This is a genomic window from Streptomyces sp. V2I9, from assembly GCF_030817475.1.
Taxonomy (GTDB): domain Bacteria; phylum Actinomycetota; class Actinomycetes; order Streptomycetales; family Streptomycetaceae; genus Streptomyces.
In genome coordinates this window covers 1,849,387-1,907,057 of the sequence record NZ_JAUSZJ010000002.1, presented here as the reverse complement: position 1 = coordinate 1,907,057, position 57,671 = coordinate 1,849,387, and the positions used below count along the sequence as shown (strand labels likewise).

The window sequence follows — 57,671 nt, the reverse complement described above, 5'->3', positions numbered from 1 at the left end:
GCATATCGCCCGCGAGTTGGCGAGGGTGAATTACGTCGCACCCTTCCCCCAATTGACTGTGGATGAAGTGTGGGGATACGGAAACGATCGCTGGAGCGGATATTCGGCCGCCGCGATTTCACAGCCGACGCACAGGGTGGCGGCGGACGGCCCGCCCTCCGCCCGTGGCCCGCCCGCATCCCGTGCGCCGGGCGGCTCCGGGGCGCCGCGCGCCCTCGCCCCGTGCTCCTCGCCGTGACGGCGGCGGCCGTGAAGGATGGCGGGATCCGGTCACCCCGTTCCGTCACCCGGCAGCACCCACGGGGGAGTTGGTGGCACGATGGGGTGCGACGGGGCGCGCGGCTGTGCACGCTTCCGGGCCGGCAAGGCGGACCGACCGAGGGTGTGATCAGACGTGGCTATTTCACTGTCGATGGTGCTGCTGTTCGCGGTCATCCTGGTGGTGATGATCCGTAGCGGGTCCATCAAGCCCGGCCCCGCGCTCGTCGCCGTGCTCTTCGGCTTCTTCCTGGCGTCGACCGGCATGGCGCCGTCGATCAACAGGTTCATGAACTCGATAGCCGACACCATCAACCAGATCAGCTTCTGAGCGGGACGCCCCGCGCGCCGTCCGGCCGCTGGGGCGTCGTGCCGCGCGGACGTACAACGCGCGAGGGCCGGGCCGGAGGATCATCCTCCGGCCCGGCCCTCGGCCACGTGGAGCGGGCGACGGGAATCGAACCCGCGTAGCTAGTTTGGAAGACTAGGGCTCTACCATTGAGCTACGCCCGCATGCACCGCACCGTAGGTCCGTGGACCGCGGCACGAACAGCATCGTAGCGGGTCGGCGGCGGTGTCCGCACACCTGTTGTGCCGGCCGCCGGACCGAACCGCGTCGAACCGCTCCGTGAAGCGGCGTATCCGCGGTCGCCGTGCATGTACCCTACGTGTCGCACCGACGGGGTGTGGCGCAGCTTGGTAGCGCGTCCGCTTTGGGAGCGGAAGGTCGTCGGTTCGAATCCGGCCACCCCGACCACCGGCAAGATCGCGTTGTGGGAGTCATCCTCCTTGCCGTTACTATGCAAAATGCGTGCCCGTGTGTCTGATGTACCGGGCTCGGTCCGCGAAGCCGCCACTCGGCGGCCCAGCAGAACCCCAAGAAGTCAGCCACCAAGGAGACCGAACCGTGAAGAGCGCCGTGGAGACCCTGAACCCGACCCGGGTTCGGCTCAGCATCGAGGTGCCCTTCGAGGAGCTCAAGGACAGCCTCGACGCGGCGTACAAGAAGATCAACCAGCAGGTCACGGTGAAGGGCTTCCGCAAGGGCAAGATCCCCGCCCGCGTCATCGACCAGCGGTTCGGCCGCGGTGCGGTGCTGGAGGAGGCCGTCAACGACGCCCTCCCGAAGTTCTACACCGAGGCGGTCAACGAGGGTGAGCTGAACGTCCTCGGCCAGCCCGAGGTCGACATCACCGAACTGAAGGACGGCGAGCTGCTGGCCTTCACCGCCGAGGTTGACGTACGCCCCGAGATCGAGATCCCGGACTACTCCGGCATCGAGGTCACCGTCGACGCCCTCGAGGTCACCGACGAAGAGGTCGAGAAGGCCGTGGAGCAGCTCCGCGAGCGCTTCGCCTCCACCAACCCGGTCGAGCGCGCCGCCGCCGACGGCGACGTCGTCACGATCGACCTGGAGGCCAAGGTCGACGGAGAGGTCCTGGAGGACGGCGTGGCCGCCGGTGTCTCGTACACCATCGGTTCCGGCGAGCTCCTCGACGGCATCGACGAGGCCGTGACCGGCCTGGAGGCCGGTGGCGAGGCCACCTTCACCTCGCAGCTGAAGGGCGGCTCCGCCGAGGGCAAGGACGCGGAGGTCACCGTCAAGGTCACCGCCGTCGCCGCCCGCGAGCTCCCCGAGCTGGACGACGACTTCGCCCAGATGGCCAGCGAGTTCGACACGCTGGAGGAGCTGAAGGCCGACAGCCGCAAGCGCCTGGAGACCACCAAGCAGTACGACCAGGCCACCCAGGCCCAGGAGCGCGTCCTGGAGGAGCTGCTGAAGCTCGCCGAGGTCCCGATCCCGGAGAAGCTGCTCGCGGACGAGGTCCAGACCCGCAAGCACAACCTGGAGCACCACCAGCTCGGTCAGATGGGCCTCGACCTCGAGAAGTACCTCGAGATCCAGGGCAAGACCCTGGAGGAGTTCGAGAACGAGACCTCCGAGCAGGCCGTCAAGGGCATCAAGACCCAGTTCCTCCTCGACGAGATCGTCAACAAGGAGAAGCTGAACGTCAACCAGGAGGAGCTCACCGAGCACCTCATGCGCCGTGCCGCCTCCTCCGGCATGAGCCCCGACCAGTTCGCCCAGGCGGTCGTCGAGGGCGGCCAGGTGCCGATGCTCGTCGGCGAGGTCGCCCGCGGCAAGGCGCTCGCCGTCGTCGTCGAGGCCGCCAAGGTCGTCGACACCAACGGTGAGGTCGTCGACCTGGAGGACGACGAGGACGAGGCCGCCGAGGCCACGGAGACGGCCGAGGCCGCCACCGAGGAGAAGGCGGACGAGAAGTCCGAGGAGAAGAACGAGGCCTGAGCCTCGCCCTCCTCGGCGGCAGCCTCGCGCTGATCGTCACGACGGGCCCCGGACGCACCGCGCGTCCGGGGCCCGTCGCCGTACCGCGTCGTATCGCCGTGCGGGCCCGGAACCCGTGTGCGCCCTGCGGAGCTTGCGCTCCCAGCGAACAGTTGGGGAAGCGGGATGGCGTTGTCCCACCTGCGCGTTAGGGTCCATGAAGAGGAAGGGTGGGGCAGTGACTTCACCCGCCCGGTACGAAGACGCTGAGACGGCCGGAGCCGTCAGAGACGAGCAGGTGGATACGTGACGAATCTGATGCCCTACGCCGCCGGAGAGCCGTCCCTCGGTGGAGGCCTCGGTGACCAGGTCTACAGCCGACTGCTCGGCGAGCGCATCATCTTCCTCGGTCAGCAGGTCGACGATGACATCGCCAACAAGATCACCGCACAGCTCCTCCTCCTTGCCGCTGAACCCGACAAGGACATCTACCTCTACATCAACAGCCCCGGCGGTTCGGTGACGGCCGGCATGGCGGTCTACGACACCATGCAGTACATCCCGAACGACGTCGTCACCATCGGCATGGGCATGGCCGCCTCCATGGGCCAGTTCCTGCTCACCGGCGGCGCCGCGGGCAAGCGCTTCGCGCTCCCGAACACCGACATCCTGATGCACCAGGGCTCGGCCGGTATCGGCGGTACGGCCTCGGACATCAAGATCCAGGCGCAGTACCTGCTCCGCACCAAGACGCGCATGGCCGAGATCACCGCTCACCACTCCGGCCAGACCGTCGAGACGATCATCCGCGACGGCGACCGCGACCGCTGGTACACGGCGGAGGAGGCCAAGGACTACGGCCTCATCGACGAGATCATCACGGTCGCGTCGGGCATCCCGGGCGGCGGCGGCACCGGTGCCTGATCCGGTTCCCACCGGACCTGCGGCACCACTCCCGCACCCCCCTCTCGTACGCCGAGACCTCCAGCCCCAGAACGCCACCAGGATGGTGAACACCCACATGAACAACTTCCCCGGCGCCTCCGCGAGCGGCCTCTACACCGGCCCGCAGGTGGACAACCGCTACGTCGTCCCGCGCTTCGTGGAGCGCACGTCGCAGGGCGTGCGCGAGTACGACCCGTACGCGAAGCTCTTCGAGGAGCGCGTGATCTTCCTGGGCGTCCAGATCGACGACGCCTCGGCCAACGACGTCATGGCGCAGCTGCTGTGCCTGGAGTCGATGGACCCCGACCGGGACATCTCGATCTACATCAACAGCCCCGGCGGATCGTTCACCGCGCTCACCGCGATCTACGACACGATGCAGTTCGTGAAGCCGGACATCCAGACGGTCTGCATGGGCCAGGCGGCCTCGGCCGCCGCCGTCCTGCTCGCCGCGGGCACTCCGGGCAAGCGCATGGCGCTCCCGCACGCGCGGGTGCTCATCCACCAGCCGTCCTCGCAGACCGGCCGCGAGCAGCTCTCCGACCTGGAGATCGCGGCCAACGAGATCCTCCGCATGCGCTCGCAGCTGGAGGAGATGCTGGCCCGCCACTCGACGACCCCGCTGGAGAAGATCCGCGAGGACATCGAGCGCGACAAGATCCTCACGGCCGAGGACGCCCTGGCGTACGGTCTGGTGGACCAGATCGTTTCCACCCGCAAGACCACCGCGGGCGCATCGCTCTGACGTCGGTCTTTCCCCTTGGCACATGCCGTTCGCACGACCACGGCCGTGTGAACCGTGCCAAGGGGGGGCCCGAACGGGGGGCCAGGCAAGGTACCGTCGGATAGAGGCACCAGGAGCCGCTGAACCAGGCGTCTCCCAGGCGAAGGGGAAGCACCTCGTGGCACGCATCGGTGATGGCGGCGACCTGCTCAAGTGCTCGTTCTGCGGAAAGAGCCAGAAGCAGGTGAAGAAGCTCATCGCGGGACCCGGTGTCTACATCTGCGACGAGTGCATCGATCTCTGCAACGAGATCATCGAGGAGGAACTCGCGGAGACGAGCGAGGTGCGCTGGGAGGAGCTTCCCAAGCCCCGCGAGATCTACGAGTTCCTGGAGGGGTACGTCGTCGGGCAGGAGCCCGCGAAGAAGGCCCTCTCCGTCGCGGTGTACAACCACTACAAGCGGGTCCAGGCCGGGGAGAACGGCGGCGGTTCGGGTCGTGAGGACGCGATCGAGCTCGCCAAGTCGAACATCCTCCTGCTGGGCCCCACGGGCTCCGGCAAGACGCTGCTCGCGCAGACGCTGGCCCGCATGCTCAACGTCCCGTTCGCCATCGCGGACGCCACCGCGCTGACGGAGGCCGGCTACGTCGGCGAGGACGTCGAGAACATCCTGCTCAAGCTGATCCAGGCGGCGGACTACGACGTCAAGAAGGCCGAGACCGGGATCATCTACATCGACGAGATCGACAAGGTCGCCCGCAAGAGCGAGAACCCGTCGATCACCCGCGATGTCTCCGGCGAGGGCGTGCAGCAGGCGCTGCTGAAGATCCTGGAGGGCACCACCGCCTCCGTCCCGCCGCAGGGCGGACGCAAGCACCCGCACCAGGAGTTCATCCAGATCGACACGACGAACGTGCTGTTCATCGTGGGCGGCGCGTTCTCCGGCCTGGAGAAGATCATCGAGTCACGGGCCGGCGCCAAGGGCATCGGCTTCGGCGCCACGATCCGCTCCAAGCGGGAGATCCAGGCGAGCGACCAGTTCCAGGAGGTCATGCCGGAGGACCTGGTGAAGTTCGGGATGATCCCCGAGTTCATCGGCCGCCTCCCCGTGCTGACCTCGGTCCACAACCTGGACCGCGAGGCCCTGCTCCAGATTCTCAGCGAGCCGCGCAACGCCCTGGTCAAGCAGTACCAGCGCCTCTTCGAACTCGACGGTGTGGAGCTGGACTTCGAGCGCGAGGCGCTGGAAGCCATCGCCGACCAGGCGATCCTGCGCCAGACCGGCGCCCGCGGTCTGCGAGCGATCATGGAGGAAGTCCTCCAGTCCGTGATGTACGAGGTCCCGTCCCGCAAGGATGTCGCCCGCGTCGTCATCACCCCGGACGTCGTCCGGAACAACGTCAACCCGACGCTGGTCCCGCGCGAGCCGCGCACGATCGGCAAGAACGACGGCGGCCGGCACGAGAAGTCCGCGTAGCCGCACCCGGGACGCGAACGCCGAGAGGGGCGCCCACCGGTTCGACCGGCGGGCGCCCCTCTCGCGTCGGGCGGTCAGATCTTGGTGCGGGCGGTGTTGTAGAGCTTGGCGGTGAGCGCGGCGGCGTCCTCCTTGGGCACGCCCTTACCGGCCAGCGCCAGGAGCTTGTCCGCGGACGTCGTGACACCGGCCGTGCTGTAGTCGGCCCAGACGCAGATGGCGAGCACGAAGGACTGGGGCCCCTTCGCGGCGGTGCCGGTGGCCTTCTTGTTGGTCATCTTGAGGTCCTGGCACTTCATCACCGCGCCCTCGAACCCTTCCGGCTCGAAGACCTCGGCCGAACCGACGAGTTCGATCTCCACGTCCTCGCCGCCCGACTTCGCGTCCTTCTCGGCGTCCACGAAGGCGTTGTTGACCACCTTGGCCGGGTCGTCGATCTCACCCCAGAAACCCTGGAAGTTGATCACCTTGGTTGCGGCGCTCCCGGTGCCCACCGAGTAGTCGGCCTTCGCCGTGCTGGGGTTCTTGATGCCCAGCGCCTCGACCTCCGCCTTCTCGCTGCCGGTCAGAGGGGCGCTGAGAACGGGCTTCGAGACGTCACGCTTGTAGGCGTCGACCGCGTCCGGAGGCGTGATCTTGTAGCCCCTGGTCGCCTCGGACACGTCCGAGTTGCTGACCTTCTCGCCCGAGGTGAGGAAGTACACCCCGCCCGCGATGACCGCCAGCGCCACCACGGCGACCCCGACGATCAGCCCGGTCTTCTTCTTCGGCTGCTGCGGCTGCCCGCCGTACGGAGGCTGCCCGCCGTACGGAGGCTGCCCCCCGTACTGCGGACCGGGCGGCTGCTGACCGTACGGGCCCGGCTGCTGCGCCTGCGGGTAGCCGTAGCCCTGCTGCGGCGGCTGGGGCTGCGCGTACGGGTTCGGCTGCTGCGGGGGGACGCCCTGCGGGGCCTGCTGCGGGTAGCCGTAACCGGGCCCGCCCTGCGGCGGCGGGGCTCCGTACGGGCCCGGCTGCTGTCCGTACGGTCCGGGCTGGCCCTGCGGCGGCTGCCCACCGTACGGGCCCGGCTGGTTGTAACTCATCGGGGTGTCCCCTCCAGTTTTCCTCGGGCCGGCCGACACGTGGAGGGCAGCCCTTATGCGTTGCCAACATCCTGACGGAAACTGCCCCGCCACGGGTGACCGGGCCGGACACCGTTACCGAACCCATCCGTTTCAGTGCAGTCCTGTGACGGCCCTAAACTGTCCCCGTGACCGAGAACTCATCGCAGCAGCCAGCCAGCAACCCCGAACTGCCGACCACGTATGCGCCGGCCGACGTAGAGGGGAAGCTGTACGAGCGCTGGGTAGAGCGTGGTTACTTCGAAGCCGACGCCAAGAGCGAGAAGCCCCCGTACACCATCGTCATCCCGCCGCCCAACGTCACCGGCGCCCTCCACCTGGGCCACGCCTTCCAGGTCACGCTGATGGACGCCCTGACCCGCCGCAAGCGGATGCAGGGCTTCGAGACGCTGTGGCTGCCCGGCATGGACCACGCCGGCATCGCCACCCAGAACAAGGTGGAGCAGCAGCTCGGCGAGGAGGGCAAGTCCCGCCACGACATCGGGCGGGAAGCGTTCACCGAGCGCGTCTGGCAGTGGAAGGACGAGTACGGCGGCCGCATCCTCGGCCAGCTGCGCCGTCTCGGCGCCGGTCTCGACTGGTCGCGCGAGCGGTTCACCATGGACGAGGGCCTCTCCCGCGCCGTCCAGAAGATCTTCAAGGACCTCTACGACGACGGTCTGATCTACCGCGCCGAGCGCATCATCAACTGGTGCCCGCGGTGCCTCACCGCCATCTCGGACATCGAGGTGGACTACCAGGAGGACGACGGCGAGCTGGTCTCCCTCCGGTACGGCGAGGGCGACGAGACCCTGGTCGTCGCCACCACCCGCGTCGAGACGATGCTCGGCGACACCGCCGTCGCCGTGCACCCCGACGACGAGCGGTACGCCCATCTCATCGGCAAGCGCATCAAGCTGCCGCTCACCGACCGCACGATCCCGGTCGTCGCCGACACCCACGTCGACCCGGAGTTCGGCACCGGCGCCGTCAAGGTGACCCCGGCGCACGACCCGAACGACTTCGCGATCGGCCAGCGCCACGACCTGGAGTCCCTGACGGTCATGGACGAGCGCGGTGTCATCACCGTGCCCGGCCCCTTCCAGGGACTCGACCGCTTCGAGGCGCGCTCCGCCATCGTCGCGGCGCTGCGCGAACAGGGCCGCGTCGTCGCGGAGAAGCGCCCGTACGTCCACTCGGTCGGGCACTGCTCCCGCTGCAAGACCACCATCGAGCCGCGCCTCTCCCTCCAGTGGTGGGTCAAGGTCGACACCCTCGCCAAGGCCGCCGGCGACGCGGTCCGCGACGGGCGGGTCGCCCTCCACCCCAAGGAGATGGAGAAGCGGTACTTCGACTGGGTCGACAACCTCAACGACTGGTGCATCTCCCGCCAGCTCTGGTGGGGCCACCGCATCCCCGTCTGGTACGGCCCCGACGGCGAGGTCGTCTGCGTCGGCCCCGACGAGGAGCCGCCCACCGGCGAGGGCTGGACCCGGGACGAGGACGTCCTCGACACCTGGTTCTCCTCGGGCCTGTGGCCGTTCTCCACGCTCGGCTGGCCCGAACAGACCCCGGACCTGGAGAAGTTCTACTCCACGGACGTCCTGCTCACCGGCCACGACATCATCTTCTTCTGGGTCGTCCGGATGATGATGTTCGGCCTGTACGCGATGGACGGCGAGGTGCCCTTCAAGACGGTCGCCCTCACCGGCCTGGTCCGCGACGAGTTCGGCAAGAAGATGTCGAAGTCCAACCCGAACGCGGTCGACCCGATCGACTGGATGGACGCCTACGGCTCGGACGCCGTCCGCTTCACCCTGGCCAACGGCGCCAACCCGGGCGCCGACGTCCCGATCGGTGAGGACTGGGTCAAGGCGTCCCGGAACTTCGCCAACAAGATCTGGAACGCCACCCGTTTCGCCCTGATGAACGGCGCGACGATCGAGGGCCCGCTGCCGGACCCGTCGCAGATGACGGCCACCGACCGCTGGATCCTCTCCCGGCTCAACGAGACCGTCGCGGACGTCGACCGCTACTACGACGACTTCCAGTTCGCGAAGATCTCCGACGCGCTCTACCACTTCGCGTGGGACGAGGTCTTCGACTGGTACGTCGAGCTGTCGAAGACGACGTTCTTCGCGGGTGGCGAGCAGGCCAAGGTCTCCGGCCGGGTCCTCGGCGAGGTCCTCGACGTCACCCTGCGCCTGCTCCACCCGATCGTCCCGTTCGTCACGGAGACCCTGTGGACCACGCTGACCGGCGGCGAGTCCGTCGTCGTCGCCGCGTGGCCCGCCGACTCCGGCTTCCGTGACGAGGCGGCCGAGAAGGAGATCGAGCTGGTCCAGCAGGTCGTCACCGAGGTCCGCCGCTTCAAGGGCGACCAGGGTCTCAAGCCCGGCCAGCGGGTCCCGGCGGAGCTGACCCTGACCGGCACGGCGCTCGCCCCGCACGAGCCCGCGATCCGTCAGCTGCTGCGCCTGGAAGCGGCCGGGGACGGCTTCAGCGCCACCGCCTCCCTCCCGGTCGCCGGAGCCACGGTCGCGCTGGACCTGTCCGGCACCATCGACGTGGCGGCCGAGCGCAAGCGCCTCACGAAGGACCTGGAGGCGGCGAAGAAGGAGAAGGCCCAGGCGGAGGGCAAGCTCGGCAACGAGGCCTTCCTCGCCAAGGCCCCGGACCAGGTGGTCGACAAGATCCGCGGCCGGCTCGCCAAGGCCGAGGCCGACATCGAGCGGATCGGCGCCCAGCTGGCGGGTCTCCCGCAGAGCTGATGAGCTGAGGGCGAAGCCCCCGCGCACCCGACCGACCGGGCGCGCGGGGGCTTCGCCGTACCTCCGACCGAGTGTGCGGGGCCGCGCCCGGCCGGCACCTCCCGCCGGGCGTGCGGGGCCGCGCCCGCACCGGCGCGGGCGGAGTCAGCCGGGCGCTGCGTGCGATGTCCGAGCCCATCCGTAGACTGGGCGCGTGAGTGAGCCCCGCCCTTCAGACCGGCACGACGAGCCCGATCCCGACGACACCTTCGAGGGGATCGTCGACGAGGCGACCCAGCGCGACCCCGACCTGGCGGTGATCGAGGCCGGGAGCCGCACGCTGCGCGCCCACTCGGGACAGCCGCAGGGCGAAGCGGTCCCGGCCCGCCCGGCCGACCCCGAGACCGACAAGGCGCTGCGGGCGGTGGAGCAGGAGCTCGCCGGGCGCTGGGGCGAGACCAAGCTGGAGCCGTCCGTCACGCGCATCGCCGCGCTGATGGACGTCCTCGGCGAGCCGCAGCGCGCCTACCCCTCCATCCACATCACCGGCACCAACGGCAAGACCAGCACGGCCCGCATGATCGAGGCCCTGCTCAACGCCTTCGAGCTGCGCACCGGCCGCTACACCTCCCCGCACGTCCAGTCGGTCACCGAGCGGATCAGCCTGGACGGCGCCCCGATCGCGCCCGAGCGGTTCATCGAGACCTACGAGGACGTCAAGCCGTACGTCGAGATGGTCGACGCCCAGCAGCCCTACCGGCTCTCCTTCTTCGAGGTCCTCACCGGTATGGCGTACGCGGCCTTCGCCGACGCGCCCGTCGACGTCGCGGTCGTCGAGGTCGGCATGGGCGGCACCTGGGACGCCACCAACGTCATCGACTCCACGGTCGCCGTCGTCACCCCGATCTCGCTGGACCACACCGACCGGCTCGGCACCACGCCCGCCGAGATCGCCGGGGAGAAGTCCGGGATCATCAAGCAGGGCGCCACGGTCATCCTGGCGCAGCAGCCGGTGGACGCGGCGCAGGTCATGCTGAAGAAGGCCGTCGAGGTGGACGCCACCGTGGCCCGCGAGGGCATGGAGTTCGGCGTCACCTCCCGCGAGATCGCGGTCGGCGGCCAGCTGCTGACCCTGCGCGGACTCGGTGGCGAGGCCACCGAGTACACAGAGATCTTCCTCCCGCTGTACGGGGCCCACCAGGCGCACAACGCGGCCGTCGCGCTCGCCGCCGTCGAGGCGTTCTTCGGTATCGGCGCGGAGCAGGCCCGCTCCCTCGACATCGACGCCATCCGCAAGGCGTTCGCCTCGGTGCGCTCGCCGGGCCGCCTGGAGGTCGTGCGCTCCAGCCCGACGGTCGTCCTGGACGCGGCGCACAACCCGGCCGGGGCCAAGGCGGCGGCGGACGGCGTCTCCGAGGCGTTCAGCTTCTCCCGGCTGATCGGTGTGGTCGGCACGAGCGGCGACAAGGACGTCCGGGGGCTCCTGGAAGCGTTCGAGCCGATCTTCGCCGAGATCGTCGTCACGCAGAACTCCACCCCGCGCGCGATGGACGCGGACGAACTGGCCGCGATCGCCGTCGAGGTCTTCGGCGACGACCGGGTCCAGGTCGAGCCGCGCCTCGACGACGCGCTGGAGGCGGCGATCACGCTGGCCGAGGAGGAGGACGAGTACGCGGGCGCCGGGGTGCTGGTGACCGGGTCCGTGATCACGGTCGGCGAAGCCCGGCTGCTGCTGGGAAGGGGCTGAGAAGAAGCATGCGGACCCTCTGCGCCTCGACGCTGATCGGTGAGTTCTTCGTGATCGGCTTCGCCGGTCTCGTCGCCATGAAGATGGACGACGCCTCCATGGGCGTGGTCTGGACGGTGTGCGGCATCGGCATGGCCCTGTCCGTGCTGCTGTGCGGCATGATCACCCGGCCCGGCGGCATCCAGCTCGGCTGGGCGCTCCAGGCCGCGCTGGTCCTCAGCGGCTTCGTGGTGCCGGTGATGTTCGTCCTGGGCCTGGCGTTCGGCGCGCTGTGGTGGGCCTCGATCCACTACGGCCGCAAGATCGACGAGGCCAAGACGCGCTGGGCCGCGCAGGAGGCCGGCGAGGCCGCCGCCTGACCTCCGGAGCCCGCCGGAGGCCCGTGTCGCAGCGCCCGCCGGAGGCCCGCGGCCGCCGACGACCGGCGCGCCCGGACCCGGCTTCGGGCCCCGGCCGGTCCGGGGCCCGAAGGTGACCGAGGGTGAACCCGGGCGCGGGCCCGTCTCCGTGCCCCTGTAATCTCGCCCTCACCGCACCCGTATCGCGTATCGCCCGGCCTTGCAAGGAGCCCGTACATGACCCAGCGCACCCTCGTCCTGCTCAAGCCCGACGCGGTCCGCCGCGGCCTGATCGGCGAGATCGTCGGCCGTATCGAGCGCAAGGCGGACTGGCGGATCACCGCGCTGGAGCTGCGCACCCTGGACCACGGGACGCTGGAGCAGCACTACGGCGAGCACAAGGGCCGCCCGTTCTACGAGCCGCTCATGGAGTTCATGGCCTCCGGCCCCGTCGTCGCCCTGGTGGCCGAAGGCGAGCGGGTCATCGAGGGCATCCGCGCCCTGGCCGGCCCCACCGACCCGATCGCCGCCGCGCCCGGCTCGATCCGTGGCGACTTCGGCACGATCACCCGTGAGAACCTCATCCACGCCTCGGACTCGGAGGAGTCCGCGGAGCGAGAACTGAAGCTCTTCTTTCCGGGACTTTCCTGACCCGATCGGCCAAACAGCGCTGTACGCCCGGGGCGACCGAAGTAATTCGGTCGCCCCTCGGCATAGGGTTCGGTGTCGCGGGAACGCATCCCTCCGACGTAACGTCACCATGGGTGGAACGGGCACCCGTTCCGCTCGCCATGGCGGAGGACCCTCGCGCTGTGTCCGTGCATACGGCACTACGATGGAAGCTTCCACGCCCGCAGCGCCAACCTCGCCTACCAGAACAAGCCATCTTCGCTTCTTGGGAAGGCCCGACGCATCCTCATGGGGAACAAGGGGAACTCAATGTCGTTCATCGGCCGTGACATGGCTATCGACCTCGGGACTGCCAACACGCTGGTGTACGTCAGGGGGCGCGGCATCGTCCTGAACGAGCCGTCCGTCGTGGCCATCAACACCAACACCGGCGGAATCCTGGCGGTCGGCTCCGAGGCCAAGAAGATGATCGGGCGCACGCCGGGCAACATCGTCGCCGTGCGACCGCTGAAGGACGGCGTGATCGCCGACTTCGAGATCACCGAGCGGATGCTCCGCTACTTCATCCTCAAGATCCACAAGCGTCGCTACCTGGCGCGCCCCCGTGTCGTCGTCTGCGTGCCCTCCGGTATCACCGGGGTCGAGCGCCGCGCCGTCATCGAGGCGTCCACCCAGGCCGGCGCGCGCCAGGTGCACATCATCGAGGAGCCCATGGCCGCGGCCATCGGTTCCGGTCTGCCGGTCCACGAGGCCACCGGCAACATGGTGGTGGACATCGGCGGCGGCACCACCGAGGTCGCCGTCATCTCGCTCGGCGGCATCGTCACCGCACAGTCGATCCGCACCGCCGGCGACGAGCTGGACAACGCGATCATCCAGCACATCAAGAAGGAGTACTCGCTCCTCCTCGGTGAGCGGACCGCCGAACAGATCAAGATCACCATCGGTTCGGCGTACGACCTGGAGAAGGACGAGCACACCGAGATCCGCGGCCGCGACCTGGTCTCCGGACTGCCCAAGACGGTCGTCATCTCGGCCGCCGAGGTCCGCAAGGCCATCGAGGAACCGGTCAACGCGATCGTCGACGCCGTGAAGACGACGCTCGACAAGTGCCCGCCCGAGCTGTCCGGCGACGTCATGGACCGCGGCATCGTCCTCACCGGCGGCGGCGCGCTGCTGCGCGGACTGGACGAGCGGCTGCGCAACGAGACGGGCATGCCGATCCACATCGCCGAGGACCCGCTGGACTCGGTGGCGCTCGGCTCCGGCAAGTGCGTCGAGGAGTTCGAGGCGCTCCAGCAGGTGCTGGACGCCCAGCCCCGCCGCTAGACGTCCTCGGGGACACACCCGATCCGGCGGGCGGACGCTGACGCTCCGTTCGCCGGATCGTTGATATAGATCGTTGCTGTACGCGTACCGGAGCGGGAACACACCGACCCGGTGCCCGTACGGAGACGTACACACAGGCACGAACATTCCGACGAGGAAGGCACGGCCGCCGCACGTGAGGGACACACGAGAGAGCCGGCTGCTTCTGGTGCTCTTGATCGCCATCGCATTCGCCCTGATCACGGTGGATATCCGAGGCGGCGAGGAGTCACCGGTCGATGGCGCGCGGCAGGCCGCGGCCACCGTCTTCGGGCCGATCGAGAACGGCGTATCTGCGGCGGTCGACCCGGTGGGCAACGCCATAGGGGCGGTCCGCGACTCCGGCAACCGGCACGACCGGATCTCCGTCCTGGAGAAGGAGAACGCCGCGCTGAAGGCCAGGCTCGGCAGCGACGACCGCACCAACAGCCGGGTCCGCCAGCTCGACGCCATGCTGAAGAAGGCGGGCGCCGGTCAGTACGGCATCAAGGGCGCCGAGGTCATCGCCATAGGAGCGGCCCAGGGCTTCTCCTGGACGATCACCATCGACGCCGGGGCGAACGACGGCATCCGTCGCGACATGACCGTCCTCAACGGGGATGGCCTGGTCGGCCGGGTCACCACCGTCGGCCCCGGCACCGCCACGGTCCTGCTCGCCAACGATCCCGACTTCACCGTCGGCACCCGGATGGAGAAGACCGACGAACTCGGCTTCGCCACCGGGCAGGGCTCGCGCCCGCTGTCGGTGCAGTTCCTCAACGGCAAGGCCACGGTGAAACCCGGTGACCGGCTCGTCACCTTCGGCTCCAGCAAGGACAAGCCCTTCGTCCCCGGCGTCCCGGTCGGCGAGGTCGTCCGCGTCGACCCGTCGGGCGGCGCGCTGACCCGGACCGTCTACGTCAAGCCGTACGTCGGGTTCACCAAGCTCGACATCGTCGGGGTCGTCGTCCAGGCGCCCCGCGAGGACCCGCGCGACGCGGTGCTGCCCAAGCAGCCGGCCAAGGCCAAGCCGAAGCCGACCCCCACGGTCACCGTCACCGTCCAGCCCAACGGCGACCTGGTGGACGGCTCCGGCAAGGTCGTCGGCAACGTCAACGAGAACGGCGACGCCGCCGGCAACGCGGCGGGCGACCAGCAGGACCCCGCCCAGCAACCCGGCAACGCGGCCGACGACCAGGAGCAGCGCTGATCCCCATGCGTATCAACCGGACTCTGCTCTCCACCGCCCTGGTCGTCGTCGCCCTGGTCGTCCAGGTCTCCGTCCTCGCCCGCCTCCAGCTCCCCGGCGCCGTCCCCGACCTGCTGCTCCTCACCGTCCTCGGACTCGCCTTCGTGTACGGGCCGGTCAGCGGCGCCCTCATCGGCTTCGGCGCGGGCCTCCTCGCCGACCTCGCCCCGCCCGCCGACCACGCCGTGGGCCGGTACGCCCTGGTCCTCTGCGTCATCGGCTATCTGGCGGGCCTGATCCGGCCGGAGAACGGGCAACTGCGGTCGGCGTTCGCCCCGATGGCCGCGGTCGTCGCCGCCGCGATCGGCTCGACCCTGCTGTACGCGGGCGTCGGCGCGCTCGTCGGTGACACGGCCGCCCGCCATGTGGGCCTGGGCAGCCTGCTGTTCACGGCCGCGATCTACGACCTGCTGCTGGCGCCCTTCACCGTGCCGCTCATCATGGCGCTGGCCAGACGCACCGAGAACGACCCGATCGCCGAGGCGTCCGCGGGCGGCAGCGACGTCGCCGCCGGCTGGCTGGCCTCGGGCACCGGTCTGCGGATCGGCAATCAGCGCGGCGGTCTGCGCGTGAAGGCCGCCCGCAACCGCGCCGCCCGCGCGGGCCGGATCAAGGGGGTCAAGCGACTGTGATCCCGTACGCGACCGAGGACGCCGGGGGCGCCGCGTGAGGCTGTACTTCCCGGGGGACCCCCGTACCCCCGGCCGGACCATCAGCGGGGGCACCGCGTGAGCAACATTCCCGAGACCGGGCGGACCCAGCGGGTCCAGATCCGGCTCATCGTCATCCAGGTCCTCGTCTTCTCCCTGCTGCTCACCCTCGGCGGACGCCTCTGGTACCTCCAGATCCGCAACGGCGACGAGTACACCGCCGAAGCCGCGGGCAACGGCGTGCAGCAGGTCGTCCAGCCCGCCGTGCGCGGCTCGATCCTCGACGCCCGCGGCGTCCCCCTCGCCGACAACGAGACCCGCCTCGTCGTCTCAGCCAGCCGCACCGAGCTGCTGAAGATGAAGGACGACGGCGAAGGCGTCCTCACCCGGCTCGCCGAAGTGCTGGACATGAAGCCGAAGGACGTCCGGGACAAGGTCCGCCTCTGCGACGCCAAGACCCCCCAGCCCTGCTGGAACGGATCGCCCTACCAGCCGATCCCGGTCACGGACGAGGCCACCACCCAGCAGGCTCTCCAGATCCGCGAACGCGCCGAGGACTTCCCCGGCATCACCGCCGAACCCACCGCCGTACGCCGTTACACGGCCCCCGCCAAGGCGAGGACCGCGCAGGTCCTCGGCTACCTCTCGCCCGTCACCGACGAGGAGATCCAGCAGGCCCAGGACGGTCCGTCGCCCTACCTGCGCTCCGACCAGGTCGGCCGCTCGGGCATCGAGCGCACCTACGACAAGGAGCTGCGCGGCAAGGCGGGCGTCACCCGTTACGAGGTCGACAACCTCGGCCGTGTGATGGGCGAGGCGGAGAACGACCCGGCCGTGGCCGGCTCCACCCTCGTCACCAGCCTGGACGCGCGGGTGCAGGCGGTGGCCGAGTACGAGCTCGCGCAGGCGATGAAGAGGGTCCGCGGCGAGACCGACAAGATCACCGGCCGGAAGTACGAGGCAGACTCCGGCGCCGTCGTCGTCATGGAGTCCAGGACCGGCCGGATCGTCTCGATGGCGTCCCAGCCCGACTACGACCCCAACGACTGGGTCGGCGGCATCTCCGGCAAGCAGTACGCCAAGCTCACCAGCAAGAAGTCCAACTACCCGCTGCTCAACCGGGGCATCCAGGGCCAGGCCCCGGCCGGCTCGATCTTCAAGGTGGTGTCGGCCAGCGCCGCCGTGCGCGGCGGGCACGCCTTCAACGACCTGTACGAGTGCAGCAGCTCCTACAGCCTCGGCAACCAGACCTTCGCGAACTTCGAGTCCAAGGGCCACGGCCCCATCACCCTCGGGGACGCGCTCAAGTACTCGTGCAACACGGTCTTCTACCGCCTCGGCCACGACGAGTGGGTCAAGGACGGCGGCATAAAGCCCAAGAAGGACGCCAAGAACTGGTTCTACCGCACCGCCCGCGACTTCGGGCTCGGCTCCGAGACCGGCATCGACCTGCCCAACGAGGTCAAGGGCCGCATCCCGGACCGCCAGTGGAAGCAGGACTTCTGGAAGGCCAACAAGGACGCCTGGTGCAAGGAGGGCAAGAAGGGCGGCAGCTACGTCCAGCAGATCGCGTACGAAAGCTGCCTCGAAGGCAACCAGCTCAAGGCGTACGACAGCATCAACTACTCGATCGGCCAGGGTGACGTGCTCGTCACGCCCATCCAGATGGCCACCGCCTACGCCGCCATCAGCAACGGCGGCACCCTCCACGAGCCCACCGTCGGCAAGGCCGTGATCAGCCCCGACGGCAAGTCCGTCCGGGAGATCACGCCCAAGGCCGGCGGGAAGCTGCCGGTCAGCGCCCAGACCATCAAGGACCTCGACAAGGGGCTGCGCTCGGTGGTCGAGCCGGGCGGCACGGCCGCCTGGAGGTTCGGCGGCTGGCCGCAGGACAAGATCCCGATGCGCGCCAAGACCGGCACCGCCCAGGTGTACGGCAAGCAGACCACCGGCTGGTTCGCGACCTACACCGACGACTACACCATCGTCATGACGATCTCCCAGGGCGGCACCGGTTCCGGCGCCGCCGGGCCCGCCGTCCGCAAGATCTACGACGCGCTCTACGGCCTCGACGCCGAGGGCAACCAGGACCTGAAGCGAGCCTTGCTGCCCAAGCCCCAGAAGGCGCTGCCGAAGATCCAGCCCGACGGCTCGATCCGCGCCCCGAAGGTCAAGCCCTACGACCCCACCCCGGTCCCGCCCGAGGAGCAGCCGGGGGGACAGGAACCCCAGTTGCCCCTCCAGCCCGGAGGCCAGCCCGGCCTCACCGGATCCCCCGCGTCGACGGGGAGGCAGCCGTGATGGCAGGTGGATTCTCCGTCTCCCGGTACGCCCCCGACCAGGGCTCCTGGGCCAAGCTGACCGCCCGTGACTCCCTCGTACGGCGGCTGGACTGGCCGCTGCTCGGGGCCGCGCTCGCGCTCTCGTTCATGGGCGCGCTGCTCGTGTGGTCCGCGACCCGCAACCGCGACCACCTCACCCAGGGCGACCCGTACTTCTTCCTCGTCCGGCACGCCCTCAACACCGGCATCGGGCTCGCCCTGATGATCGGCACGATCTGGCTCGGCCACCGCACGCTGCGCGGGGCCGTCCCGGTCCTCTACGGCATCTCGGTGCTCCTGGTCCTGGCGGTCCTCACCCCGCTCGGCACCACGGTCAACGGTGCCCACGCCTGGATCAAGCTGCCGGCCGGCTTCTCGATCCAGCCCTCCGAGTTCACCAAGATCACCATCATCCTGGTGATGGCGATGCTGCTCGCCGCACGCGTCGACGCGGGGGACCAGGCCCACCCCGACCATCGCACCGTCGCCAAGGCGCTGGGGCTCGCGGCCGTCCCGATGGCCATCGTCATGCTGATGCCGGACCTCGGCTCGGTGATGGTCATGGCCGTCATCGTCCTCGGCGTCCTGCTGGCCTCCGGCGCCTCCAACCGCTGGGTCTTCGGCCTTCTCGGGGCGGGCGCGGGCGGGGCCGTCGCCGTCTGGCAGCTCGGTCTGCTCGACGAGTACCAGATCGCCCGGTTCGCCGCCTTCGCCAACCCCGCGCTCGACCCGGCCGGCGTCGGCTACAACACCAACCAGGCCCGCATCGCGATCGGCTCCGGCGGCCTCACCGGCACCGGGCTCTTCGAAGGCACGCAGACCACCGGTCAGTTCGTGCCCGAGCAGCAGACCGACTTCGTCTTCACCGTCGCCGGCGAGGAGCTGGGCTTCCTCGGGGCGGGGCTGATCATCGTGCTGCTGGGCGTCGTCCTGTGGCGCGCCTGCCGGATCGCCCGCGAGACGACCGAGCTGTACGGCACGGTCGTCGCCGCCGGGATCATCGCCTGGTTCGCCTTCCAGTCCTTCGAGAACATCGGCATGACGCTCGGCATCATGCCGGTCGCCGGGCTCCCGCTGCCCTTCGTCTCCTACGGAGGATCCTCGATGTTCGCCGTCTGGGTGGCGATCGGACTGCTCCAGTCGATCAGGGTGCAGCGGCCGATGTCCGCCTGAACCCCGGCGGTCGCGGGTAGGTGTCCGTACATGGCGGACACCAAGCGCGAGATCGAGCGCGAAGTACGAGGCCACCGACGCCATCCGGCTGCCCGACCTGGGCCGGGTGGCCGGAGTCGACCGGGCCGTCCCCCGCGGGCGGACCGAGCTGGACGCCGTGTACTGGGACACCCCCGACCTCCGCCTCGCCGCCGACTCCCTCACCCTGCGCCGCCGCACCGGCGGGGCGGACGAGGGCTGGCACGTGAAGTTCCCCGTCGCCGTCGGCGTCCGGGACGAGATCCACGAACCCCTCTCCGACACCCTGCCGCCCACGCTGGCCGCGCTGCTGCGCTCGCGGGTCCGGCACGCGGAGATCGAGCCCGTCGTCCGGCTGCTCTCCTCCCGTGACGTCCACCACCTGCTGGACGCCGACGACACGCTCCTGGCCGAGGTCAGCGTCGACACGGTCCTCGCGGAACGCCTCGCGGGGGAGGGGAGCGGCACCACCGCCACCTGGACCGAGATCGAGGTCGAGCTGGCCGACGGCGGCGACCCGGCCTTCCTGGACGCCGTCGAGAAACGGCTCCGCAAGGCCGGGGTGCGCCCCGCAGCGTCCTCGTCGAAGCTGGCCAGGGCACTGACGGAGACCACACCGAACCGCGACGAGAGCGGCGGCGACGCGTCCATCACGTACACCGCCGGCGACCACGTCCTCGCCTACGTACGCGAGCAGATCGACGCGATCGTCCGGCTCGACCCCGCCGTCCGCCGCGACCTTCCCGACTCCGTGCACAAGATGCGCGTCGCCACCCGCCGCTTGCGCAGCACCTTCAAGACCCATCGCACGATCCTCGGCCGCGAGGTCACCGACCCCCTCGGCGCGGAGCTGAAGTGGCTCGCCGCCGAACTGGGCCTCGACCGCGACCAGGAGGTCCTGGACGAACGGCTCGGCTCCCACGTCGAGGAACTGCCCGCCACGCTCGCCCTCGGCCCGGTGCGCGGCCGGCTCCGCGCCTGGTCGGCGGCGCGCCGCACCGGAGCCCGCCGAAGGATCATCGACGTACTGGACGGGAAGCGGTATCTGGATCTCCTGGACGCCCTCCACGCGCTGAGCGCCGACCCGCCGCTGCGCCCCGCCGCCTCCCGCAAGCCGGAGAAGGCCCTGTCCCGCGCGGTCGTCAAGGACCACGAGCGGCTCGCGGCCCGTGTCGAGCACGCCCTCGCCCTGCCGCCGGGACCCGAGCGGGACACCGCGCTGCACGAGGCCCGCAAGGCCGCCAAGCGCACCCGGTACGCGGGCGAGTCGGCCCGCCCCGCCCTCGGCAAGCCCGCCGGGCGCTTCGTGAAACGGGTGAAGGCCGTGCAGTCCCTCCTCGGCGACCACCAGGACAGCGTCGTCGCCCGTGACGCCCTGCGCACCCTGGCGATTCAGGCCCACGCGGCGGGCGAGACCGCCTTCACCTGGGGACTCCTGTACGGGAGGGAGGAGGCCGCCGCCGAGGCCCGCGAGCGCGAACTGCCCGAGGTCTGGGCCCGCGCGGCCGGCCCCGGACCGCTCGCGGATCTGAAGCACCGGTGAGCGGGGTACGCTGGATGGTCACCCCTGCCGGCTCACGAAGGTTCGCGAGATGTCTGCCGCATCGGTCTTCCCACAGCTCGAAGCTCTGCTCCCGCATGTGCAGAAGCCCATCCAGTACGTCGGCGGTGAGCTGAACTCCACCGTCAAGGACTGGGACAGCTGTGACGTCCGCTGGACCCTGATGTACCCCGACGCCTACGAGGTCGGGCTCCCCAACCAGGGCGTCATGATCCTCTACGAGGTACTGAACGAACGCGAGGGCGTCCTCGCGGAGCGCACGTACAGCGTCTGGCCCGACCTCGAAGAACTGATGCGCGAGCACGACGTGCCCCAGTTCACCGTGGACAGCCACCGCCCGGTCGGCGCCTTCGACGTGTTCGGACTCAGCTTCTCCACCGAGCTGGGCTACACGAACATGCTCACCGCCCTGGACCTCGCGGGCATCCCGCTGGAGTCCAAGGACCGCACGGTGGACCACCCGATCGTCCTCGCGGGCGGCCACGCCGCGTTCAACCCCGAGCCGATCGCGGACTTCATCGACTGCGCGGTCGTCGGCGACGGCGAGCAGGCCGTCCTGGAGATCACCGAGATCATCCGCGCCTGGAAGGCCGAGGGCCGCCCCGGTGGCCGCGACGAGGTGCTGTTCCGGCTCTCGAAGACCGGCGGCGTCTACGTCCCGCGCTTCTACGACGTCGAGTACCTCCCCGACGGCCGCATCGGCCGCGTCGTGCCCAACCGGTCCGGCGTGCCGTGGCGTGTCTCCAAGCACACGGTGATGGACCTCGACGAGTGGCCCTACCCCAAGCAGCCCCTCGTCCCGCTCGCGGAGACCGTGCACGAGCGGATGTCGGTGGAGATCTTCCGCGGCTGCACCCGCGGCTGCCGTTTCTGCCAGGCCGGCATGATCACGCGCCCCGTGCGGGAGCGAAGCATCACCGGCATCGGCGAGATGGTCGACAAGGGCCTCAAGGCGACCGGCTTCGAGGAGGTCGGCCTCCTCTCGCTCTCCTCCGCCGACCACAGCGAGATCGGTGACATCGCCAAGGGCCTCGCGGACCGCTACACCGAGGACAAGATCGGCCTCTCGCTGCCCTCCACCCGCGTCGACGCGTTCAACGTGGACCTGGCCAACGAGCTGACCCGCAACGGCCGTCGCTCCGGACTCACCTTCGCCCCCGAGGGCGGCTCCGAGCGCATGCGCAAGGTCATCAACAAGATGGTCTCGGAGGAGGACCTGATCCGCACGGTCGCCACCGCCTACGGCAACGGCTGGCGCCAGGTGAAGCTGTACTTCATGTGCGGCCTGCCCACCGAGACCGACGAGGACGTCCTCCAGATCGGCGACATGGCGGTCAACGTCATCGCCAAGGGCCGCGAGGTCTCCGGCCAGAACGACATCCGCTGCACGGTCTCCATCGGCGGTTTCGTCCCCAAGCCGCACACCCCCTTCCAGTGGGCCCCGCAGCTCAGCGCCGAGGACACCGACGCGCGCCTCAAGAAGCTCCGGGACAAGATCCGCGGCGACAAGAAGTACGGCCGCTCCATCGGCTTCCGCTACCACGACGGCAAGCCCGGCATCGTCGAGGGCCTGCTCTCGCGCGGCGACCGCCGCGTCGGCTCCGTCATCCGCGCGGTCTACGAGTCCGGCGGCCGCTTCGACGGCTGGCGTGAGCACTTCAGCTACGACCTCTGGATGTCCTGCGCGGAGAAGACGCTGCCCGAATTCGGGGTGGACGTCGACTGGTACACCACCCGCGAGCGCACCTACGAGGAGGTCCTGCCCTGGGACCACCTCGACTCCGGCCTGGACAAGGACTGGCTCTGGGAGGACTGGCAGGACGCGCTCGACGAGACCGAGGTCGAGGACTGCCGCTGGACCCCCTGCTTCGACTGCGGCGTCTGCCCGCAGCTCGACCTGGACATCCAGATCGGCCCGACCGGCAAGAAGCTCCTCCCGCTCAGCGTGGTCGACAAGTAACCCCCACCGCCCTTCCCGCGGGAAGGCACGGTGACCGTCAGGCCCGGTCCGGCAACCCCGGACCGGGCCTGACGCGTCCCTCACGGCATGGCGGACCACGGCAGGCACCAGGCACCCCAGGGGTACGAACCGGGCGCGAGCGTCCTGGCCACGCTGATCAGGATCCCGGTCCGGATCGTCGTCCTGGTGCTCGTCCTGCCCGTCCGGATGGCCCGCGACGCCCTCACCGCGTTGTGGCACGGCGCCGACCGCGTCCTGCTGCGGCCGTTCGGCCGGGCCCTGCTGTGGCTGCGGGACACGCTGGTCCTGACCCCGCTGACCTGGCTGTACACCCGGGTCCTCGCGCCCCTGGGCAAGGCCGCCGCGTGGCTGGCCGTCGCCCTGCTGATCCGGCCCTGGCCCGCCCTGTGGCGGTACGTGATCGTCCCCGTCGCCCGCTACGGCATCGCCGCGCCGGCGGTGTGGCTGTACGCCGGCGTCCTCACCCCGCTGGGCCACGGCCTGCGGTGGATCGGCACCGCCCTGCTCCTCCCGGCGCTGCACGGCATCGGCACCGCCCTGGGGTGGCTGCTCACCGTGCTCCTGATCGTGCCGCTGGAGTCCGTGTGGCGGTACGTGGCCGTCCCGGTGGTGCGTTACGGCCTGGTCGTCCCGGCGGTGTGGGTGTACGAAGCCGTCCTCACGCCGATCGGCCACGGCACGGTCCGGGTCCTGAGCACGCTGTGGCAGGGCGCGGCCCGGATCCCGGGCCAGGTCTGGCGAGGGCTCGCCGCCACCGGGCGCGGACTCGGCCCCGTGGTCGCCTTGCTGGTCATGACGCTGGTCGTGGCACCGCTCTCGTGGACGTACCGCCGCATCCTCACCCCGGCCGGCCGGGAGATCGCCACGGCGTTCGAGGTCGCCTGGCGGATCGCCGGATACGTCTCCCGAGCCGTCGGCCGGGCCCTCGCCGCGATCGCCCGGTACCTGATCGGCGCACCGGTCTCCTGGGCCTACCGCACGGTGTGCGCCCCTGTCGGCCACTTCCTGCGCGACGCGGTCCGGGCCCCGGCCCGGCGCGCCGCCGCCGAAGCGGGCCGGGCCGTCCGCGCCGCCCTCGCGAGCGCCCGCGAAACCGTGCGTCAGGCACGCCGCGACGCCTGGCGGGCGCTCGTCGGCTCCCCGGCCGCCGCACGGTCCGGGGAACCGCGAGGGATCCCTGCGCGTACTCTGGGTAGTACACCGACTGTCCCCAGCGCGGCGCAGGCGACCGAGACCCCTCCGGGCGGCGAGAAACTCGTCGGGCGGGGGTGAGCCGGAGCGGCACCCCGGGGGCGACCCGAAATTTCGTGGGCGGCGCGCCACCGCGCCCGCCCCGCACCGAGGAGAAGAACCACTGGGCAAGCGACAGCCCGAAGGCCCGCCGCCCGCACCGGCAGTGCAGCGCATCCGACTGCGCTACACCAAGCGCGGCCGCCTCCGGTTCACCAGTCACCGAGACTTCCAGCGGGCCTTCGAGCGGGCACTGCGCCGCTCCGAGGTGCCGATGGCGTACTCCGCGGGCTTCACCCCGCACCCCAAGGTCTCCTACGCCAATGCCGCACCCACCGGCACGGGCAGCGAGGCCGAGTTCCTGGAGATCGCCCTCACCGAGGCGCGGGACCCCGAGACCCTGCGCGGCATGCTCGACGCCTCGATGCCGGCCGGCCTCGACATCGTCGACGCGGTGGAGGCCCGCACCTCGGGCCTGGCCGACCGGCTCACCGCCTCCGTCTGGGAGATGCGCCTGGACGGTGTCGCCGCCGAGGACGTCCGCCCCGCGGTGGCCGCCTTCAACGACGCCGAGACCGTCGAGGTCCAGCGCAAGGCGAAGAACGGCATCCGTACGTTCGACGCCCGCGCCGCCGTGGCCGACCTGCGGGTCGTCGACGATCCGGCCGATAGGCCGGGCGAGCGGCCCTGTGCGATACTGCGCCTGGTTGTGCGGCACGTGACACCTGCCGTGCGACCCGACGACGTCCTGTCCGGTCTTCGAGCTGTGGCCGACCTGGCGCCGCCCGTCCCCGCCGCGGTGACGAGGCTGGCGCAGGGGCTCTTCGACGAGGAGTCCGGCACGGTGACCGACCCGCTCGCGCCTGACCGCGAGGCCGCCCCGACCGCATATCCCGCGGTCGCCGGGGCAGCCGTCGCGACGGCGCCGGAAGGTGCAGGTTCCGCGTAAGGCGGTCGTCGTAGCGCAGCCCTCCGACTCGGGAGCCACCTGGGTCGGGCCGCGCACTGACCCATAAGACTTTCGCCAGGCCGTACGCACACCGCATACGGAACCGGCGAGCCAGACATCAGTTCCCGTGCGGCGCCCGCGCCCCGGACGGCGGTATCGCACCACTGCGGACCGGCCGGACCGGAATCCGACGCGGCGCCCGGGAGCACGACGGGAGAAACGCCCGCATGCCTCAGCCGAACGAACCCGGCACGACCGGGAACAACGAAGAGAACACCCCCGGCGACAAGCTGCCGCCGCGCCGCAGGCGCCGCGCCGCCTCCCGCCCGGCCGGCCCGCCCGGCGGCCCCGTGACCGCCGCCGAGGACGTCACGCCGGCCATACCGGCCGCCGAGAGCGCCGCCCCGGCCGTCGACGACACGCCCGGGGAGACGGTCACCGAGACCGCCGCGCCCGCCCGCACCCGCCGCCGCGCCGTGCGCAAGTCCACCGCTCCCGCCGGCGCCCCGCAGCAGACGGAGGCCGCCGAGCCCGCCCCGGCCGCCGAGCCCTCCGCTGCTACGGAGGCCCCCGTGCCGCCTGCCGCCGAGGAGGAGGCTGCCGCGCCCGCGCCGCGCGCCCGCCGCCGCGCGGTCCGCAAGGCGACGGCTCCGGCCGGCTCGCCGGAGGCCGCCGAGGTCGTGGCGGACCCCGTCGAGGTCGCCGCCGCCCCCGGGCCCGACGCCGAGGAAGAGACCGAGGCAGCCGTGGAGATCCCGGAAGAGGCCCCGGCACCCCGCCGTCGCCGCGCCTCCCGCAAGGCCACCTCGCCGGCCGGCGCCCCGCAGTCCGCCGAGGCCGCCGCCGTCGTGGTGGAGCCCGCCGCCCCGGCCGCCGAGCCCGGGACCACCGCTGCCGCCGAGCCGGCCGCACCGCGTGGCCGTGCCCGTCGGCGCGCCTCCGCCCCCGCCGGTGCGCCGCAGTCCGCCGCGGCCGTGAGCGAGCCCGAGCAGGCAGCCGCCGAGCCCGCCGCCCCGGCCGCCGAAGTCGAGGCAGCCGAGGAGGCCCCGGCTCCGCGGACCCGCCGCCGGGCGTCCCGTAAGGCGTCCGCGCCCGCCGGTTCGCCGCAGCCCGCAGAGCCCGCCGAGTCCGCGCAGGCCGAGGAGGAGACCGTCGAGTCCGGCGAGAGCCTCCCTGCCGCCGTCGCCGAAGAGCTGGCCGCCGAGGTGGACGAGGTCGAGGAGGCCGCCCCGCGCGGACGCCGCCGCCGCCGTGCCACCGCCGTCGCGGGCAGCCCCGAGTTCACCGCGAAGACCGAGGAGCCGACGCGGAGGAGCCGGCGCGCGACGCGCCCCGCCGTCGCCGTCTTCCAGGCCCCGGTCTTCGCCGAGCCGATGTTCCAGACCCCCGAGACGGCCGCCGCCGCGGCTGCGGCCGCCGGTTCCGCCTCCCCGTACGACGAGGCCGACGAGGTCGAGGCGGTCGAGGAGCGCGCCGCCGGCTCCGAGCAGAGCACCGCGCCCGCCGAGGCCGCGCCGCAGGGCGGCTCGCGTCGCCGTCGCCGCCGCCGTGGTGAGCCGGACGGCGCCGACCAGGCCGTCGAGTCCGCCGCTCCGGTGGAGACGCCCGCCGAGGAGGCCCCCGAGGCCGAGGCGGACGAGAACGAGGGCGACGACACCGACGAGTACGGTGACCGCCCCTCGCGCCGCCGCCGTCGCGGTGGCCGCCGCCGCCGTCGCGGGGAGGCCCACGACACGGACGACGAGCAGAACGCCGACGACGCGCCCGCGCAGGACCGCGCCGAGGAGTCCCGCAGCGAGGACGAGCAGGACGGGGGGCGGAGCCAGGCGCAGGAGACCGCCGACGAGGACGACGAGGACGACTCCTCGGCGTCCGGTTCGAGCAGCAGCTCCCGCCGTCGCCGCCGTCGCCGCCGCCGCAGCGGTGACGCCACCGCGGACGCCGACCACGGCACCGCCGACGACCCGGAGCGTACGGTCGTCAAGGTCCGTGAGCCCCGCAAGAAGGAGGAGCGCGAGCCCGGCACCGGCTTCGACGAGGTCCAGTCCATCAAGGGCTCGACCCGGATGGAGGCCAAGAAGCAGCGCCGCCGCGAGGGCCGCGAGCAGGGCCGCCGCAGGGTCCCGATCATCACCGAGGCCGAGTTCCTCGCCCGCCGCGAGGCCGTCGAGCGCGTGATGGTCGTCCGCCAGAACGGTGAGCGCACCCAGATCGGCGTCCTCGAGGACAACGTGCTCGTCGAGCACTACGTCAACAAGGAGCAGTCCACCAGCTACGTCGGCAACGTCTACCTGGGCAAGGTCCAGAACGTGCTGCCGTCCATGGAGGCCGCCTTCGTCGACATCGGCAAGGGCCGCAACGCCGTCCTGTACGCCGGTGAGGTCAACTTCGAGGCGCTCGGCATGGCCCACGGGCCGCGCCGCATCGAGACCGCCCTCAAGTCCGGCCAGTCGGTCCTGGTCCAGGTCACCAAGGACCCGATCGGCCACAAGGGCGCGCGGCTGACCAGCCAGGTCTCGCTGCCCGGCCGCTACCTGGTGTACGTGCCCGAGGGCTCGATGACCGGGATCAGCCGCAAGCTGCCCGACACCGAGCGCTCCCGACTGAAGACGATCCTCAAGAAGATCGTCCCCGAGGACGCGGGCGTCATCGTGCGCACCGCCGCCGAGGGCGCGAGCGAGGACGAGCTGCGCCGTGACGTCGAGCGCCTCCAGCAGCAGTGGGAGGAGATCCAGAAGAAGGCCAAGGGCACCAGCTCCTCCAACGCGCCGACCCTGCTCTACGGCGAGCCGGACATGACCGTCCGCGTGGTCCGCGACATCTTCAACGAGGACTTCTCCAAGGTCATCGTGAGCGGTGACGACGCCTGGGAGACCATCTACGGGTACGTCTCGCACGTCGCGCCCGACCTCACCGAGCGGCTCTCCCGCTGGACCTCCGAGGTCGACGTCTTCGCGACGTACCGCATCGACGAGCAGCTGATGAAGGCGCTGGACCGCAAGGTCTACCTGCCCAGCGGCGGGTCGCTGGTGATCGACAAGACCGAGGCGATGGTCGTCGTCGACGTCAACACCGGCAAGTTCACCGGCCAGGGCGGCAACCTGGAGGAGACCGTCACCAGGAACAACCTGGAGGCGGCCGAGGAGATCGTGCGGCAGCTGCGGCTGCGCGACCTCGGCGGCATCGTCGTCGTCGACTTCATCGACATGGTGCTGGAGTCCAACCGGGACCTGGTCCTGCGGCGGCTCCTGGAGTGCCTGGGCCGCGACCGCACCAAGCACCAGGTGGCCGAGGTCACCTCGCTCGGCCTGGTCCAGATGACCCGCAAGCGGGTGGGCCAGGGCCTGCTGGAGTCCTTCTCCGAGACCTGCGTCCACTGCAACGGGCGCGGTGTCATCGTCCACATGGAGCAGCCGACGTCGGTCGGCGGCGGTGGCGGCGGCAAGAAGTCCAAGAAGCGCCGCGGTGGCGCGGGCCAGGACCAGGAGCACGGTCACGACCACGGCTCCGAGGACCACGCGTCCGCCGAGACCGTGGAGACCGAGGCCGAGCTGGCCGCCGAGGTCGCCGCCCCGGTGGCCGTGGAGCCCGCGGTCGGGGAGGACGACGAGTTCTACGGCAGCCCCGCCGAGGCGGAGGCGGCTGCCACGCGCGGCCGCGGCCGCCGCCGCGCCTCCCGCAGGGCGTCGGCACCGGCCGGCGCCCCGAAGGCCGAGGCCCCCGAGGCGGAGCGTACGCCCGAACCGGTCGTCGAGGCCCCGGTCGCGGAAGCCCCGGCCCCGGAGGCTCCCGCCGCCGAGGCTCCCGAGGCGCCGGCCGAGGCCGCGCCCCAGGGCCGTACGCGCCGCCGGGCCACCCGCAAGGCGACCGCCCCGGCGGGTGCGCCGAAGCAGGCCGAGGCGGCGGAGCCGGTGCAGCCGGTCGAGCCCGCCACGGACCCGGTCGCGGTGGAGGACCCGGTCGTCGAACCGCCCGCCGCCGAGACGCCTGCTCCGGAGGTGGCCGAGGCTCCGGCGGAGCAGGCCCCCGAGGCCGAGGCCCCCGTCGCCGCCCCGCCGCGTGCGCGGCGTCGGGTGACCCGCAAGGTCACCGCTCCGGCGGGTTCGCCCACCGGAGCGGACGATGCGGCGATCGTGGTGGTCGACTCGGCGTCCGAGGCGAAGGCCCCGGAATCCGACGACCGGGCCCCCGATGGAACCCCGGAATCCGGAACGACGGATTCCGAATCCGAGGAGGCCGCCCCGGCGAAGAAGACGGCTCGCAAGACCGCCGCCAAGAAGGCTCCGGCCAAGAAGGCGGCGGCCAAGAAGACCGCCGCGAAGAAGACCGCCGCCAAAAAGACGACGGCGAAGACCGCAGCGAAGAAGACGACGAAGAAGACCGTCGCCGCCGAGCAGCAGTCGTCGCCGTCCGTAACGGCTTCCGCGCCTTCCGTGGAGGGCGAGTCGTCGGTCGGCTGATGAATCCGTAACCGGTTGTTCATCTTCAGGTGTCCCGCTCCCAGTACATCGGGGCGGGACACCTGCTTTGTTTCAGAATTGATGCAAGAGGTGGTTGACGAGCCCGAAATGGGCCAAGAAATCCCTGATAATGTGACGGCGGTTGCCATGCGTGTGAGCGTTCATGATGAAAGCTACGGTTGGTGACAGGCCCGGCGACCATATCGACCGGGCCGGATTCCTCGGCAGGGCGTCGGCATCGCGCCGGTGGGGTTTCGCGCGGCCTCGGTAAGACGTCCCGCACCTCAAAGCTCTGCCTGGTAACGAGCTCTTGCGGTGTTCAAGGAGGACGTCCATGACGAGCATCAACGAGCAGCCGATCCCTGCTGCCCGTCCGGTCATCGGGGAAGACGAGATCGAGGCCGCGGTGCGCGTGCTGCGCAGCGGCCGTGTCGTGCAGGGCCCCGAGGTGGCCGCCTTCGAGGACGGCTTCTCGCGCCTGGTCGACGGTCGGCACTGCGTCGCCGTCAACTCGGGCACCTCGGCACTCCACCTGCTGCTTCTCGCCCTGGGCATCGGTCCGGGCGACGAGGTGATCGTCCCCTCCTTCTCCTTCGCCGCCTCCGCGAACGCGGTGCGCCTCGTCGGCGCCGACGTCGTGTTCGCCGACATCGAGCCGGGCAGCTTCGGGCTCGACCCCGCGGCCGTCGAGGCCGCGATCACGCCGCGCACCGCCGCCATCATGCCCGTGCACCTCTACGGCCACCCCGCGGCGATGGACAAGCTCATGCCGATCGCGGAGAAGCACAAGCTCGCCGTGGTCGAGGATGCCTGCCAGGCCCACGCGGCCGCGCTGAACGGCACCCCGGTCGGCGCGTTCGGCGCGGGCGGCACCTTCAGCTTCTACCCGACCAAGAACATGCACTCGCTCGAAGGCGGCATGGTCAGCACGGCCGACGCCGAGCTGGCCCGCACCCTGCGCCTGCTGCGCAACCAGGGCATGGAGCAGCGGTACGCCAACGAGATCGTCGGCGCCAACATGCGGATGACCGACGTGTCCGCCGCCGTCGGCCGCGTACAGCTCGGCAAGCTGGAGGGATGGACCGAGCAGCGCCGCGCCAACGCCGCGTACCTCGACGCCCACATCACCGCGCCGGGCGTCATCACGCCGCCGGTGGCCGAGGGCGCCCGGCACATCTACCACCAGTACACCGTGCGCATCCAGGGCGACCGGGACGCCGCGATGGCCAAGCTCACCGAGGCGGGCGTCGGCAACGCGGTCTACTACCCGACGCCGATCCACCGGCTCAAGCCCTACTGGGAGCCGGACCAGAAGGCGGGCCGCACCTGGGACCTGCCCGAGACCGAGAAGGCCGCCGCCGAGGTCGTCTCGCTGCCCGTCCACCCCTCGCTCACCGAGGGCGACCTCGCGCGCATCGTGACCGCCGTGAACTCCCTGGGGGAGAACCTGTGAGTGCCGTACTGAAGGCCGGGCTCGTCGGCCTCGGCTCCATGGGCCGCCACCACGCCCGCGTCCTCGCAGGCCTGGAAGGCGTCGAGCTGGTCGGCGTCGTCGACCCGATGGGCGACAAGAACGGCTGGGCCCAGGGTGCCCCCGTCCTGTCCACCGTCGAGGAGCTGATCGCCCTCGGCATCGACTACGCCGTCGTGGCCTGCCCGACCGCGCTGCACGAGGAGGTCGGCCTCCAGCTCGCCGACGCCGGGGTCTGCGCCCTCATCGAGAAGCCGCTCGCGGACACCGTCGAGGGCGCCCGCCGCCTCGTGGACGCCTTCGAGTCGCGCGGCCTGGTGGCCGGCGTCGGCCACATCGAGCGCTGCAACCCGGCCCTGCTGTCGCTCCGCGCCCGCCTGGAGGCCGGCGAGCTGGGCGACGTCTACCAGGTCGTCACCCGCCGCCAGGGCCCCTTCCCGCACCGCATCGCGGACGTCGGCGTGGTCAAGGACCTCGCCACGCACGACATCGACCTGACGGGCTGGGTCACCGGGCAGACGTACACCTCGATCGCCGCGCACACCGTCTCCAAGTCCGGGCGCCCCCACGAGGACATGGTCTCCGCCGTGGGCCAGCTCTCCGACGGCACCATGGTCAACCACCTGGTCAACTGGCTGAGCCCGCTCAAGGAACGGTTCACCTCGGTCACCGGCGAGCGCGGCTGCTTCATCGCGGACACCCTCACCGCCGACCTCACCTTCCACTCCAACGCCGCGGTCACCACCGAATGGGAGGCGCTGCGCGCCTTCCGCGGGGTCTCCGAGGGCGACATGGTCCGCTACGCCATCCCCAAGCGCGAGCCGCTGCTCGTCGAGCACGAACTGTTCCGCGACGCGGTGCAGGGCAAGCCGGCCGACATCTGCACCCTCCGGCAGGGGCTGCGCACCGTCGAGGTGGCGACATCGCTGCTCGACTCGGCCAACACCGGCCGGACCGTTGTGTTCGAGACAGGAGAGCCCGCCCGTCATGGCGATTGACAGCTCGGCCGCAGGGCCGGAGCGCAGCACCCGCGGCAAGATCGTGATGCTCGTCGACAACGGCGTCAACGGCGACTCCCGGGTGCAGAAAGAAGCCCGTTCGGCGGCGGACGCCGGCTGGGATGTGGTGCTTCTGGGCAAGTCGCCCACCAAGAAGACGCAGAAATGGCGGCTCGGCGAGGCGCGGGTCCGCCTGCTGCATGTGCCGACGCCCATGCACCGCCGTCGTCACGAGTACCGCCGTGCCGTGCTGCGTTCGCCTCTCGCGTACCCGCCCGGCCCGCTGGCGGAGTACCGGAAGCAGCGGATGAAGGCCTGGCGTGCCGAGCTGAACGTCCGGAGCGTCGAGGCCAGGCGTGACAAGTCGGCGCTGGGCTCAGCGGCTCTGCTGCCGCCGCGCCTGCTGGCGAAGGCCCTGAACAAGTGGGTGCACTTCCGGGCCGGCCGCACCGAGGCGCTCGCGCTGCGGCGCAAGAACATGGACTCGGCGCTGGACCGTTTCACCACGGCCTTCTGGGTGCGGACCATGGGGGACCGGGCCTGGCGACGCCTCGACCCGGCTCTGTGGGACTTCGAACTGGCCTACGGGAAGGTCATCGACCGACTCGAACCCGATGTGATCCACGCCAACGACTTCCGCATGCTCGGCGTGGCGGCACGGGCGAAGCTGCGCGCCGAGGCCAAGGGCCGCAAGGTCAAGATCCTCTGGGACGTCCACGAGTTCCTGCCCGGAATCAAGCCGTGGAACCCGCACCCGCGCTGGCACATCGCGCAGTGCGGCCACGAGCGGGAGTACGCGAAGTACGCCGACGCCGTCACGACGGTCTCCGGCACCCTGGCCGAGATGCTGGTCGAGCGCCACGGACTGAAGACCCTGCCCGAGGTGGTGCTCAACGCGCCCGACGCCGAGATCTCGCCGGAACAGGCCGCGGAGCCGGTCCCCGACCTGCGGGAACTGTGCGGCATCGGGCCCGACGTGCCCCTGGCGGTCTACAGTGGCGCCGCGGCACCGCAGCGCGGGCTCGACATCATGGTCGAGGCGCTGCCCCAGCTCCCCGGCACGCACGTGGCCTTCGTCGTCCTGCGGCCCAACTCGGCCTACATGCAGGAGTTGAAGGAGCGCGCCGCCGAGTTGGGCGTCACCGAACGGCTGCACATCCTGCCGTACGTGCCGCACTACCAGGTGGTGCCCTTCCTGTCCGCGGCGGATGTGGGCGTCATTCCCATCCACCACTGGCCGAACCACGAGATCGCCCTGATCACGAAGTTCTTCGAGTACTCCCACGCTCGCCTGCCGTTCGTGGTGAGCGACGTCAAGACGATGGGGGCCATGGTCGCCCGCACGGGCCAGGGCGAGGTCTTCACCGCCGAGGACGTCTCCGACTACGTCCGGGCGGTCAAGTCGGTGCTCGCCGATCCCGCGAAGTACCGCGCCGTGTACGAACGCGAGGGGCTGCTGGAGAACTGGACCTGGGAGGCCCAGGCCGAGGTGCTCGACCGGGTGTACTCGCGGCTGGTCGGAGCGGCGCCGGTGAAGGCGCAACAACCCGGTTCCCAGGTGATGGCATGACACGAGGGGCTGATGTCACGGTCGTCGTCGCCGTCTACAACACGATGCCGTACCTCACCGAGTGCCTGAACTCGCTGGTGGGCCAGAGCATCGGTCATGAGCGGCTGCAGGTCGTGGCGGTCGACGACGGCTCGACCGACGGCAGCGGTGAGGAACTCGACCTCTTCGCCCAGCGTCACCCGGACGTCTTCACCGTCGTCCACCAGCCCAACTCCGGCGGCCCGGCCGCTCCCAGCAACCGCGCGCTGGAGCTGGCGACCGGCCGCTACGTCTACTTCATCGGGTCCGACGACCACCTCGGCGAGGAGGCGCTGGAGCGGATGGTCGCCTGCGCCGACGCCAACGAGTCCGACGTGGTCGTCGGCAAGATGGTCGGCACCAACGGGCGTTACGTCCACCAGAAGCTCTACACCGGGAACCGGGACGTCACCCTCGACGACTCCGCGCTTCCCTACACGCTGGCCAACACCAAGCTGTTCCGCCGGGAGCTGGTGGAGAAGCACGGGCTCCGCTTCCCCGAGGACATGCCGGTCGGCAGTGACCAGCCGTTCACCATCGAGGCGTGCGTCCGGGCCCGGAAGATCTCCGTGATCTCCGACTACACCTGCTACTACGCGGTCAAGCGCGGCGACGCCAGCAACATCACGTACCGGGCGGACCACGTGGCCCGGCTCCGGTGCGTCCAGCGGATCATGGAGCACACGGCCGCGCTGATCCCCGCCGGTCCGCAGCGTGACGCGGTGTTCAAGCGGCACTTCGACTGGGAGCTGACCAAGCTCCTGCAGAAGGACTTCCCCGCGCTCGACGCCGGCACCCGCCGTCAGGTCTGCGAGGGTGTCGGCGCGCTGGTGGACGCCTACTTCACGGACGGGCTGCGCGACGGCACCGGAGTCAAGCGCCGGGTGCGCTTCGGCCTCGCCCTGCGCGGCGCCGTCGATGAGCTCACCCGCGCCATCGCGGACGAGGAGGAGCACGGGGCCCCGCCCTTCCTGCTGGAAGGCGAGCGGGCCTTCGCGCTCTATCCGGGCTTCCGGGACCCGGCCGTCGGCCTGGACGAGCACTGGTACGAGGCACGCGAGACGGTCGCGGGCAGGCTCGCGGCAGGTACGAAACTGGAGTCGGCCGCCTGGGAGCAGAGCGGTGAGCAGCTCGCCCTCACGCTCTCGCTGCGGACGGGTGTCACGGGCGACGCGACGTCGGCCGTCGTCGTCCTCGCCCAGGGCGCCATGCCGAAGACCGCCGACAAGGCCGGCGCCCGCAAACTGCCCGAGGACGCCGCACGCCCCGAAGCGGTCGGCGAGTTCACCAGGGAGCCCGCCGAGGACGGCACGGGCACCCTGCTGAGCGCCCGCATCCCGATCGAGCCGGTCCGGGCCAAGCGCGGCGTACGCGTCCACGTCGACGTGGCCGGCTCCACGTACGAGATCCCGGTCCGCACCGAGGGGCTGCCGATGCCGCTGGCGCGCCGTTGGGGGAGCCGCACCCCCTACCGGGTCGCGGCGAGCCCGAACCCGAAGGGGCGGCTCGTGATCACGACGGCCCCCCTGTGGGACCCGAAGCCCGGCGTGGGCGCACGGCTGCGCCGCATTCTGTCCAGGTCGAAGAGGAAGTAACCCCGATGAACATCTGTGTAGTCGCGCTCGGCAAGATCGGGCTTCCGCTCGCCGTGCAGTTCGCCGCCAAGGGCCACCGGGTCATCGGCGCGGACGTCAACGAGAAGGTCGTCGAGCTCGTCAACGCGGCCACCGAGCCGTTCCCCGGCGAGTACGACCTCGACGTGAAGCTCAAGGAGACCGTCGGCGCCGGTCTGCTCTCCGCCACGACGGACACCACCGCCGCGGTCGCCGCGTCCGACGCCGTCGTGGTCGTCGTCCCGCTCTTCGTGGACGCCGAGGGCACCCCGGACTTCGGGTGGATGGACGCCGCCACGCGGGCCATCGCGGCGGGCCTGAAGCCCGGCACGCTGGTCAGCTACGAGACCACGCTGCCGGTGGGCACCACCCGTACCCGCTGGGCGCCGATGCTGGCCGAGGGCTCGGGCCTGACCCCGGGTGAGGACTTCCACCTGGTCTTCTCCCCGGAGCGGGTGCTCACCGGCCGGGTCTTCGCCGACCTGCGCCGCTACCCCAAGCTCGTCGGCGGCATCGACGAGGCGTCCGCCGCGGCCGGCGTCGCCTTCTACGAGTCGGTCCTCGACTTCGACGAGCGCGAGGACCTGCCCCGCCCGAACGGGGTCTGGGACCTCGGCACGGCGGAGGCGTCCGAGCTGGCGAAGCTCGCCGAGACCACGTACCGCGACGTCAACATCGGCCTGGCCAACCAGTTCGCCCGGTTCGCCGACCAGAACGACATCGACGTCAAGAAGGTCATCGAGGCCTGCAACAGCCAGCCCTACAGCCACATCCACCAGCCCGGTATCGCCGTCGGCGGCCACTGCATCCCGATCTACCCGCGGATGTACCTGTGGAACGACCCGGAGGCGACCGTCGTGCGCTCGGCCCGCGAGGCCAACGCCGCGATGCCCGCGTACGCCGTCGATCTGCTGGCCGCCGCCTACGGCGACCTGGACGGCGTCGGGGTCCTGGTGCTGGGCGCGGCCTACCGCGGCGGTGTCAAGGAGACCGCGTTCTCCGGTGTCTTCGGCGTCGTCGAGGCCCTGAAGGCGCGGGGCGCGGTGCCGTTCGTCTCGGACCCGATGTACACGGCCGAGGAGCTGTCCGCCCTCGGTCTCGTCCCGCACGACGGCCACCAGGCCGTCACCGCCGCGATCCTCCAGGCCGACCACGCCGAGTACCGCGAGCTGTCCGCCGCCGACCTCCCGGACGTCCGCGTCCTGGTCGACGGCCGCCGCACCACGGACCCGGCCAACTGGGCCGGCGTACGCCGCGTGGTCATCGGGGGCTGAACGCCGTGGAGCCGTGCCGGGGCGGGCGCTCGCCCCGGCACGGCTCCGCGTCCTGCGGGGCGCTCAGCGCTCCGCGAGCACTCCGTCCTTCTCCTCGTACAGAGCCCCGCTCTGCGGGCACTCCCACACCCCCGGCTCGCCCCCGCGCTCGACCAGCCGGACACCGCTGTGGCCGACCCAGCCGATCTGCCGGGCGGGTACACCGACCACCAGGGCGAAGTCGGGGACGTCCTTGGTGACCACCGCGCCGGCCGCGACCATCGCCCACCGGCCGATACGGACCGGGGCGACGCAGACCGAGCGGGCGCCGAGCGAGGCGCCCTCGGCGACCTTCACGCCGACCGCCTCCCAGTCACCGCCGCGCTTCTGCTTGCCGTCAGGGTCGACCGAGCGCGGGTTGTGGTCGTTGGTGAGGACGACCGCGGGGCCGACGAAGACGCCGTCGCCGAGCTCGGCGGGCTCGTACACGAGGGCGTAGTTCTGCAGCTTCACGTTGTCGCCGATGCGCACGCCGGTCCCGACGTACGCGCCGCGGCCGATGACGCAGCCCTCGCCGAGCCTGGCTCCCTCGCGGATCTGCGCCAGCTCCCAGACGCTGGAGCCGGCCCCGATCTCGGCGGTCTCGTCGACCTGGGCGGTGGGCTGGACCCTGTAGTTCACGGCATGCCTTTCGGAGAGCTGATGCGCCCCGAAAGCATACGGGGGGCGGTCCGCCGGTCCGGTGGACCGGGCCCGGCCTGCGCCCGGCGACCCGGTTTGACCCCCACACCCCCGCCCCGTAACCTTGACCCTCGGTGTGTTTCTTCGACGCACTACCCCTGAGCACATCCCTCCCGGTCACGGTCGGTGTTCGCGCCGTCCGCCAGGAGAGGCCGCTCATCCTTCCGGATCGATTCGGGCCCCGGCCCGCGCGGGCGGCTGGCATCAGGGGTCCCGTTCCGAGCGAGAGAGAGATCCGCGTGTACGCCATCGTGCGCAGCGGTGGTCGCCAGCACAAGGTTGCTGTCGGCGACATCGTTGAGGTTGACAAGATTTCCACTGCCAAGGTTGGCGACACGGTCGAGCTCTCGACCCTGCTCGTTGTCGACGGTGACGCGGTCACCAGCGACCCGTGGGTGCTCGACGGCATCAAGGTCACGGCCGAGGTCGTGGACCACCACAAGGGCGCGAAGATCGACATCCTTCGCTACAAGAACAAGACCGGCTACCGCCGTCGCCAGGGTCACCGCCAGCAGTACACGGCGATCAAGGTCACCGGCATCCCCGCGGCTGCGAAGTAAGGGACTGAGAACACATGGCACACAAGAAGGGCGCATCGTCCACTCGGAACGGGCGCGACTCCAACGCTCAGCGGCTCGGCGTGAAGCGCTTCGGCGGTCAGGCCGTCAACGCCGGTGAGATCCTGGTCCGCCAGCGCGGCACCCACTTCCACCCGGGCACGGGCGTCGGCCGTGGCGGCGACGACACGCTGTTCGCGCTCGCCGCCGGTGCGGTGGAGTTCGGCACGCACCGTGGCCGCAAGGTCGTGAACATCGTTCCGCTCGCCGTCTGAGTTCTTCCCGACGCGCGCAGAACGACACAGCACCTTCCGAGGGCGGACCGCAGCTTTCCCGGTGAACGGGGAAGCGGGTCCGCCCTCGGCGTGTTACGACAGAGACAATTCCGCTTTTCCCGCTGTACCTGGAGGCACTGACCATGACCACCTTCGTGGACCGCGTCGAGCTGCATGCCGCCGCGGGTAACGGAGGCCACGGCTGCGCCTCCGTCCACCGTGAGAAGTTCAAGCCGCTGGGTGGCCCCGACGGGGGCAACGGCGGACGAGGCGGCGATGTGATCCTCGTCGTCGAGCAGGCCGTGACCACGCTGCTCGACTACCACCACCACCCCCACCGCAAGGCCACCAACGGCCAGCCCGGCGCGGGCGGCCACCGCTCCGGCAAGGACGGCCAGGACCTGGTCCTGCCCGTGCCGGACGGCACCGTCGTCCTCGACAAGGACGGGAACGTCCTCGCCGACCTCGTCGGCCAGGGCACCACCTTCGTGGCAGGTCAGGGTGGCCGCGGCGGCCTCGGCAACGCGGCGCTGGCCTCGACCCGGCGCAAGGCTCCGGGCTTCGCGCTGCTCGGTGAGCCGGGGGAGAGCCGGGACATCGTCCTGGAGCTCAAGACCGTCGCCGACGTGGCCCTCGTGGGCTACCCGAGCGCCGGCAAGTCCTCGCTGATCTCGGTGCTCTCGGCGGCCAAGCCGAAGATCGCGGACTACCCGTTCACCACCCTCGTACCGAACCTCGGCGTCGTCACCGCCGGCTCCACCGTCTACACCGTCGCGGACGTCCCCGGACTCATCCCCGGCGCCAGCCAGGGCAAGGGCCTCGGTCTGGAGTTCCTGCGGCACGTCGAGCGCTGCTCGGTGCTCGTGCACGTCCTGGACACCGCCACCCTGGAGTCCGACCGTGACCCCGTCTCCGACCTCGACATCATCGAGGAGGAGCTGCGCCAGTACGGCGGCCTGGAGGACCGGCCCCGCATCGTCGCCCTCAACAAGGTGGACATCCCCGACGGCCAGGACCTCGCCGACATGATCCGCCCCGATCTGGAGGCCCGCGGCTACCGCGTCTTCGAGGTCTCCGCGATCGCGCACAAGGGCCTCAACGAGCTCTCCTACGCGCTCGCCGGAATCATCGCCGAGGCGCGCGCGGCCAAGCCGAAGGAGGAGGCGACCCGTATCGTCATCCGCCCGAAGGCCGTCGACGAGTCGGGTTTCACGGTCACCGCCGAGGGCGAGGACCTCTACCGCGTGCGCGGCGAGAAGCCCGAGCGCTGGGTGCGCCAGACCGACTTCAACAACGACGAGGCCGTCGGCTACCTCGCGGACCGGCTCAACCGCCTCGGCGTCGAGGAAGCCCTGATGAAGGCGGGCGCCCGCGCCGGCGACGGCGTCGCGATCGGTGCCGAGGACAACGCGGTCGTCTTCGACTGGGAGCCGACCGTGCAGGCCGGCGCCGAGATGCTCGGCCGTCGTGGCGAGGACCACCGCCTGGAGGAGCCGCGCCCCGCGGCGCAGCGGCGCAAGGACCGCGAGGCCGAACGCGACGACGCGCAGAAGGAGTACGACGAGTTCGACCCCTTCTAGGGGGCGTCCGGCCCTGACCCGGCGGGCGCTTCCCGGGGGCTTCCGTTCGGATCGGGCCGGGTCGGGGTGCCAGGGACCACGAGCCCGGCCCGATCCGAACGAGAGGTCCTGGCAGCAGGCTTCGCCGGGCCTCTTCCGAAGGCGGCCCCGGAGGGTTCCTCACGGGCGGCCCCGGAGGCCCCACCGGACGGCCCGTCTCCCCGGAGGCGGGCCGTCCGGTAGATTCTGGCCCTGGGCGTCGGCGGTTTCCGCCGGTCACACCGGGTGTACGTGCTGCTCATGTGCCGATTGCGCAACACATCTGTGGGGTCGGTCACCCCGCGCGACACCCGGGAAGCACCCAACATCCCTGGCCAGAGGGTGAACTGCGGGCATCCGCGGGGCGAGCGACGGTCGACGTCCACCTTGCGAGACGGTCACGGAGAGTGCGACCATCACACTGTTCCCCCGTCATAGCAAGGTAGGTCGTCTGTGTCTGTGCCGCATGAAGCCAAGCCCCGGACCACAGCGGTCGTGCTCGCCGGTGGGACCGGCCAGCGCGTGGGCCTGTCGATCCCCAAGCAGCTGCTGAAGATCGCCGGCAAGGCCGTCATCGAGCACACGCTGACCATCTTCGAGAACGCCGAGGGCATCGACGATGTCATCGTGCTGATGGCGCCCGGTTTCGTGCCCGACGTCGAGAAGATCGTCGAGAAGGCCGGACTGACCAAGGTCACCCGCGTCATCGAGGGCGGGAACACCCGCAACGAGACCACCGAGCGCGCCATCGCGGCCCTCGGGGAGGGGCTCGCCGAGGGCGAGGACCGCAACGTCCTCTTCCATGACGCGGTGCGCCCCCTGCTGTCACAGCGTGTGATCAAGGACTGCGTGGACGCCCTCGACCGCTACCAGGCCGTCGACGTCGCCATCCCCTCCGCGGACACGATCATCGTGACCCGCACGCACGGCGAGGACGGCGAGTTCATCACCGACGTCCCCGACCGCTCCCGCCTGCGCCGCGGCCAGACCCCGCAGGCGTTCAAGCTCTCCACGATCCGCAAGGCGTACGAGATCGCGGCGGGCGACCCCAACTTCCAGGCCACCGACGACTGCTCGGTGGTCCTGCGCTACCTCCCCGACGTGCCGATCTACGTGGTCGCGGGCGACGAGTACAACATGAAGGTGACCCAGCCGGTCGACGTCTTCATCACCGACAAGCTCTTCCAGCTGGCCTCCACCGCGGCCCCCCGCCAGGCCGACGAAGCCGGCTACCGGGAGCTGCTCACCGGCAGGACGCTCGTCGTCTTCGGCGGTTCGTACGGCATCGGCGCCGACATCGCGTCCCTGGCCGAGAGCTACGGTGCCAAGGTCTACGCGCTGGGCCGCTCCACCACGGGGACGCACGTGGAGAACCCGGAGCACGTGGACGACGCGCTCTCCACGGCGTACCGCGAGACCGGGCGGATCGACTACGTCATCAACACCGCGGGCGTGCTGCGGATCGGCAAGCTGGCCGAGACCGACAACACGACGATCCAGGAAGCCCTGAACGTCAACTACCTGGCGCCCGTCCAGATCGCCCGCGCCTCGTACAAGTACCTCGCCGAGACCAAGGGCCAGTTGCTGCTCTACACCTCCAGCAGCTACACCCGCGGCCGCGCCGAGTACAGCCTGTACTCCTCGACCAAGGCCGCCATGGTCAACCTCACCCAGGCGCTCGCCGACGAGTGGGCGGGGGAGGGCATCCGGGTCAACTGCGTGAACCCGGAGCGGACGGCGACGCCGATGCGCACCAAGGCGTTCGGCCAGGAGCCCGAGGGATCGCTGCTCTCGTCGGAGGCCGTGGCACGCACCTCGCTGGACGTCCTGCTCTCCGCGCTGACCGGACACGTCATCGACGTACGGCAGCAGGACCCGACGGCGGGGGCCGCCGAGTCCTCCGGGTTCGAGCAGGCACTGGCGTCCGTGCTGGACCGTCAAGCAGATGTGTAATAATTCTTGACAAATGTGCTTTTACGGGCCTCTGTTGTCGCTTTGCGCGACGGCAGAGGCCCGAATGCGTGAAGCCGCACCTTCACATTTCCGCCAATACGTGAATCAACCGGCACCCCCTGGAGCAGGTTCTTCGTGATCTCGACAGCCATTCGCCTGGCCCGTGTGGGCAGCAGGTCGGAACTGGCGGCAGCGTTGTTGATGGGGCTGGGATACCCCTGCGTCATGCTCGCCGCGCTCATTCCCCACATCTGGTTCTTCGCGGCGGCCGCCGCCGTCACGTACGTGGCCGACTGGTACCTGCACCAGAAGGGGAGCTATCTGGTCAACCGCCTCGGCAAGGTGCGGGCCGGGCTGTCGATCCGCTTCCTGCTGCGGCAGTTGATGGTCATCCTGCTGCTGGCCCGCCTGGACCTCGCCGAGTCGCCGCTGTTCTACGCGGCGGTCGCCTGCTTCCTGCTCTTCTACGGGCTCCAGGCTCCGCACGGCGCGCTGACGACGCTGATCCGGATGCGCCGTACGATGCCGGTCGTCACCCGGAACGTGGACCTGCACGCGGTCCGCATCCCCGACGCCCCACCCGGCGCGCTGGTGCGGCGCTCCGCCGAGAAGATGCTGCACCTCGACATCCCGGCCGTGGCGGGCGTCCTGATCGCCGCCGGCACCGGTGACGACCTCATCGGCTTCGCGGGCATCGGCCTGACGCTGCTGCTGGCCCTGCTCTACCTCGCGGCGCTGATCCCGTACGTACGCCGCGGCCGGCTGGCGCCCCCGGCCCCTGCCGTGCTCAAAGCCGTGGACACCTGGCTGCGCGAGTACCAGCCGACCGTGGTCCTCTACTTCTCCGGCTCCAACGAGTCCGCCTACCAGGGCAACATGTGGCTGGACACCATGGCCCGCGTCGAAGGCCGCCCGCTGATCATCATGCGGGAGCGCGCCCTCGTCCCGCAGCTCGCCGAGACCTCCGTCCCGGTCCTCTGCGTTCCGGCCGGCACCCATCTGATGAACCTGAACCTCTCCACGGTCCGGGTCTGCCTGTACCCCGCCAATGTCGGAAAGAACATCCACATCCTGCGGGTACCGACGATGAAGCACGTGTTCATCGGCCACGGCGACAGCGACAAGCTCGCCAGCGTCAATCCGTACTCGAAGGTGTACGACGAGGTCTGGACCGCGGGCCGGGCCGGCCGCGACCGCTACGCGCTGGCCGACGTGGGCATCCGCGACGAGGACATCGTCGAGGTCGGCCGTCCGCAGCTGGAGCCCATCAAGAGCTGGACGGGCGCCGTCAAGAACCCCATCCCGACCGTGCTGTACGCGCCCACCTGGGAGGGCTGGGACGACAATCCGGGCAACACCTCCCTGCTGCTGGCGGGCGAGAACATCGTGCGCCGGCTGCTGAACGCCACCGACCCGGTCCGGATCATCTACAAGCCGCACCCCTTCACCGGTATCCGCAGCGGGAAGGCCAAGGCCGTCAACGCCCGGATCCAGGCGATGCTGGAGAAGGCCGCGGCCGAGCGCGCGGCCGACCCCCGCTGGGCGAAGGAGGCGTCCTCGGCCACCGCCGGGCACCGCGCCGCCAAGGCCGAACTGGCCCGGATCGAGGCGCGGCTGGCGGAGCTCGCGACCTCCGGCCACGCGGGCGGCGACGAGGCGGAGGAGTCGCGGATCTCGCTCGCGGACCCGGCCCGCGAGGCGGAGGCCGCCCGGCTGCGGGCCGAGTGGAACGATGCCTACTGGCGTTCCTTCGGCTGGTGGGAGCACCGTACGGTGACCGGCGCGCAGCCCAAGCTGTACGACTGCTTCAACGAGTCCGACGCCATGGTTTCGGACATTTCCAGTGTGGTCTCCGACTTCATCGCGAGCGGCAAGCCGTACGCGGTGACCGACTCGGCGGGGGTCGGGGCCGAGGAGTTCAAGCGGCAGAACACCGCCGTGCGCGCCGCGGTCGTCCTGTCCAACCAGGCCGAGGAGCTGGACCAGCTGCTGGCCGCGGTGGCCGACCCGGCCGCCGACACCCTGGCGGGCGCCCGCCGCGAGCTGAAGACCTACCTCCTGGGGCCGGACGAGCCGACCTCCATGGAGCAGTTCAACGCCGCCGTACGGGCGCTGGCCGCGAAGGCCGAGGCCCGCAACCTGGCCGTCGCCCAGCGTCTCGGCGACCGGTCCGTGGCCGTGCCGGACGAGGAGGCCGCCACCAGCGGGGCCGGGGACACCGACCCGCAGGCGGTGGCCGCGGCCGAGGCCGCGGCGGACCCCGACGCTCCGGCGGCCGACCCGGAGCAGGCTGAGGTGGAGGCCGCCCTCACCGAGGGGGTCTCACCCTCGCGCTGATCCCGTGCGCGGGCCCGTGCGGCCGGACCCGCGCCCTGGCATCCGTACGTCCGTCCACCGGCATCCGTGCGCCTGTGCGGCGCACGGATGATCGAATAGCTGAAGAGCAGGCAACCTCGAACGCGACCCGTACGTCTCTCCCGGGGGAGGGGTGTACGGGTCGTTCGGTGTCGTAATGCGCAAAAGGGTGCAGAGTCGGGCAACCTTCCCTCTTTCGTGATCAAATCGACAGGTGCGCATGCCCGACTTGCCCAGGACGAACGACGAGCCCGATGTCAGTGTGATCATCGGAGCCTATGACGCGATGCCCTACCTGGTCCGGTGCCTGGAGTCCGTCGAGGCACAGACCATCGGCGCCGACCGCATGGAGATCGTCGCGATCGACGACGGCTCCACCGACGGCACCGGCGACTTCCTGGGGGAGTTCGCCGCCCGGACCGCGATCCCCATGAGAGTCGTCCGGCAGGAGAATTCCGGGGGGCCCAGCGGCCCGCGCAACCGGGGCCTCGGGCTCGCCCGCGGCCGGTACGTCTTCTTCCTCGACGCGGACGACCACTTCGGCGAGGAAGCCCTGGAGCGCATGGTCGCCATGGGGGACCGGGCGGGCACGGACGTGATCCTCGGGAAGATCGTCGGCGTCAACCGGGGGGCCGCGAAGTCGATGTGGAAGGAAACGGTCGAACGCGCCGACCTGTTCTCCTCCAACGTCAAGTTCACCCTGAGCGCGCAGAAGCTGTTCCGGCGCGATCTCCTCGTCCGCCTCGGCATGGCCTTCGACGAGAAGCTGAAGACGGGCGAGGACGCCCTGTTCACGATGGAGGCGTACCTGCGCGGCAACGGGATCTCCGTCGTCGCCGACTACACCTGCTACTACCTGGTGGGCCGCGAGGACCGCAACCAGATGACCAAGAAGGGCGGCTACAAACGCCGCTTCGACTCGGCCCGCGCCCTCATGGGGCTCATCGCCGAGCACGTGCCACCGGGCCCCCGGCGCGACGCCCTGATGGTGCGGCCCTTCGTCATCACCCTGCTGCCCCAGTTCGGCCCCGGCCTGGTCAAGCAGAAGCCCGAGGTCCAGGAGCGGAAGATGGCGCTCGCCGCCCCCCTCATGAAGGCGTACTGGACGCCCGGCCTCGGCCGCAACCTCAAGGTGAACGAACGGCTCCGGCTGATGTGCGTGGCCGAGGGCCGGCTCGACCTGCTCCTGGACATCGCGGCCTTCCTGCGCGCCGAGGAGGAGCCCGAGGTGGTCCGCCGGGGGAACCCGCCCCGCCTCCACCTCGCCTATCCGCACTTCGGCGAGGACGCCGTCCTTCCGGACCGGGCCTACGAGGTGACCGTCACGGAGTGGGTCGGCGGCCGCAGGATCGATCCGCCGCGGAAGCGGCCCCGCGCCTCCTTCGCCCGGCGCGCGGTCCGCAAGGCCCGCCGCACCGTGCTCGGCGTCCTGCGCGCCCCCCGCGCGCACCGCGCCTGACCGGCACCCGCCGGCGGCCGGTCCGGCGGCCCCCGGCCGGATCATCCGCGGGGGAGCGCTCGAACGCCCCTCCCCGCCCCGGCGGCCGCCGGGGCGGGTTCGTCCTGTGAGAGGTGTCACGTCATACTGTGGGGCAACCATGAGACGGTTGGAGACGTCTCATTAACGCCCCGTCCTGCTGGGGTTCATCATCTGCACGTCCCCCCGGAAAGGCCCTTCCCCCGTGGCGTCCCTCGAAGCGATCCCCGACGAGCTCAGCCGGCTCATGAAGTACTTCCCGGAGACTCCGGTCGAGGAGCGCCCCGAGTTCCACCGGGCCGCCAAGGACTTCCTGGACCGGGCCGCCCCCAAGGTCGTACGGCAGTTCTCGCCGATGGCGCGGGTCAAGTGGCACCTGGCGGCCAGCGGCCGCGGTGATGAACTGGCCGAACTGCTGCACTACGAGCGGGAGAACCCCGGAGCCTTCTCCGTCCGCGGCCTGCGGCGCGCCCGCATCGAGCTGCCCGGCGTCGAGAGCTCCTCGCTCCCCTCCTCGGTGCGCAACTTCAACCGCAGCGAACTCCCCGTACGCGGCAAGCTCCTCGATCTCGTCTGGGAGGGCGGCAAGCTCCTTGTCAAGGGCTACGCCTACATCCCCAACGTTCCCTCGGCCACCGGCAAGCGCTCATTGCGCGTCGCCGTGCTCCGCCGCCAGGGCAGCCGCTCCACCCTCCCGCTGCGTCTGCGCACCGTCCAGGAGCCCCGCGCCACCACCGAGGCCAAGGGCGCCCTGCACAACTACGACTGGTCCGGCTTCGAGATCGGCATCGACCCGTCCCGCCTCCGCGTCCGCGGCCAGTGGCAGTCCGGCACCTGGCGCCTGGGCGTCGGCATCCCGCGCCCCGGCGGCATGTCGGTCGGCAGCATCACCAAGAACAGCGCGGGCGCGGCCGGACACAGCTTCACCCGCGTCCTGGACGACGGCGTCCGGCTCGTCGCCGGCTTCGACCGCAACCGCCTCAAGCTCTCCGTGGACGTCGTCCCCGCCGAGGTCATCGGCCAGGAGGGCGACGGCGAGGGCATGACCGTCACCCTGCGCTCCCGCGTCACCACCCCGGCGGGCAAGTACCCCACGGCCCTGCGCATCGACCACGAGGCGAGCGGCTTCACCACCGACCTCCCGCTCCAGCAGGGCGAGACCGGAGCCGACGGCTGGCTGCGCCACACCGCCCGCCTCGACTTCGCGGACCTGCCCGCCGACGGCGTACGCCCCGGTAAGGCCGTCAAGTACCGCACCCAGATCGTCTTCGCGGACGGCACCACCCGCCGCGCCACCAACGGCGCCGCGAACGTCACCGGGGTCCACCCGCTGCCCGAGAACCGCGAGCTCGCGATCCTCACCGACGGCGCGGGCAACTTCACCCCGCAGCTGCGCACCGTCCAGCCCCTCGTCGACGGCGTCGAGTGGACCGCGGACGGCGAGCTGGTCCTCTCCGGCGTCTACACCGGTCCCGCAGAGCAGATGAAGATGGTCCTGCGCCACACCGGCCGCAACGAGGACCGCCCGCTGCCCGTCGAGTTCGCCGACGGCCGCTTCACCGCCCGGCTGCGCCCGGACACCATGCCCACCTACGAGGGCACCGTGTCGCTGCGCGCCGGCCGCTGGATGCCGCGCCTGCGGCTGCGCACCGAGTGGGACCACACCCGCGACGTGCCCGTCACGATCCGCCCCGACCTGGTGGACACGCTGCCGCTGTCCCACCGGGGCGAGCACCGCACGTACACCGTCGAGCGGCTCGACTTCGACCGGATCTTCGTCGAGTCCGGCCCGGTCCTCGCCCCGGAGCTGCGCGGCGCCTACCGCCAGCGCCTCCTGCGCGACGTCTACACCCCTGAGCAGCGCAAGCTGCCGCTGCGCGAGGCCGTGCTCTACAACAGCTTCGGCGGCAAGCAGTTCTCCGACTCGCCCCGCGCGGTCTACGAGGAGCTCAAGCGCCGCGGCACCGACGTCGAGCACATCGCGATGGTCCACGACCAGCAGGTCGTGCTGCCGCCCGGCGTCCGGGGCGTCGAGTGGGGCAGCAAGGAGTGGTACGAGGCGCTGGCCCGCAGCCGGTACGTCGTCACCAACGGCGGCATCCGCGAGTGGTTCGTCCGCCGCGAGGGCCAGGTCGTCGTCCAGACCTGGCACGGCACCCCGCTCAAGCGCATCGGCGCCGACCTCCTCGGCACCCCCAAGGCGAACCTGGCCTACATCGCGAGCCTCCCGCAGCGCTCGCGCCAGTACAGCCTGTTCATCACGCCGAACGCCTTCACCACCCCGATCATGACCAACTCCTTCCGCCTCCAGTGCGAGGTCCTGGAGGCGGGCTACCCGCGCAACGACGTCTTCCACGCCCCCGACCGCGTCAAGCGCGCCGCGGCCGTACGGGAGAAGCTCGGCATCCCCGCGGGCAAGAAGGTCGTCCTGTACGCCCCCACCTGGCGCGACGACCAGCGCTACGGCGGCCGCCGCTTCAAGCTCGACAACCAGATCGACGTCGAGGCCGCCCGGCGTGAGCTCGGCGAGGACCACGTGCTGCTCTACCGCAAGCACCACAAGGTCCTCGACTCCATCCCCGGCGCCGGACAGGGCTTCGTCTGGGACGTCACGTACTACCCGGACATCGCCGACCTCTACCTGATCGCCGACGTGCTGATCACGGACTACTCCTCGGTGCTGTTCGACTTCGCGCACTCCGGGCGTCCGATGCTCTTCTTCACGTACGACCTGGAGCACTACCGCGACACCCTGCGCGGCTTCTACTTCGACTTCACCTCCCGCGCCCCCGGTCCACTGATCAAGACCTCCGAGGACCTGGTCTCCGCGATCCGGAACATCGACGCGGTCAGCGAGGAGTACAAGGAGAAGTACGCCCAGTTCCGGGTCGACTTCTGCGAGCCCTCCGACGGCCGCGCCGCCGCGCGGGTCGTCGACCGGATGCTCGCGATCAAGGACGAGCAGCAGCCTGGCTGAGCCCACCGGCCGCCCGCGCCCCCGTCCACAACCCGCCACCGGCCGCCCCTGCGGCGTCCACCGGGCGGAACGGACGGGCGGCGCGGGCGGCCCCTCGCGTACTGTGCTGTGCCGGGGGCGGCACGCAGGCCCTCGTCGGACACCGGGGCGATCCAGAGCGAGGAAGCACGTGACAGAGCAGAGGCCGTCACACCGCGGGGCGGCGGTGACCGGCGCCGGCAGGATCGTCGTCAAGGTCGGCTCCTCCTCGCTCACCACCGCCTCCGGCGGCCTCGACGCCGACCGGGTCGACGCCCTCGTCGACGTCCTCGCCAAGGTCAGGGACGGCGGCGAACGTGAGGTCGTCCTCGTCTCCAGCGGAGCCATCGCCGCCGGACTCGCCCCGCTCGGCCTCGTCCGCAGGCCCAAGGACCTGGCCCGCCAGCAGGCCGCCGCCAGCGTCGGCCAGGGCCTCCTCGTGGCCCGCTACACCGCCTCGTTCGCGCGCTACGGCGTCCGCGTCGGCCAGGTGCTCCTCACCGCCGACGACACCAGCCGCCGCGGCCACTACCGCAACGCCTACAGCACCCTGGACAAGCTCCTGGAGATGGGCGCGGTCCCCGTCGTCAACGAGAACGACACGGTCGCCACCGACGAGATCCGCTTCGGCGACAACGACCGGCTCGCCGCCCTCGTCGCCCACCTCGTCCACGCCGACCTCCTCGTCCTGCTCTCCGACGTGGACGGCCTCTACGACGGACCCCCCGGCACCCCCGGCGCCTCCCGGATCGCCGAGGTCACCGGCCCCGACGATCTGGCCGGTGTCACCATCGGCAGCGCCGGGAAGGCGGGCGTGGGCACCGGCGGCATGGTCACCAAGGTCGAGGCCGCCAACATCGCCACCGCCGCCGGGGTCCCCGTGGTCCTCACCTCCGCCAGCCGGGCCGCCGACGCCCTCGCGGGACGCGACACCGGCACGTACTTCCACCCCACCGGCCGCCGCTCCGCCGACCGGCTCCTGTGGCTCGCCCACGCCTCCACCCCGCAGGGCGCGCTCACCCTCGACGCCGGTGCCGTCCAGGCCGTGGTGGAGCGGCGCACCTCGCTGCTGCCCGCCGGGATCTCGGCCGTCGAGGGCGAGTTCAGCGCCGGTGACCCCGTCGAACTGCGCGACCCTCAGGGCGCCCCCGTCGCCCGCGGGCTCGTCAACTTCGACGCGAAAGAGATCCCCCAACTGCTCGGCCGCTCCACGCGGGATCTGGCCCGCGAACTCGGGCCCGCCTACGAGCGCGAGGTCGTACACAGGGACGATCTCGTCATTCTCACGCCGCGCCTCACCCCCTGAAACGGCTGAAAGTCCAGCCTTCGGGCAGCCACCTTCCCCAAAACCACCCCACGCCCCGCTGTGGACTGGTCCACTTTGTAGAGGGGAACAGGGCTACCGCACAGCAACACACCACAGGAGGCCGCCGGTGAGACGAGCGCGCCCGGGGGCGCCGCCCCGAGGCACGGCCGACCGAACCCTGACGAGTGTCGGAACGGGGACGGATACCGACCGGAATCCACGCCCGGCGGACACCGTCCGACGGGAGCCGGTCCCGACGGCGAGGAGGGAGCCGGCGCAGTCCAAGCTCTGGCACATCACTCTCAGCGTCTCGGGAGCCGAGGTACCGCTGGCGGAGGTCAGACGCGGTCTGGAACAGCTCGCCCACGACCATCCGTTCCTGCTGACCAGCCGCTACGCCAACGACCACGCGGAGATCCGCTACTGGGAAGAGGCCCGCGATCTGCACGACGCGGCCGCCGTCGCGCTGCGGCTGTGGGGCGAACACCGCTCCAGCGCCCAGCTCCCGCCCTGGGCGATCGTCGGCCTGGAGGTCATCGACCGCGAGACCTACCACCTGCGGGTCGCCGAGGGCTACGGGCCGCCGCCCGCCGCCCCCGTGGGCGTGCACCCCTACTGAGCCCGGCCGGGCCGCGGGCCCGGAACCGGTCCGTCGAGGGGCGAACCGCCGGCCGGCCGCCCCGGTCCGGCCGCCCCGGTCCGGTCGGCCCGTGCGTCGCCGGGAGTGCGCCCGCACCGCGGTCCGGTCGTCTCGCATCACGGGATGCGGGACGGATGCCCGCAGCGCGCGCATTACCCTGCGGGCATGACGACGCTCTCGCCCTACGACAATCTGTCCCCGGTCGCGCAGACCGCCTACCGGGCCCGTGGAGCCGCCGCCGACATCGCGCCACTTCCGCGCGCGGCCAAGGACGACGCGCTGCTGGCCATCGCCGACGCCCTCGAAGTGCGCACGAGCGAGATCGTCGAGGCCAACGCGCTGGACGTCCGGCGCGCCCGCGAGGCCGGGACGAGCGAGGGCATCATCGACCGCCTGACCCTCACCCCGGAACGCATCCGCGCCATCGCCGCCGACGTCCGGGACGTGGCCGCCCTGCCCGATCCGGTCGGCGAGGTGGTGCGCGGCTCGACCCTGCCCAACGGCATCGACCTCCGCCAGGTGCGGGTCCCGCTCGGCGTGGTCGGCATCATCTACGAGGCCCGGCCCAACGTCACCGTCGACGCGGCCGCCCTCTGCCTCAAATCCGGCAACGCGGTCCTGCTGCGCGGCTCCTCCTCCGCCTACGCCTCCAACACCGCGCTCGTACGGGTGCTGCGCGACGCGGTCGGCGGCTCCGGACTTCCGGCCGACGCGGTGCAGCTCGTGCCGGGCGAGAGCCGTGACTCCGTACGTGAACTGATGCGGGCCCGCGGCCTGGTCGACGTCCTCATCCCGCGCGGCGGCGCCTCGCTGATCCGTACGGTCGTCGAGGAGTCCACCGTCCCCGTGATCGAGACCGGCACCGGCAACTGCCACGTCTACGTCGACGCGCAGACGGACCTGGCCATGGCGGTCGACATCCTGATCAACTCCAAGGCCCAGCGCCCCAGCGTCTGCAACGCGGCCGAGACCCTCCTCGTGCACCAGGACGTCGCGGACGCCTTCCTGCCGCTCGCCCTGGAGGCGCTCGCCGAGGCCGGGGTCACCGTCCACGGCGACGAACGCGTCCTCGCCCACGCCGAGGGGTCGAAGGCCACCGTGGTCGCCGCCACGGAGGAGGACTGGGAGACCGAGTACCTCTCCTGCGACATCGCCGCGGCGGTCGTCGACTCCCTGGACGCGGCGGTCGCCCACATCCGGCTCTGGTCCTCCGGCCACACGGAGGCGATCGTCACCACGTCACAGGCCGCCGCCCGCCGGTTCACCCAGTTGGTGGATTCGACCACGGTCGCCGTGAACGCCTCCACCCGCTTCACGGACGGCGGACAGTTCGGCTTCGGCGCCGAGATCGGCATCTCCACGCAGAAGCTGCACGCCCGGGGCCCGATGGGCCTGCCCGAGCTGACCTCGACGAAGTACATCGTCACCGGGGACGGACACGTCCGCTGACGGCGGCGCGGGCCCCGCCGGTCCGCGCGTCGTGACGCCGCGCGGACCGGTCGGCCCGTCCTGCGGGCTCCCTCGGGGCGATCCGGGGGAGTTCACCGGGTCCCTGCCGAAATGGCCCCGGCCGGGCTACGCTGAATCCGTGCCGGACGACGTGGGGGGCAGGCCGTTTCCTGACGGCTGGGAGCCCGACGACGACCGCGGGGGCGCGGACGAGGACTTCGCCTCCGTGGTGTTCGACGAGGACTTCGTCCGGTCGGCCCCCGTCCACGAGCCCAGCGCCGTGGAGCGTCTGCTCGCCGCCGCCGAGGCCCGCGCCGAGGCCGACGCGGCCCGCGCCCGCCGGAGCCGCCGCCCCGACGACGACCCGTACGGCCCCTATGACAGCCCCCGTGGCTACCACGACCCCCAGGACCTCGACTACGACCCGGACCACGGCTCCGGGGGCGATGCGTACGGTCCGGGGCCGTACGGCCGTCACGGCGGCTCCCTGCGCCCCTACCGCAACTCCGCCCGCTGGCACCGGCCGGTCGCCTGGCTGCTGGCCCTGGTGATGGGCGTCGGCATGGTCTCCCTCGCCTTCACCGCGGTCTACCGCGGTGCCTCGAACAACCGCCAGGACCAGGTGCCGCCCCCTGCCAGCAGCGGCGTGGACAAGCCCGGAGCCGCCCCGTCCGCCTCCGCCGACTACTCCCGCCCCACGGTCTCCGCCGAGCCACGGGTCCCCTGAACCGAACCTCCCCCCCGGGTCACCCGATCGCCGACGGATGCCCCTGGGTCTTCCGCGCTTCCCGGCGGTCTCGGCGTTTACGTGAGCCGGGATCGACCTACCCTCAAGATGTGACCCCTCGTTCCCAGGGGGGCTTCTCGCTGCCGGACCTCCCCCCAGGAGGTGTCCGGCGGATCAGGCCGTTGCGCACTGAACCGACCGGTGTGGAGATCGGGAGAGAAGTCATGACAGGCCGCTCAGAACCGCCGGACGGCCCGCCCGAGAACGCTGCGGGCGGCGAGGACGAATACCGCTCGCTCGTCTTCGACGAATCGTTCGTCCAGGCTGCCCGGATACGGGAACTCTCCGCCGAGGAGCGGATGGGCCGGCACACCCGCGCCATCCGCACCCTGCCCGAGGAACAGATCCTCGTCCACGGCGGCGGCAGCTCGCGGGCCGCCATAGCCCTGGTCGTCCTCATCGCCCTCGCCTTCACCGTGGCCGTCTACATCGGCTTCCGGAGCCCCTACCCCCAGCCGGCCGTCCGCCGGGCGGAACCCCTGCGGACCACCGTCATCCCCCTGGCCCCTCGGGGCGCCGTACCGGGCGGATCACCCGAGCGGCTGTACCGGGCCGGGCCGGTCTCCGGTTTCCGCTCGGGCGCCACCGGCATCAACTTCCCCGCCGTGGAGCGCACGCGGAACTTCTCCGACAGCCAGATCACCGCCGCCCTCGCCACGGTCAAGGACTACCTGGTGGAGTCGTCCCTGAACCCCGACGTCCTCACCGGCTCCGTACGGCGGCCCGTGGAGCATCTCCTCGACCCGGACCAGCGCGCCCAGTTCGAACGCAGCCTGAGCAGCCCGGAGGACGACGGGAGCCACGCCGCCACCGGCTGGCTGGTGCGCTTCGACCCGGCGCGGGTGGAGCTCGCCGACCCCGAGGTCCGGGTCCGGGGCACCCTCGGCTACGAGGAGGAGGCGGCGGGCGTCCTCGGCGTCGTCTCGGACCACACGTTCACCTACGCCCTGCGCCCGGCGGACAGCTCCCCGCGCGACGGCGACACCTCCCTGTTCACCGTGCGGCGCGCACTGCACTTCCGCTTCGACCGGGAAGACCTGCGGCTGCACCGCCTGGAGGTGCGCACCGCCCACGTCCAGGCGGGGCCGCAGTCCTGCGCGGCCGACGCGACCGGGATGTTCCGCCCGCTCCTGGCCGGGGAACGGGCGGACGCACGCGGACCCGCCGCCACCGACCCGTACGCCACGGGATCGCCCACGGCGGCCCTGTGCGGAACGCTCGCGGCCGTCAGCCCTTCGTCGGCCCCGCCGTCCCCGGACTCCCCTCCTCCGGCTCCTGGGGCCGGCCCGGCGCACCGCTCCCGCTCGTAGCGGAACCGCTGCCGGAGCCCGCTCCGGTGAACTTGTCGCGCAGCTTGCCGCCCAGGTCTCCGGCGCCCCCGGCGATGTCGCCCACGAGCTTCATCAGCGGGTCCTTGCTCGTGCGCACCGTGTCCGCGTAGTGCGCGGCGGACTCCCGGAACGAGTCGGTGACCGAAGCCTCCTTGTCCTCGTCACGCCGCACGTAGTGGCCGTCCATGAGCCGCTGGAACTCGCGGGTCTCCGACCACTTCTTCAGCTCGGCGGCCCGCACGGTGGTGAACGGGTGGGTGCGGGGCAGCACGTTGAGGATCTTGAGGACGGAGTCGCGGAGGTCGCCGCCCTTCTCGTACTCGTCGGCCTGGGCGAGGAACGCGTCCACGTTCATCTCGTGGAGGTGGTTGCCCCCCGCGATCTTCATCAGACCGCGCATGGACGCCTGTATGTCCTGGCCGACCAGGAGACCTGCCCGGTCCGCGGACAGCTCCGACTTGCGGAACCACTCGCGCAGCGCCGTCACTATCGCCATGATCGCCACATTGCCCAGCGGGATCCAGGCGACCTTCACGGCGAGGCCGGTCAGGAACAGCAGTATCGTCCGGTACACCGAGTGGCCGGAGAGGGCGTGGCCCACCTCGTGGCCCACCACCGCCCGCATCTCCTCCTCGTCGAGCAGCTCGACCAGGCCCGTGGTGACCACGATGATCGGCTCGTCCAGCCCGATGCACATGGCGTTCGGCTGCGGGTCCTGCTTCACGTACATCGGCGGGACCTTCTCCAGGTCCAGGATGTAACACGCGTCGCGCAGCATGTCGTTGAGGTGGGCGAACTGCGCGTCGCTCACCCGGACGGAGTCGGAGAGGTAGAGCAGCCGCAGGCTGCGCTCCGGGAGCAGCCCGCTGAGCGCCTTGAACACGGTGTCGAACCCGGTCAGCTTGCGCAGGGCCACCAGGGCCGAGCGGTCGGCCGGGTGCTCGTAGGCCCGGGAGGAGATCCCCGGGAATCGCCGGCGCTGCCTGCTCGGCACGTTCTCGTGACTGCTTTCGGTCATGGATGGCCCCCTGTTCGTACGAGACGTCGCTCGTCCCCCGGACAAAAGCCAGCGTATGTGCTGGCGCTACGGTGTGCGGGGGGCTGTGGATAACCGTGAGGAGCGCCCGAAATGCCGCACACCGCCGTACTGCTCGCCGCCGCGGCCGAGGAGCAGGGGCCGGGTGACACCCTCCGGATCGTCCTGCTCGTCTCGATCCTCGGAGCGGTGCTGCTGGCCAGGTTCCTGCTGCGTGGATACCGCAACGACGACAACAACGACTGAGTCGCCGTGAGCGTGCCCGAGGGTCCCGCATACGATGGCCCCGACGTCTTCCTTCCGATTCACGATCGATAGGTCCTGCCGAAGATGAGCCTCACGAGCACCGCACACCAGCTGGCCACTCTCGCCTCCGGGGGCGGTGAGGGCGGCGGCAACCACGAAAGCCTCAACCCCTACGTCGTCGGCGCCGGAGCCTTCCTCGCGCTGATGCTGCTGCTGTGGATCACCACGAGCTTCAACCGCGACCGCTGAGCCGGGGCGTACAGCTGTGCCAGTAGGCTCTGCACGCATGGGAGAGCAGGAAGTGCCTACCGGCCCCGGCAGACGCCGTATCGGCGTGATGGGCGGGACATTCGACCCGATCCACCATGGACACCTGGTGGCGGCCAGTGAAGTGGCCGCCCAGTTCCATCTGGACGAGGTCGTCTTCGTCCCGACCGGGCAGCCGTGGCAGAAGAGCCACAAGAAGGTCTCCCCGGCCGAGGACCGCTACCTGATGACGGTCATCGCCACCGCGTCCAACCCGCAGTTCTCCGTCAGCCGCAGTGACATCGACCGTGGCGGACCGACGTACACCATCGATACGCTGCGGGACCTGCGTGAGGTCCACGGCGACGCGGACCTCTTCTTCATCACCGGCGCCGACGCGTTGTCCCAGATCCTCACCTGGCGCGACGCGGAGGAGCTGTTCTCGCTCTCCCACTTCATCGGTGTGACCCGGCCGGGTCACGTGCTCACGGACGACGGACTGCCCAAGGGCGGTGTCTCCCTTGTGGAGGTGCCCGCGCTGGCGATCTCGTCCACGGACTGTCGTGAGAGGGTCGCGCAGGGGGAGCCGGTCTGGTACCTGGTGCCGGACGGCGTGGTCCGCTACATCGACAAGCGCCAGCTGTACCGCGGCGAATGAGCCACGGAGAGGGGCACCGGTGAACGACCGCCAGAACCCGTACGACCCGTACTACCAGGAGCCGCAGATCGTCGGCTACGACGCGTACGGGCAGCCGGTCTACCAGCAGCAGAGCCGGCCGCACGGCCGGCAGTACGACCAGCAGGGGCAGGGCTACGACCCCTACGCCGCCCAGCAGGGAGAGGGGCTCCCGGCCCAGGAGGCCGGTTACGGCCACGGGTACGACGCGTACGGCAACCCCGTGCAACAGCCGCCGGCCTACGACCCGTACGGCGGGCACCAGGGGCAGACGCACCAGGGGCAGACGCACCAGGGGTACACGCCGCCCGGTCAGACCCAGCAGGGGCAGGGGAGCGGCCAGGGGTACGGCTACGGCTCGTACACCGGGTACGGCGACCACGGCTACGCCACCGGACAGCAGCCCTCAGCCGTCGTCGAAACCGGCGAGCACTGGGGCATCCCGCAGCAGGGCGCGGCCCCGGCGCCCGAGCGGACCGGGCAGCAGCCCCCCGTGCAGCAGCGGTCGCCGGAAGCGGCCGACGTGGAAGCGGAGGCGGAAGCCGCGCTTCCGGGGCAGCGCCGGCCCGCCCCCGACTACCGCACCGAGCAGTTCTCGTTCATCGAGGAGCCCGACGAGGACTCCGAGGACGTCATCGACTGGCTCAAGTTCACCGAGAGCCGCAGCGAGCGGCGCGAGGAGGCCCGGCGCAAGGGCCGCAACCGGATGGTCGCCCTGCTGGTCGTGGCCGTTCTCGTCGTCGTCGGCGGGGTCGGCTACCTGTGGTCCGCCGACCTGATTCCGGGCCTCTCCGGATCGGACGGGAAGAAGGCCGTCGCCGCCGGCGCCCAGCAGCGCGACATGATCGTGGTGCACCTGCACGACACGAAGACGGGCGGCACCTCGACGGCGCTGCTCGTCGACAACTCCACGACCAAGCAGGGAACCACCGTCCTGCTGCCCAACTCGCTCGCCGTCGCGGGCGACGACGGGACCACCACCACGCTCGGCAAGTCCGTGGAGGACGACGGCAGGACGGGCACCCGCGAGGCGATCGACACCCTCCTGGGCACCCGGATCACCGGCACCTGGCGGCTGGACACCCCGTACCTGGAGAACCTCGTCGAGCTGGTCGGCAACATCGAGGTCGACACCGACACCGATGTGCCCGGCGCGAAGAAGGGCGAATCGCCCCTGGTGAACAAGGGCGAGGCGCAGACGCTCAGCGGTCCGATGGCCGTCGCGTACGCCACCTACCGTGCGGAGGGCGAGCCCGAGGCCAAGCAGCTGGCGCGGTTCGGCGAGGTCATGCGGGCCACCCTGCGCAAGATCTCCGAGGACCCCAAGGCCGCGACCGTCACCGTCGAGACGCTGCTCCAGGTGCTCGATCCGTCGCTGCCCGAGAAGGACCTCGGGGCCTCACTCGCCAAGCTGGCCTCGCGCGCCAAGGTCGGCGACTACAAGACGGCCGTGCTGCCGGTCCAGGAGGACGGCACGCTCACCGAGGCCGACACCCGCGATGTCGTCAGGAACGTGCTCGGCGGCACGGTGAAGGCCCCCGAGGCGGGCGCTCCGCTCCGGGTCGCCGTACGCAACGCCACCGGGAACCAGAAGGCGGCGGAGGCCGCGCGGGTCCAGCTCGTCAACGGCGGTTACGCCTTCGTGGCCGGCGGCAAGGCGGGGACCGAGGCGTCGTCCGTCGTGCTCTACCGCGCCGCCGAGGACAAGGCGAAGGCCGTCGAGGTGGCCAAGACGCTCGGTCTTTCCGCAGGTGACGTGAAGAAGGGCGAGCCGGCCGCCAACGCCGACGTGTCCGCGGTCCTCGGCCAGGACTACCAGCTCCCGTAGCCCGCCCGGGCCCGCCGGCCGGCGCTCCGGCGCCGCCCGGCGGGCCCGGAAGAA

General features: G+C 71.1%; 42 protein-coding genes, 2 tRNA genes and 1 pseudogene. 41 read left to right on the top strand and 4 right to left on the bottom strand.

The genetic code is table 11. The features are described 5' to 3' along the window. The first annotated feature begins 394 nt into the window (after positions 1–394). Entirely contained in the window at positions 395–589 is a 195-nt protein-coding gene (locus QFZ71_RS08545; RefSeq protein ID WP_012380975.1) for a hypothetical protein, read from the top strand. Positions 590–697: 108 nt separating this feature from the next. Here the strand turns inward: QFZ71_RS08545 and QFZ71_RS08540 are convergent. Further along, positions 698–771: transfer RNA gene (locus QFZ71_RS08540), tRNA-Gly, on the bottom strand. 167 nt (positions 772–938) lie between these two features. Between QFZ71_RS08540 and QFZ71_RS08535 the strand changes: the two genes are divergently transcribed. The 5 genes from QFZ71_RS08535 (at position 939) to clpX (ending at position 5,691) form a co-directional block, all read left to right on the top strand. Then, positions 939–1,015, top strand: a tRNA-Pro gene (locus tag QFZ71_RS08535). A gap of 150 nt (positions 1,016–1,165) precedes the next feature. After that, on the top strand, positions 1,166–2,566 hold the full coding sequence (gene tig / locus QFZ71_RS08530; RefSeq protein WP_307667653.1) for a trigger factor: 1,401 nt from the start codon (positions 1,166–1,168) through the stop codon (positions 2,564–2,566). A 297-nt stretch (positions 2,567–2,863) separates the two neighbouring features. Beyond that, entirely contained in the window at positions 2,864–3,469 is a 606-nt protein-coding gene (locus tag QFZ71_RS08525; RefSeq protein ID WP_018511477.1) for an ATP-dependent Clp protease proteolytic subunit, read from the top strand. An 82-nt stretch (positions 3,470–3,551) separates the two neighbouring features. After that, on the top strand, positions 3,552–4,235 hold the full coding sequence (locus QFZ71_RS08520; protein WP_307667652.1) for an ATP-dependent Clp protease proteolytic subunit: 684 nt from the start codon (positions 3,552–3,554) through the stop codon (positions 4,233–4,235). Between the two features lie 157 nt (positions 4,236–4,392). Beyond that, on the top strand, positions 4,393–5,691 hold the full coding sequence (clpX, locus tag QFZ71_RS08515) for an ATP-dependent Clp protease ATP-binding subunit ClpX (RefSeq protein ID WP_307667651.1): 1,299 nt from the start codon (positions 4,393–4,395) through the stop codon (positions 5,689–5,691). A gap of 74 nt (positions 5,692–5,765) precedes the next feature. On the opposite strand, the gene QFZ71_RS08510 is transcribed toward clpX, so the two are convergent. Then, positions 5,766–6,776, bottom strand: a complete 1,011-nt coding sequence (locus tag QFZ71_RS08510; RefSeq protein ID WP_307667650.1) for a hypothetical protein — start codon at positions 6,774–6,776, stop codon at positions 5,766–5,768. A 167-nt stretch (positions 6,777–6,943) separates the two neighbouring features. Here QFZ71_RS08510 and QFZ71_RS08505 point away from each other — a divergent pair, with 167 nt between their 5' ends. The 19 genes and pseudogenes from QFZ71_RS08505 (at position 6,944) to QFZ71_RS08415 (ending at position 36,142) form a co-directional block, all read left to right on the top strand. Then, positions 6,944–9,565: a valine--tRNA ligase gene (locus QFZ71_RS08505; protein ID WP_307667649.1), complete on the top strand. Its 2,622-nt coding sequence runs from the start codon at positions 6,944–6,946 to the stop codon at positions 9,563–9,565. 193 nt (positions 9,566–9,758) lie between these two features. After that, a complete protein-coding gene (locus QFZ71_RS08500) occupies positions 9,759–11,291 on the top strand; it encodes a folylpolyglutamate synthase/dihydrofolate synthase family protein (RefSeq protein ID WP_307667648.1) in 1,533 nt (510 codons plus the stop codon). An 8-nt stretch (positions 11,292–11,299) separates the two neighbouring features. Continuing rightward, entirely contained in the window at positions 11,300–11,650 is a 351-nt protein-coding gene (locus tag QFZ71_RS08495; protein WP_307667647.1) for a DUF4233 domain-containing protein, read from the top strand. 216 nt (positions 11,651–11,866) lie between these two features. Then, positions 11,867–12,280, top strand: a complete 414-nt coding sequence (gene ndk / locus QFZ71_RS08490; protein WP_307667646.1) for a nucleoside-diphosphate kinase — start codon at positions 11,867–11,869, stop codon at positions 12,278–12,280. Positions 12,281–12,568: 288 nt separating this feature from the next. Then, positions 12,569–13,588 (top strand): rod shape-determining protein, encoded by a 1,020-nt coding sequence (locus QFZ71_RS08485; RefSeq protein ID WP_030118912.1) that lies wholly within the window; start codon positions 12,569–12,571, stop codon positions 13,586–13,588. Positions 13,589–13,763: 175 nt separating this feature from the next. After that, positions 13,764–14,816, top strand: a complete 1,053-nt coding sequence (gene mreC / locus QFZ71_RS08480) for a rod shape-determining protein MreC (RefSeq protein WP_307667645.1) — start codon at positions 13,764–13,766, stop codon at positions 14,814–14,816. Positions 14,817–14,821: 5 nt separating this feature from the next. Next, the gene (gene mreD / locus QFZ71_RS08475; RefSeq protein ID WP_307667644.1) at positions 14,822–15,487 is read left to right on the top strand and encodes a rod shape-determining protein MreD; all 666 of its coding nucleotides are present in this window, start codon (positions 14,822–14,824) and stop codon (positions 15,485–15,487) included. 96 nt (positions 15,488–15,583) lie between these two features. Next, a complete protein-coding gene (gene mrdA, locus QFZ71_RS08470) occupies positions 15,584–17,806 on the top strand; it encodes a penicillin-binding protein 2 (RefSeq protein WP_307667643.1) in 2,223 nt (740 codons plus the stop codon). Next, a complete protein-coding gene (gene rodA, locus QFZ71_RS08465) occupies positions 17,806–18,999 on the top strand; it encodes a rod shape-determining protein RodA (protein WP_307667642.1) in 1,194 nt (397 codons plus the stop codon). Before mrdA ends, rodA begins: the two co-directional genes overlap by 1 nt. Positions 19,000–19,029: 30 nt before the next feature. After that, positions 19,030–20,560: pseudogene (locus QFZ71_RS08460) on the top strand (CHAD domain-containing protein). A gap of 49 nt (positions 20,561–20,609) precedes the next feature. Then, the gene (locus QFZ71_RS08455) at positions 20,610–22,538 is read left to right on the top strand and encodes a TIGR03960 family B12-binding radical SAM protein (RefSeq protein ID WP_307667641.1); all 1,929 of its coding nucleotides are present in this window, start codon (positions 20,610–20,612) and stop codon (positions 22,536–22,538) included. 87 nt (positions 22,539–22,625) lie between these two features. Beyond that, positions 22,626–23,831, top strand: a complete 1,206-nt coding sequence (locus QFZ71_RS08450) for a hypothetical protein (protein ID WP_307667640.1) — start codon at positions 22,626–22,628, stop codon at positions 23,829–23,831. A gap of 124 nt (positions 23,832–23,955) precedes the next feature. Then, complete coding sequence (locus tag QFZ71_RS08445; RefSeq protein WP_307667639.1) at positions 23,956–24,738, top strand: TIGR03936 family radical SAM-associated protein; 783 nt, start codon at positions 23,956–23,958, stop codon at positions 24,736–24,738. A gap of 227 nt (positions 24,739–24,965) precedes the next feature. Further along, positions 24,966–29,198 (top strand): Rne/Rng family ribonuclease, encoded by a 4,233-nt coding sequence (locus QFZ71_RS08440; protein WP_307667638.1) that lies wholly within the window; start codon positions 24,966–24,968, stop codon positions 29,196–29,198. Between the two features lie 334 nt (positions 29,199–29,532). Continuing rightward, positions 29,533–30,651 carry a DegT/DnrJ/EryC1/StrS aminotransferase family protein gene (locus QFZ71_RS08435; protein WP_307667637.1) on the top strand — a complete coding sequence of 373 codons (1,119 nt, stop codon included), beginning with the start codon at positions 29,533–29,535 and terminating at the stop codon, positions 30,649–30,651. After that, positions 30,648–31,667 (top strand): Gfo/Idh/MocA family protein, encoded by a 1,020-nt coding sequence (locus QFZ71_RS08430; protein WP_307667636.1) that lies wholly within the window; start codon positions 30,648–30,650, stop codon positions 31,665–31,667. Before QFZ71_RS08435 ends, QFZ71_RS08430 begins: the two co-directional genes overlap by 4 nt. Next, on the top strand, positions 31,657–33,237 hold the full coding sequence (locus QFZ71_RS08425; RefSeq protein ID WP_307667635.1) for a glycosyltransferase family 4 protein: 1,581 nt from the start codon (positions 31,657–31,659) through the stop codon (positions 33,235–33,237). Before QFZ71_RS08430 ends, QFZ71_RS08425 begins: the two co-directional genes overlap by 11 nt. Beyond that, entirely contained in the window at positions 33,234–34,850 is a 1,617-nt protein-coding gene (locus tag QFZ71_RS08420) for a glycosyltransferase family A protein (protein ID WP_307667634.1), read from the top strand. The genes QFZ71_RS08425 and QFZ71_RS08420 overlap by 4 nt, the downstream gene beginning before the upstream one ends. Before the next feature lie 5 nt (positions 34,851–34,855). Beyond that, positions 34,856–36,142, top strand: coding sequence for a nucleotide sugar dehydrogenase (locus tag QFZ71_RS08415; RefSeq protein ID WP_307667633.1), 1,287 nt, complete (start codon positions 34,856–34,858; stop codon positions 36,140–36,142). A 63-nt stretch (positions 36,143–36,205) separates the two neighbouring features. Here QFZ71_RS08415 and QFZ71_RS08410 read toward each other — a convergent pair whose 3' ends face one another. After that, on the bottom strand, positions 36,206–36,802 hold the full coding sequence (locus QFZ71_RS08410; protein WP_307667632.1) for an acyltransferase: 597 nt from the start codon (positions 36,800–36,802) through the stop codon (positions 36,206–36,208). 299 nt (positions 36,803–37,101) lie between these two features. Here QFZ71_RS08410 and rplU point away from each other — a divergent pair, with 299 nt between their 5' ends. The 12 genes from rplU to QFZ71_RS08350 all read left to right on the top strand — a co-directional run bounded on the left by rplU (position 37,102) and on the right by QFZ71_RS08350 (position 53,564). Beyond that, positions 37,102–37,422, top strand: coding sequence for a 50S ribosomal protein L21 (gene rplU, locus QFZ71_RS08405; RefSeq protein WP_018487143.1), 321 nt, complete (start codon positions 37,102–37,104; stop codon positions 37,420–37,422). A 14-nt stretch (positions 37,423–37,436) separates the two neighbouring features. Then, complete coding sequence (gene rpmA / locus QFZ71_RS08400; RefSeq protein ID WP_026291105.1) at positions 37,437–37,694, top strand: 50S ribosomal protein L27; 258 nt, start codon at positions 37,437–37,439, stop codon at positions 37,692–37,694. Positions 37,695–37,837: 143 nt separating this feature from the next. Beyond that, the gene (gene obgE / locus QFZ71_RS08395) at positions 37,838–39,274 is read left to right on the top strand and encodes a GTPase ObgE (RefSeq protein WP_307667631.1); all 1,437 of its coding nucleotides are present in this window, start codon (positions 37,838–37,840) and stop codon (positions 39,272–39,274) included. A 471-nt stretch (positions 39,275–39,745) separates the two neighbouring features. Next, positions 39,746–41,245, top strand: coding sequence for a bifunctional cytidylyltransferase/SDR family oxidoreductase (locus tag QFZ71_RS08390; protein WP_307667630.1), 1,500 nt, complete (start codon positions 39,746–39,748; stop codon positions 41,243–41,245). A 135-nt stretch (positions 41,246–41,380) separates the two neighbouring features. Then, complete coding sequence (locus QFZ71_RS08385) at positions 41,381–43,582, top strand: hypothetical protein (RefSeq protein ID WP_307667629.1); 2,202 nt, start codon at positions 41,381–41,383, stop codon at positions 43,580–43,582. Positions 43,583–43,820: 238 nt separating this feature from the next. After that, entirely contained in the window at positions 43,821–45,059 is a 1,239-nt protein-coding gene (locus QFZ71_RS08380; RefSeq protein WP_307667628.1) for a glycosyltransferase family A protein, read from the top strand. Between the two features lie 223 nt (positions 45,060–45,282). Further along, complete coding sequence (locus QFZ71_RS08375) at positions 45,283–48,054, top strand: CDP-glycerol glycerophosphotransferase family protein (protein WP_307667627.1); 2,772 nt, start codon at positions 45,283–45,285, stop codon at positions 48,052–48,054. Positions 48,055–48,223: 169 nt separating this feature from the next. After that, a complete protein-coding gene (gene proB, locus QFZ71_RS08370; protein ID WP_307667626.1) occupies positions 48,224–49,378 on the top strand; it encodes a glutamate 5-kinase in 1,155 nt (384 codons plus the stop codon). 127 nt (positions 49,379–49,505) lie between these two features. Next, a complete protein-coding gene (locus QFZ71_RS08365; RefSeq protein WP_307667625.1) occupies positions 49,506–49,997 on the top strand; it encodes a hypothetical protein in 492 nt (163 codons plus the stop codon). Positions 49,998–50,183: 186 nt separating this feature from the next. Beyond that, positions 50,184–51,467, top strand: coding sequence for a glutamate-5-semialdehyde dehydrogenase (locus tag QFZ71_RS08360; protein WP_307667624.1), 1,284 nt, complete (start codon positions 50,184–50,186; stop codon positions 51,465–51,467). A gap of 139 nt (positions 51,468–51,606) precedes the next feature. Then, positions 51,607–52,194 (top strand): hypothetical protein, encoded by a 588-nt coding sequence (locus QFZ71_RS08355; RefSeq protein WP_307667623.1) that lies wholly within the window; start codon positions 51,607–51,609, stop codon positions 52,192–52,194. A gap of 224 nt (positions 52,195–52,418) precedes the next feature. After that, positions 52,419–53,564, top strand: a complete 1,146-nt coding sequence (locus tag QFZ71_RS08350; protein ID WP_307667622.1) for a hypothetical protein — start codon at positions 52,419–52,421, stop codon at positions 53,562–53,564. Here the strand turns inward: QFZ71_RS08350 and QFZ71_RS08345 are convergent. Next, positions 53,482–54,603: a M48 family metallopeptidase gene (locus QFZ71_RS08345; RefSeq protein WP_307667621.1), complete on the bottom strand. Its 1,122-nt coding sequence runs from the start codon at positions 54,601–54,603 to the stop codon at positions 53,482–53,484. The genes QFZ71_RS08350 and QFZ71_RS08345 overlap by 83 nt on opposite strands. A 111-nt stretch (positions 54,604–54,714) precedes the next feature. On the opposite strand from QFZ71_RS08345, the gene QFZ71_RS08340 reads away from it, so the two are divergent. From QFZ71_RS08340 to QFZ71_RS08325, 4 genes are all read left to right on the top strand, one after another. Further along, complete coding sequence (locus QFZ71_RS08340; protein ID WP_307667620.1) at positions 54,715–54,867, top strand: hypothetical protein; 153 nt, start codon at positions 54,715–54,717, stop codon at positions 54,865–54,867. An 84-nt stretch (positions 54,868–54,951) separates the two neighbouring features. Then, positions 54,952–55,116 (top strand): hypothetical protein, encoded by a 165-nt coding sequence (locus QFZ71_RS08335; protein ID WP_307667619.1) that lies wholly within the window; start codon positions 54,952–54,954, stop codon positions 55,114–55,116. 37 nt (positions 55,117–55,153) lie between these two features. Next, the gene (gene nadD / locus QFZ71_RS08330) at positions 55,154–55,771 is read left to right on the top strand and encodes a nicotinate-nucleotide adenylyltransferase (protein ID WP_307667618.1); all 618 of its coding nucleotides are present in this window, start codon (positions 55,154–55,156) and stop codon (positions 55,769–55,771) included. Between the two features lie 19 nt (positions 55,772–55,790). Then, positions 55,791–57,617 carry an LCP family protein gene (locus tag QFZ71_RS08325; RefSeq protein WP_307667617.1) on the top strand — a complete coding sequence of 609 codons (1,827 nt, stop codon included), beginning with the start codon at positions 55,791–55,793 and terminating at the stop codon, positions 57,615–57,617. Positions 57,618–57,671: the final 54 nt, after the last annotated feature.

Coding starts and splice junctions, on each gene's coding strand:
- QFZ71_RS08525 (WP_018511477.1), top strand. CDS start 2,864: ATGCCCTACGCCGCCGGAGAGCCGTCCCTCGGTGGAGGCCTCGGTGAC.
- QFZ71_RS08520 (WP_307667652.1), top strand. CDS start 3,552: ATGGTGAACACCCACATGAACAACTTCCCCGGCGCCTCCGCGAGCGGC.
- QFZ71_RS08510 (WP_307667650.1), bottom strand. CDS start 6,776: ATGAGTTACAACCAGCCGGGCCCGTACGGTGGGCAGCCGCCGCAGGGC.
- QFZ71_RS08495 (WP_307667647.1), top strand. CDS start 11,300: ATGCGGACCCTCTGCGCCTCGACGCTGATCGGTGAGTTCTTCGTGATC.
- ndk (WP_307667646.1), top strand. CDS start 11,867: ATGACCCAGCGCACCCTCGTCCTGCTCAAGCCCGACGCGGTCCGCCGC.
- QFZ71_RS08485 (WP_030118912.1), top strand. CDS start 12,569: ATGTCGTTCATCGGCCGTGACATGGCTATCGACCTCGGGACTGCCAAC.
- mreD (WP_307667644.1), top strand. CDS start 14,822: ATGCGTATCAACCGGACTCTGCTCTCCACCGCCCTGGTCGTCGTCGCC.
- rodA (WP_307667642.1), top strand. CDS start 17,806: ATGGCAGGTGGATTCTCCGTCTCCCGGTACGCCCCCGACCAGGGCTCC.
- QFZ71_RS08455 (WP_307667641.1), top strand. CDS start 20,610: ATGTCTGCCGCATCGGTCTTCCCACAGCTCGAAGCTCTGCTCCCGCAT.
- QFZ71_RS08450 (WP_307667640.1), top strand. CDS start 22,626: ATGGCGGACCACGGCAGGCACCAGGCACCCCAGGGGTACGAACCGGGC.
- QFZ71_RS08440 (WP_307667638.1), top strand. CDS start 24,966: ATGCCTCAGCCGAACGAACCCGGCACGACCGGGAACAACGAAGAGAAC.
- QFZ71_RS08435 (WP_307667637.1), top strand. CDS start 29,533: ATGACGAGCATCAACGAGCAGCCGATCCCTGCTGCCCGTCCGGTCATC.
- QFZ71_RS08425 (WP_307667635.1), top strand. CDS start 31,657: ATGGCGATTGACAGCTCGGCCGCAGGGCCGGAGCGCAGCACCCGCGGC.
- QFZ71_RS08420 (WP_307667634.1), top strand. CDS start 33,234: ATGACACGAGGGGCTGATGTCACGGTCGTCGTCGCCGTCTACAACACG.
- QFZ71_RS08415 (WP_307667633.1), top strand. CDS start 34,856: ATGAACATCTGTGTAGTCGCGCTCGGCAAGATCGGGCTTCCGCTCGCC.
- rpmA (WP_026291105.1), top strand. CDS start 37,437: ATGGCACACAAGAAGGGCGCATCGTCCACTCGGAACGGGCGCGACTCC.
- obgE (WP_307667631.1), top strand. CDS start 37,838: ATGACCACCTTCGTGGACCGCGTCGAGCTGCATGCCGCCGCGGGTAAC.
- QFZ71_RS08380 (WP_307667628.1), top strand. CDS start 43,821: ATGCCCGACTTGCCCAGGACGAACGACGAGCCCGATGTCAGTGTGATC.
- QFZ71_RS08360 (WP_307667624.1), top strand. CDS start 50,184: ATGACGACGCTCTCGCCCTACGACAATCTGTCCCCGGTCGCGCAGACC.
- QFZ71_RS08350 (WP_307667622.1), top strand. CDS start 52,419: ATGACAGGCCGCTCAGAACCGCCGGACGGCCCGCCCGAGAACGCTGCG.
- QFZ71_RS08345 (WP_307667621.1), bottom strand. CDS start 54,603: ATGACCGAAAGCAGTCACGAGAACGTGCCGAGCAGGCAGCGCCGGCGA.
- QFZ71_RS08340 (WP_307667620.1), top strand. CDS start 54,715: ATGCCGCACACCGCCGTACTGCTCGCCGCCGCGGCCGAGGAGCAGGGG.
- QFZ71_RS08335 (WP_307667619.1), top strand. CDS start 54,952: ATGAGCCTCACGAGCACCGCACACCAGCTGGCCACTCTCGCCTCCGGG.
- nadD (WP_307667618.1), top strand. CDS start 55,154: ATGGGAGAGCAGGAAGTGCCTACCGGCCCCGGCAGACGCCGTATCGGC.